The organism is Slackia equolifaciens (genome assembly GCF_003725995.1).
Lineage (GTDB): Bacteria > Actinomycetota > Coriobacteriia > Coriobacteriales > Eggerthellaceae > Slackia > Slackia equolifaciens.
Genome location: NZ_QIBX01000003.1, coordinates 57,672 through 115,342, shown reverse-complemented (window position 1 = coordinate 115,342; position 57,671 = coordinate 57,672). Strand labels below are relative to the sequence as shown.

Sequence of the window (57,671 nt, the reverse complement as noted above, 5' to 3'; positions counted from 1 at the left end):
TAGCGGTAGATTCCTCACCTAGGAGCACCTTTCCGAGGCCGAGCAAGGGCGTTTCCCCATCAAGACGAGACAGGACGGCTTCATCAACTGAGTGGGAGGACAAGAATGCCCTGATATCTTCAGAAGAAAGGCCATCCGCATCGTCCAGAAGAAGATTACGCAATTCGTCCCAGCACTTAAGGGGCAGCATTCCCCATGAGCAATCATCAAGAGCCAACTCGGGCAAATCCCTCTCACTTGTAATGACGTCAACGTCATCGCCGTTTGCATCAAATACTTCGCCAAACAAGTCTGAAGCGAATTGGGCAATTGCAGATTTATCCTCGTCTGAATCTGTTCCGATTGTTGCGGAGGTGGCATAGCAATGCAATGCTGGACGTTCCCCCGTTTCCGACTCGATTCTTGCTTTTAGACGACGGATTAAATAAGCAATTTCAGTGCCTAAGGATCCCGAGTATACATGTGCTTCGTCAATCGCAAGATGACGCCAATTCGAACCTAATACGCCTCCAAACAGCGGTGCATCGCTTGGACGCAAAAGTAGATATTCAAGCATTGCATAATTCGTCAAGAGTATATTGGGGGGATTCTTTCGAATTTCCTCACGCGATATTATTTCATTGGGAAGCTTTTCGGAATTGGGGTTTTCGCGCTTCCACTTTTCGATTGCATCTTGCTCGAACTCTTCCGTATCTCCTGTGTAACGGCCAAAGGTGATTTTAGTTCCATCGAGCAGTTCTCGAAGCCTTTTGAGCTGATCGTTCGCAAGGGCGTTCATTGGATATAGAATCATCGCCCGAACTCCAGAGCTAGAACCATCGACTTCAAATTCTGACAAAATATCATTCAAGATTGGAAGCAGGAAGCATTCGGTCTTACCCGACCCGGTACCAGTTACTACCGCGTAGTTCTTACCTGCAAACGCCTTTCGAATCGCCTTGACCTGGTGGACATACAGAGGTCGGTCGCAATCAAACTTTAAGGGGTCCCCACCGCCAAGAGAAAGCATGCTCTGGCACAGAACGCCTTCCGTAACCAAATCGCGCACACTCTTGCCCCTGCAATACGGAGGCGCTGCCTCCAGGAACGGGCCTTTTGCCAAATACCCCTCTTTGTTAAGTATTGACTCAAGCTGCCGCTGGAGACCAGGGTCATCAAAATGAATTGTTGTAGCTATATACTCTCGATACGAATCTTCAATCATCCTTGCCGCTTCAATAGGATTGAATTCTCTCACTTGGGTCATTTCATTCCACACCTTTCACCAATATACCTACATATCGGCAATGACAGCAAAATCCTCCAGAGGACTGGCACTTCCAAGTCTGCTACGCTTCAAAAAGGGCATCACCTTCACTCTAATGAGGCGCCTACGCTCGTAAAGACGGATGACTAGGGCGGGGATCAAAACCTCATTGGCGCCCTTCTCGCAGAAAGAAGAATACGAGAGCGAAGCTTTACCTACCCGAATGAACTCAAACACAAGCGGAAAGAGAGCCTTTCCGTTAAAGCGGAGAACATGAGTACCGTCTTGCTTCAGGACAACCCTCCATGAAGAGAATCCAAATCCCCTTTGGAGACGAAATAAGTCCATATCTCCATACGAAAGCTCGTTGGAAGATGCGTAATCCTCGCCGAAATACAATGTAAACGTCAGTCGATCATCGCCCGCTTTATCAATACCGTTCATTCGAAAGAAATCGGCGTGAGAATGCAGGTTGAATGAGGACGGTCCCTTGCTATTGAGCTCTTTGAAGAAAACCGGCCTCTGGCCGAGAAGCACGAGCATAGCCCTGCTGCCTCTGCGCGCACTTAGGGCCTCAATGGAAAAACTACAGCCACCATACCCTGCACTCAACACATCAGAAAGGTTAATTGGATGCTGCGTAGCAATAGAGTCAATCTTCTGGGGCACTTCTATCCGAAGCGCTGCGCCTTGTAGTTCGACCTCGGTTGTTTTATTGTCTTGGGGCGAAATGAACGTCAAGCGAACATGCTCATCCTCAAGCAGCGCCTTTGTAATATACAGCGCATCCCCAAGGACTTCCGCTGCAGAGCTCAAATCATCATTTACTACCTCAAGATTCTCAGCTGCTTGAAATTCGTAGTCTGCCAAAAAGGTCATGTTTTCGCGATAAACACGAGACAGCTTAAATCCTCGAATCGGCAGCACCGCAAACTGGTATTTCGCAATTGTGGAGTTATAAGATACCGACTTTTGGAAAATGCTTAGTTCGCAGTTACGAATATGCAAAAATGGAAGCACCGTTTTAGCAAAGGAAACAACGATTGACGCCTCTTCTGAATAACAATCACTCCATTGAGAAAATCTACCTATAGACACCTTCACGCCATCACAGTTGCAAAACACGTCAAGATCTCTCAACGCTAAATCCCCATCGAGTGCCGTAACAGTAATTGAGGGGAGAGAGCAATCGCCATCGTAGTCCAAAGGGTTGTAGCCATATGCATCCAAGCCTTCCTTAGTGCGTCCAATAACCCCTTTCTTGTTTATCTTGACAAGATATCGCTCTTGCCACGACTCAATCGTTTTGTATGATGATTCTTCAATGAGCTCACCCGAAGCCGAAGGCTCTACCTGAAATGCTTGAATATGAAAACCACCAATCGATGTGAAAGAATTTGGGGGATCGATTTCCGTCATCCCTAAAACAGGCTTGATATACAATCCATCTCGAACGAGATACGCAATATTTTTGCGCTTGGATATCCTTTCCCTATCCCCTCTAAGCCTGCACTGCCCATCCGCCCCAATCACAAACTCAAAACACCCTGGCTTTTGTTGACTAAATACTTGGCTGGTTGAGCTCATTTCCTCCCAATCATCACCATCGCCCAACCGCTCCATCAGACGGATTTCAACTTCGAAAATGTCCTGCGGCTCGAGAGGAATCTCTACTCTATCCAGAAGCACATAATTTGGCCTGTATTCAAAATGCAATGTTTCCAGACATTTTCCATTCACGTAATAGTCCACTCTCCTATTTGCAAAAGAGAGCGGAAACCGCTGCTTATTCCACACCAAAAGAAGTTTACCACCCATGAGGTCCAACTGAATTTGGGCCATCGGAAGATAGGCGAGCTCACGCTCTTTCTTTAAAGAAGAACCTACTGATTGGTTATTAGCCTTCCGCCCTTTGTCCGCTTGCTGACGACCAGCCTGGCCAGTTAAGTACAATCGAAGCGCTCTCATGGCCGCATCAGGCAGATCATATGCGCTTAGAAACATGCTTTTTTTAGCACTCTTGCAAGAAGAGCGCACTTGGTTAGCCACTCGAAAAGCATCCTCCAGCACTGCACCGATGTAACCCGCATCTGCTTTTTCAATTGTCTTGCGTGTTCTCTCTTTCGCAGAATATCTGCCATTTGGCTGATTAATTTTGGCAAGTATTTCTCTTCCGCTAAGACCCGAAGGGAGCAAACCCGATAAAGAGTACCCACCTCGATCGCGCACCAGCGGCATGATAGAGTTCTCCCATAGATCCGTCCATGACCATTCAGACAGGCCCCCATGCAAAAGGGCTGTACAGAGGTACCTTTGAGTTTCCTCTTCTTCGCCATATACCGGCAGGCCGCGATTCTCGAGCTTTCGCAAAAAGAGATGCTTGAAATAACTTTGAGAATTTCCCTCCGAAATGCCGATAGCGTCAAAGAAATTACCCCAAAGGTTTTCTCCATCAAAATATTTCGATGCGGAATATGCTACATAAATTAGAAAAATTGTTCCGAAATAGCAGTCTATCGCATCGAGGGCTCTGCGGGGGCTCCGACAGTAAGTCTGAAATAATGAACCGAAAGAAACGGTTATCGTATCAAAATCCGAATTGAACGCATCGAAAGCCTGATAAACCATCACGTTATCAAAACTGGACGAAAGATAATCGAGCTCTCGTGCTGCACGTTGTTCGAGGCACCTTAGATCGGTATTGCCCTTAAAGTTGGGGAACACAACATGATGACCATCGGCGGCGATTTTAAGCATGTCCGACTGGTGGGAACGCGCGTTAAGGTTCACCTGCGCCTTATCACCACTCGCCTCGTTATCGGAATGAAGCCTAAAACAAGTTGAATTTGACGCACTAGAATGAGAGTCAACGGCCATCAACGATGCTGCCGTATCTTCCGGGTTAGCTTCAAAGCGTTCCTTTAAGTCGAGTATGCAACACGCATCCTCAAATTCAAGAAGACCCTCCAGCTGATGGTCGGTAAGGGCAAAAAGATCGAGCAGATTGCTTATGTCTGTCGATTTTGTCTTGTTGAAAATTCTTCTACGGAATGCGGCGTTTTCAAACGAGAGCTTAAGCAATGGCGTCGATGCTAGTTTCGCCATATATTCAGAGTTCGCGTCAAACGAGGTCATCCGAGCTCATCCCCTTTTAATTGAAGCGAAAATCGCCTGCATTTCCTTTGCCTTTGAAAGCCCTCATCCCATAGAAGGCGACCAACAAATGTTGAAAATAATTGTAAACAAGCAAAACGCTAATTTGTTGCACAACAAATTAGCCGCGTTGAATGCAAGGCCCAACGGAAATCCTGTTCGGAGCCGAGGAACGGCATCAAGTTTAAGAGTGCCCGCTGAAACCCTCTTGTCCAGCACTACTGCTTATGATGAATACATCTTGGTCTGCTGATTGCGAATGGACGCCAAGGGTCAGCGCGTTCCCAGCATTCTTTCTTCATGCGCTTAATTTCCCGTACTACGCCCGACACCTCACACCTTCTTCGCATGGGCGTGATAGACTTTCGCGGATAATCGAAAGCGCGGGCTTTGCGGCTTTCATTCGCCGGCTTGTATTCGTCCGCATCCTAGAGAAAGACTTCATATGCCTTCTGAACAAACCGTTGCTCCCGCAACGCATAACGCAGAGTACACCGATGAGTATCTGTCCATCGTTGACTCGCTCGGCGGATGTGCTGCCGAGCGCATTGCGGCCCGTGCTCACATGGAGCAATCCACGGCCATCTACCACGGCGTAGTGGTGGATTCCTCCTTCGTGCCGCGCTTCTACGACCGCGCCACCTACGACCGCTTCAAATACATCGCGGAAACCTCGCACCGCATCCTGGTGAAGGTTATGCGCGAGTACCTCGAAAACCCCGCCTATCGCGCGTGCTTCGACTTCGACGAGCGCCTGGTGGACCTCATCCTTCTTCCGCGCGATTACGATGCGATGCTTCCCTTCGCGCGCGTCGACCTGTTCCTTGACGAAAACACGCTCGACGCCACATTCTGTGAGTTCAACGGCGACGGGTCTTCCGGCATGAACGAGAACCGCGAAATCGGCACCTCGCTCGCAAACGCCGCACCCCTGCGCGAGTTCGCCAAGCGCCACGCCCTTCAAACCTGCGACGAGGCGCTGTTCCCCGGCTGGGTGGACGAGTTCCTCTCCATCTACGACACGTACGCGTTCAAAGTGGAGCAGCCACACGTGGCCATCGTCGACTTCCTTGAGAATGCCATTACCGAGGAGTTCAAAATCTTTGCGAAGCTGTTCGCCAGCCGAGGCGTGGAGTGCTCGGTATACGACGTGCGCGACCTGGCGTACGAGAACGGCCAGCTGGTTGGCAAGAAGGCGTTCTTCGGTCGCGACAACGCCCCCATCAACGCGGTATGGCGCCGCAGCGTTACCAACGACATCATCGAGCATTGGGACGAAAGCCAGGCGCTCATCCAGGCCGTACGCGAGCGCAAGGTTGCCCTCATCGGCAGCTTCGCCGGACACATCGTGCACGACAAGCAGATTTTCCAGGTGCTGTTCATGCCGCAGACGCGTGCCATCCTGACACCTGAGGAAAACGCCTTCGTGGATGCAACCGTGCCGTTCACCTCGTTCTTGGATGACGCGCACGTGAACGTCGCACAGGTGAAATCCACGCGCGAGCAGTGGATCATCAAGCCCACCGACGCCTACGGAAGCAAGGACGTGTATGCAGGCGTCGATTTCTCCGATGAAGAATGGGCGGCAATCGTCGACCGCTACGCCAACGGGGCTGCAAGCGCTCCGTTTATCGTGCAGCGCTATTGCACGCCGTTTCGCACCAAGACGCTGCCCTTATATGGGGAGCCCGAAGATTCCTCGCGCGAAGCGGTGCTCTACAACAATCTTTCCGGCTTGTACCTGTACAACGGGCGTTTTACGGGCGTGTTCAGCCGCTTGGGGCCGGAGCCCGTGATTTGCAAGAAGACGCGCGGCATCACATCGCAGACGCTTTGGGTGGATTGCGGGGATCTGAATGAGTAGCAGCTCGCGCGCGCTGCGCCCCCAGGCCAACGGCGGCCTCCAGGCTCAGCGCTCCCTTATTGACGCCCTCATCGCCATCGTCGCAGGCGTGGCGTTGGCAATCACCCTCGTTGCGGCCGGGTTCGTGGCGTGCGCGGCGTTCGACACGCCCACCCGCATGCTCTCGCAGGCGTTTTCCAACGATGCCGATTCTCCCTACACCAAAGAGGAGCTTGTGGTGGCGGCTGTGGCGGCAAAGCAGTACACGATCGACGACAACGATCGATATGCTTTGTATACCGCCATGGACGCAATTGCCCAATCGGCCCAAGCCGACGGGCGCGATATCCCCGAGGGGCTCAACCTGTACGATGTCTATATCGGAGCCTCGGGCGACTCCCAGGCGGCTGGCTCCGCCGAGGAAGACCTGATTATGGCGCAGTACGAGCTTTCGTATGCAGACGAGGAGCCGTATGCGCTCACGCCGGACGCGATTTCGCACCTCGACGACGTGTACGACGTGATTCAGCAGGTCAAACCCTGGTTATGCGCGGCGGCCGTCATCGCCTACATCGGGTGCATCGCGGTGGCGTTTCGGGGCGGCAGGCGCTCGCTCGGCCGGGTGCTTACCGGCGCCGGCGCCGGCGTATTTGCGGTATTCGCGCTTCTCGCCGCCTGGGTGGCTATCGACTTCAACGGGTTCTTTGCCGCGTTTCATTCGCTCTTCTTCGCGGCGGGAACGTGGACCTTCTCGTGGGACTCGCTGCTCATTTGCATGTATCCGCCTGAATTTTGGGTGGGGATGGGCGCCATTTGGCTCGCTGTAACGGTTGCGAGCTGCGTGGTTTGCCTTATCATAGGCAAGCTGCTGAAAAACAGGGCTGCACGCGCGGCATAGAGCCGTCGCGCCCTGTTCGCTTGCGGGCTCGAGCTCGCACCTGACCGTATATCCGACCGTAATCGAGAGGATTACCATGACTGATTCGAACGTTCGCGTACGCTTCGCGCCTTCGCCCACGGGCAAGCTGCATATCGGCGGCGCGCGCACGGCCATCTACAACTGGGCGTTCGCCCGCGCCATGGGCGGCAAATTCATCCTGCGCATCGAAGACACCGACCCCGAGCGCTCCACCGAGGAGAATACCCAGATCATCCTGCGCGCCATGCGCTGGCTTGGCCTTGATTGGGATGAGGGCCCCGAGGTGGGCGGCGAGCTTGGGCCCTATCACCAGATGCAGCGCATGGACACCTATAAGGCGGCGCTGAACACGTTGATCGAGCGCGGCGCGGCCTACCCCTGCTTCTGCACCAAGGAACAGCTCGACGCCAAGCGTGCCGCCGCCGAAGCCGCAGGCGAAGCATATGCCGGATACGACCGTACCTGCCGCGACATCGACCCCGCTGAGGCAAAAGCCCGCATCGAGGCCGGCGAGCCGCACGTGTGGCGCCTCAAGGTGCCCAACGACCACGGTCCCATCGAGTTCGACGACGCGGTGTACGGCCATATGAGCTTCCCCGCCGACGTCATGGACGATATGATCCTCGTGCGCACCGACGGCTCTCCCACTTACAACTTCGCCGTTGTGTGCGACGACGCCAACATGCAGATCACGCATGTCATCCGCGGCGATGACCACCTGTCCAACACTCCGCGACAGATTCTGATCTACGAGGCGCTGGGGCTGCCCGCTCCCACGTTTGCGCATCTGTCCATGATTCTCGGCGGCGACGGCAAGAAGCTCTCCAAGCGCCATGGCGCCACCAGCGTAGAGGAGTACAAGGCTCAGGGCTTTTTGCCCGATACCATGGTGAATTTCCTCGCGCTTCTGGGCTGGAGCCTAGACGGCGAGACCACCATCATTCCGCGCGACGTGCTGTGCCGCGAGTTCAGCCTCGACCGCGTGACCAAGAAAGACGCCGTGTTCGACGAGACCAAGCTCGAATGGATGAACGGCCAGTACATCAAGGAGATGGACGCCGCTGAATGGGCGGAGCTTTCGCGTCCGTGGCTGGCGGAGGCATTCGCCGCCGGTACGCGTGCGGCCGCAAACGCCGATGAGGCTGCCGAGCTTGAAACGCTGCGCGCGTTCCTCGCAGATGGCGCCAGTGCCGAATCGAGCGCCGACGCCGCTGCATTTACCGATGAGGAGCTCGCTGCCGGCGGGGCGGATTTCGATGCGCGCCCCGAATGGTACGCCAAGCTGTATCCGCTGGTTGCCGAGCGCGAGACGCGCCTGACCGATGCCGCCGAGAAATTCCCCTACATGTTCTGGGGTGCCCACGTGGAGCTTGACCCCAAGAGCGTGAAGAAGGTTTTGCTCAAGGACGGCGCTCGAGCCGACGAGGCTCTTAAGGCGTGCCGCGAGGTGCTGGCTTCGGCGGAGTCCTGGGAGTGCGACCCCATGCAAGAGGCGTGCCGTGCTCTGTGCGAGCCGCTCGACATGAAGGCGAAGGCCCTGTTCCAACCGCTGCGCGTGGCGGTCTGCGGCAATATGGTGAGCCCTCCGCTCTTCGAGAGCATCGAGCTCATGCCGCGTGAAGACGTGCTCGCGCGTATCGACCATACCCTTGAGGTCATGGCGGCGCTGCAGGCATAAGACCCCTTCGAGCTTAATCAGGAAAGGATACGCCATGAAGATGATTGTCGCACCTGAGTTTTGCGTTCGCCCTTCGGGTGCCGAATGCGAGCGCTGCCGCATTGCATGCCCGGTGTCGGCCATCTCTTTCCAGAGCGAAAGCGGAACCCCCGTTATCGATGGCGAAGCATGCACCAAATGCTGCGTGTGCATGGGCGTATGCGACGCATTCACATCTTCCTCCAACTCGCTCCATGCGCTGTACGAGCATCTGCGCCGTGTGGCCATGCGCGGCGACGTGGTGTATTTGACCTGCAAAGAGAACGTATTCCCAGGGTTCACGCCCGCCAAGAACGTAACCGTGCTCCCCTGCCTTGCCTGCATTCCGCCCGAGCTTTGGGCGCTCCTGCTTGCGCAGAACGTCCCGCTGTGCCTCGCGTGCGATCTTAAATATTGCGACGATTGCGAAAAGGCGCCCGGCCGCGGCGAGATGCTCTTCTCGAGAGCGATTGAGCTGGCTGAGGAATGGACGGGCGGTGAGGTTCACTGGGATCGTGAAATTCCCGAGCTCGAGGATGTCTCGCCCGCGGCGGAAGCATCGCAGTTCGGCCGTCGAGAAGCCTTCGACAGCATCAAGGACGACGCGATCGACATAGTAACCGGCAAGCGCCGTCTTAAGAATTCCGATACGTTGAAGGACCTCTATCGCAAGAAAGAGCGTAAACGTATGCAGGAAAAGCTCAACCTGCTCGATGGGGAGATTATCAACGAATTCGCAGAGAACGGGCGTTCCCGCCGCACATTGCAGCCGCGTAGGCGCATGCTGCTCGAGGCTGTGGCTGCGCACGCTGCCGTGGGCGGAAACGCAGAAATCGTGGTAAGCGAGACCGATGCGGCTCGATGTGTCGAATGTCTCGACTGCACCAAGTGCTGCCCCACGGGCGCGCGTATGGCTTCGCCCGAAAACGGCTCGCTTGATTATGAACCGCGGTTTTGCATCGGATGCGGCGCATGTGTGGACGCATGCCCGCGCGAGGCGATCGATTTGGTTGAGGCAAGCATTGCGCAAATCGCTCCCGACCTCGTAGCGGAACCATAAACTGTTCCGCTGGCATGCCATGGGGCACTGCGCGCTACATAGCTTTATACGCTGTTGTATCGTTGGCGTGCCCCGTGCCTTCATCGTCAAACGTCGCTAGCCTTTTAAATCTTTGCAGATCCCTAGAAACGTCTTAGGTTTAATTTTTTGGACAAAATTGCAACTTAGCCGGCAAACCGATTGGGTTTTTCAGATCTCTGCGAATCAAAATCCCGCCATAAGCATAATAAATGGACCCCAGCCACCTTTAAATCGGCTGGGGTCCATAGAAAAATGCCTAAATTAGAGGGCATGAACTGTTTACGGTCGGCTAACCTGTCATCTTGTCCAAAAAATCAATTCCATTTCGTAATCCAAGAATAGAAACGTACATTCGCGCCAAGGCAAGCACTCAAATCGTTGAACTGAACCGTCAAGCCCCGATCACCTAGTGATGGCATGCCTGTTCGGCTCCCATAGTGGGAAGCTTCCCCTCGGCGGCAAGAAGCGCTACGTCGCCCGCTTTTGGCGTCTGGTTATCAAAATAGACCGTGATTCCGGCGCTTGCAAAGCCCTGCATAGGACGCATGCCCATACCTGCCGCCACAATAGCATCGGCGCCTGCTTGCTGAAGCAAGCCCACGGGACGCAGGCAGCCGCCCTCTTCGTGGGGCGGGTTGTCCACAATGGAAGTGCCCTTGATTTCACCGTTCTCGATATCGAACAACGTAAAGTTGTCGCAGTGGCCGAAATGACCGGAGCGCTGCGCTTCAGCACCGCCCTGCCCCATCGTAGGAACCGCAAGCTTCATGTATGCCTCCTTACATTGCATGAGATGCACAATGACCCTCCCATGCCAAAACAGATTCATCTTGATTCTTGTTTCATATATTACCTCTAATTGATACATGAAGAGAAGCAATTTTCATATTCGGCAATGGCATGACTAACACGAGAGTCTTGATAACGTATTTCTGAAGAACCATACTAAAAGCAGGCACATCTTTCGCGCCAATTTAGATGGGGAGGGGAATATGGAGATAAGACAGCTGAAATATGCGTCGGCTGTGGCACGGCTCAAGAACACAGCTCTCGCTGCGGAAGAGTACTATACATCCAGGCAGGCCGTATCAAAATCCATTCAACATCTGGAACAGGAGCTGGGAGTAACATTATTTTCTAGATCAAAGCATATGGAACTCACAGACGCAGGACGTGCCATCATTCCAAAAGTCGATGAAGTATTAAAAAACATCAACGAGTTGGAATTTTATGCGCGCTCGCTCTCATCTTCATATGAGGGGCTCCATGTCACGATAGCCCTAACCGCATTCCCTCTCGATTACCTGTACTTTAACTCGCGTCATAGAACAATGCATGCGCTATCTGAGTTTAAAGATAAATCATCTAGGACGGACGTGAATATTTTGCACCTACCAGATGCTGCGATTCTTGATGCAATCAAGAATGGAACGATAGATATCGGCATTATTCAGGGGTCCATCACAGAAGATGGATTCAAGTGCATAGACCTTTCGCAGATTGAGATGCGAGTCATCGCTACCGTTGAAAGCGGACTATGTGATCTGGAATACGTAGGAATAGAGGATCTAAAGGGCGTCCCCATCAGGACTCCGCTTGATTTTAACTCTTTTTACATCGATCTAATCAGGCGTTGCCGTGAACATGGATTCAACCCGCTATTTCAAGACGTTCCGCTTAACGATGAAGCAATCTATACATTCGCAAAAGCAGGTGGAGTCCATATTCAACCCTACGACCCCTGCATGAAAGACGCATATCCAGAAAACGCCTATCTCCCATTTCACCCTAACGACAGGATGAATCTACCCTTATCGTTGGTCTATCAAGAAGGAACTGTAAGCCCAACGGCGCTGAAGCTTGCTCGATATCTGGCGCGTTCAGCAAAATAATAAGAGATGGGCCCGTAGGACCCATCTCTGGAGGGGATGCAGCTAATGCAGAAGTTGATAAATTATTTATCGGCGTCAATGACGGATTGGGCGGCAATCCATCCGGTAATCCAGCTTGTTCCTACTCCCCCGAATACAGTCGAGTTCCAGAAACACCCATAATTGCCCTCACCTGAAAGACCGCCAGCGGTTGTAGCATTCGCGTATAGTCCGTCAATAAGAGTGCCGTCTTCTCTCATAACCTGCAAATTTCCATCGGTGCGCAAGCCACACATGGTTTTTGCCATTTGACCACCAATGATGGCGCCATAGAACGGAGGTTCAATGACAGGATGCAGCCAGGAGGGGTCGTAGGGAGTTGACATTTCTTCGTCTACGCCCTTTTCGCAGAGCGTATTGTACTCATCTACCGCATCAAGAAGAACCTGCCTATCAAGCTGCAGCATGTCTGCCAATTCTTCAAGGGTGTCGGCCTTTTTGACGGCGCCCCTATTAACCGCTTCCTCAACTTCACTCAGCCAGTCAGCTGACACTAGCCCACCCGTATCAAGAAGCACGTCGGGATCAGTCAACGGAATTCTGTTTCGATCGGACTGAGTAGGCAGAAGAACATCCTTCTCAAAAACAGTTGTGGGGAAGTTTGAATCGCAAATAGAATACACATGATGGCCGACGGCCGACATCCAAGCAGCACAGTTGCTCAGATCTCCCATTTGTCCACCAGGATTGGCAAACAGTTCCTGCGTTTGAGCGAAATAAGGCTGACGTTGGCCGCGCTTATCGATAATGAGCCAAGGATTATGGAATAGCTGGCGCTCACCATGCCAGAAATAATGCCAGAATTCACCGTCGCCACCAGCAATGGACTCGTCAATGGCGCCCTCCCAGCATGACCAAGAGTCAAATCCGGCAAAATCGGCCCCAACGCCCAGCCCCATGCGGAATGCCTCGCCTGTATGGAAGGGCATTGGGCCGCCTTGCACGGTTCCCTCATAAGCGCTAGGAAGATAAGCCTTGATTAGGTCTTTGTTCATCCCAAATCCACCGGCGCAAAGAATAACGCCTTTATTACCCTTAATATATTTCTCGTCTCCGTTAACATCAGTAACTACAACACCCTGAACGCGCTGTCCGTCGTAGACAAGCCGTTCGCACTTGGTGTTGAGGCGAATGTCGGCGCCAGAATTTACAGCAACCGCTTCCATGGCATTGGTGGGGTTTTCCATTCCCAAAACAACATTCTGCTTACCTTCGTGAACATCTTTATCATGCCATATTGCACCCAGGCAAACCATGTTCATGCCCTCTTGGCTCATGATCCAATCGCAAGCCGGACCCGACATATTGAGAATATGGCGCAAATAGCCTTCATCGATAGAGTAATCATTGTCCTGCTCATACATGCGGATAAATGCATTCACATCAGGTGGGTATGAAGGCAAAGCGAATTCAAGTTCATTCTGATCTTTTGATCCGCCAAAGCAGTTGGCAAATGTGCAAGCGTGCCTGCTTGCGCCTCCCACCTGCCCCTCTTTCTCAACGCCGATAACGCTATAGCCTTGCTGAGCCAAATACGCCACAGCAACAATGCCGCCTCCGCCTACGCCAGCGACCACAACATCGGCCTCGTCATCCCATGCCTCTGGAGGCTCAGACGGCATGATGGGCGCTGCCTCCGGCAGGTCAGCACCCGGGACACGTTCCACTAGACGAGCGACTATCTCGTTTTCCGGCGCAGTCTCTTCAGAATCTGCCGTTTGTGCGCTTGGAGCGCAACCAGCAACCGCCGCTCCACCTAGAGCAATAGCGCCAGCTGCAATTCCGCCTCTCAAAAAATTACGACGGCTGATTCCCGATACATCCTGCAGCTCCTGAATACCTTCTTTGCGCATTCCCCTCTCCTTTCACTGTGCCAGGTTGAAAGCCCCGGAAAAGCCTTTGAACCTAAAGCGAGAATAAAGGAGAGGTGCGCGACACGCAGTCACCGAGAAAATGACGGAGAGCAATTAATAATTGACTCACGAATCAAAGTACGATGGCATCATTAAAGGATAGGTTCACTAGCGAATCGCCACCCTATTATTCTATGCATCAATGGGTATAAACATCTCATCATAATTCTGACTATTTGAATGTGGGCGGCATATCGCTTCCCCGATTAGATTCAAAAAAAACGGATGCTTCCATTGATATGCGTGACATTATGCGAGCAATCTCTTCCGCTTACTTATCGAACCTATATAGATCGTATTCGTCCATGAGGGCGATAAGCGAGTCGACATATGAGCTGTCGGTAGCCCACCCGGCGTCGTAGAGGCCTTGCGCCATGGTAGCAGAAGACCCCGTTTCGATCGCCTCCTGAATAAGCGGGTTCGATCGATAACGTTCCGACCGAAGGAACACGCTAGAGCGGAATTCGATGCATGCCACGTCATCGGTGAAGGCTATAAACGTGCCGGTTATTCCAACAATCTGCCCATCGTATTCCTCGTTGGTGTTCCATTCGACAGGACCCACAACGCCCGGCTTATCAGCGAAATAATCGTCCCACTTCATGCCGAACAGATTATGATCGCGCGCCGCCAAAGCAGATGGAGTATCGTCCGCGCCGCTCTCCTGAATGATCTGAGCAATAGTGCATCCAGCGGGGTGGCCATACTCTTCCTGCATATCCATAGCAGTCTGCACCATGTCCTCGGTGATATACGCTGGAAGCGCGGGACCCTCAGGGATTTCGCGCTTGGAGCACATGGCGAAAACGACCGCTACGACGAGACACGCAACACACAAAATCACGAGAAGGGGGACCAAACGACGCACCGTGTCATAGGGGCCGCCTGATGATGCCTGATTCTTGCGCTTGGCGCCACGGACACGACGCCGAGTGCGCAATCCATCCGAGGACGACATCGGTCTGCCGGTTGTCCTCCTGGCTTTGCCGTTTTTGTGGCTCTCGGACACTCAGCTACTCCTTTGCCTCGTCCAGTTGTTTCAAGAATCCCCAGATGGCATCGCTCACGCTGTCATCTTCTTTGAGATTGAAATACTTCAAAGGAAGACTCAGCTTGCGGCTCTGCTGGATATAGCGCCCGCCATAGCGGCGCAGCGGAGTCATCATATCGCGCGGCACCGCAATAGGATCAACGTTGAGCTTGCCCGCCACAACGGTCACGATCTTCACGCCGCGCTCGCTTGCCCAAGCGCGAATGCGAGATTTGATGAACATGTTCTTGCATGCCTGCGGCATATCGCCATGGATGCTCGCCGTCGCTTTCTCTAGGTCGTCCACTACGCCCACCGTCTCCGCGCAGGCGAGCTTGCGATACAAAAGCACACGCTCGTCGGCATCGGGAACATATTCCTCAGGCACATAGGTGTGCGCGGGCAGGTTTACCACAATGTCGGAAAGCGCGGGCGGCAGCACGTCTTCCTGGGCGCCCCTTCCCTCTCGTGCGGCAGCAACAGCCGTCGAGAGCATTTGCGCGAACAGGTCGAAGCCCACTGCACTCATGTTGCCGCTTTGCTCGGCGCCCAAAAGACTGCCCGCGCCGCGAATTTCCAGGTCGCGCATGGCGATACGCATGCCGCTCCCCAAATCCCGATGCTCATTGATGGCCTCAAGGCGCGCAGTGGCTTCTTCGGTCAGACTCACGTGCTCGGGGAACATGAAGTAGGCATACGCCTGTTGGGAGCTGCGGCCCACGCGACCTTTGAGCTGATACATCTGAGCAAGACCCAAACGCTGGGAATCCTCGATAATCAACGTGTTCGTATGGGGGTTATCGATGCCGCTCTCGATGATGGTGGTAGCTACCAGCACATCGATTTTGCCCGCAGCGAAATTCTCCATTACGCGCTCGAGCTGCTCTTTGCTCATCTGGCCATGCGCAACACCCACGCGCGCCTCATTTGCCGCCTCGCCTACGCGAGCCACGGCCTCTTCGATGGTGCGAACGCGGTTGCTTACGTAATACACCTGACCGCCCCGCTGAAGCTCGCGGCGGATTGCCATAGACACCACGTCGACGTCCCACTCGCCCACGTGCACCTCCACCGGACGGCGGTTGTCGGGCGGCGTGAGGATGAGGCTCATGTCGCGCACGCCCGACAAGCTCATCTGCATGGTGCGCGGGATGGGCGTGGCCGAAAGCGTGAGCACGTCGATCTGCTCGCGCAGGTTCTTCAGCTGTTCTTTGTGCTGCACGCCGAAGCGCTGCTCCTCGTCGATTATGACCAGGCCAAGATCGTGCGGGTTCACATCGCGCGAGAGCAGGCGATGCGTGCCCACGAGCACGTTCACCTTGCCCGACGCAAACCCCTCAAGCGCCACCTTAGTCTCTGCTTCGCTGCGGAAGCGTGAAAGCACTTCCACCACCACCCCGAATGGGTCGAAGCGGTCTTTGAACGTGGTGTAATGCTGCTGCGCGAGGATGGTCGTGGGGCAAAGCACCATGACCTGCTTTGCATCCTGCACGGCTTTGAACGCCGCGCGCAATGCAACCTCGGTCTTCCCAAAACCCACATCGCCGCAGATCAGGCGATCCATCGGCTTAGACGACTGCATATCGGCTTTGACCTCGGCGATCGCGGTCAGCTGGTCGGGCGTCTCCTCATAGGGGAACGACTCTTCCATCTCATGCTGCCACGGCGTATCGGCCGAATAACGAAAACCCTGCACCGCGGCGCGGCGTGTGTACACGTCCACCAGGTCAAACGCAAGCTGTTTAGTAGCTTTACGGGCCTTAGCAAGCGAGCGCGACCAATCGCTCGTGTTCAGGCGCGTGAGACGCGGACTGGAACCCTCGGGCCCCACATAGCGCGTCACTCGGTCGAGCTGCTCTACGGGAACATAGAGCTTATCGCCCTCCGCGTATTCAAGCAGCAGATAATCGCGCATGACGCCCGCGACCTCTTGGCGCACGAGGTCTTTGAAGAATGCCACGCCATGGGCGGCATGGACCACGTAATCGCCCGGCTTGAACGGAAACGTGACCTCGGTTATGTCGATGCGGCGGCGGTTACGGATGCTTGAGTTGCGCCCCTGGGTATCATGGATGGATATAAGGGCGAGTTTTGCCTTGGGGATAATCATGCCGAGCGGAATATCCACGTCTACCACGTTCACCACGCCGGGGCGCAAAAGCGCCTGCTTGCCCGCCATGGAATCAAGCACTTCGGCAATGGGCAGCTGGTTGTCCACGAACAGAAGCTTCATATCCTCGCGAGCACGCACATTGGGAACGCTGAACACTACGGTATAGCGCTGGTCGACCAAGCTGCGAATGCGCGCGATCATCTTGTCAGCATCGCCGGCGATGTCGGTGCGCTTGACGGGCAGCTCGGCATCAAGTACGCCCCCCACGCGCATGATCGATGCGAGCGTGAGGCGCATCCCCTGGCCAAACCCAAGTTTGGAGGATTCGACGTAAAGGCCTTCGGTGGTGATATGGCTTCCCTGCGACCTTTCTACGGCATCGTCGTAAGCATGCGAAGCGTCGTCGATGAGACTGCGCGGCTCGTCGAGAACCGTAAGCACATCGGATCCTGCATAGTCGCCGAGCGTTTCCACTTTGGCATAGAGGTGTGGCAAAAGCGCGTCTGCGCCGGCGAAATCGCCGCCTCCCTGCAGCTTGCCGAAGAGCTCGCGCCATACGGGATCGTTTTCTGCCCTTTTGACGATGGCGCCTTGAGCTCGTTTAACGTTTTTCGAGGTCAAACGGTACTCGCGCACCGGATACACATCGAAGGAATCGAGCGAAGATATGGTTTGACCCGTAGTGGGCACAATGCGGCGAATCTCGTCGACCTCATCTCCAAAGAAGTCGATTCGTATGGGGTAAACCGAGTTGCCTGGAAACACATCTATCGTGCCGCCGCGCGTGCAGAACGTTCCCGGGCCTCCTAGCTCGCCCGCGTTGTCGTAGCCGCGCGCAACGAGAGCGGCCACCGCGCCGTCGAAATCGAGCACCTCGCCCGAGCTGAGGTCGACGCACTCGGACCCCGCCGTCAGACGAAGGGGGGCGAAAACGCGCGCTTCGTGAGGGGGCAGACACCTGATCATGGCCGCGGCGCTCGCAACAACAACCATCGGAGCGCCCGTTTGAAGCGCCCAAGCGGCACGAGCGCGGTTCGACACCTCGCGAGAACGCGGATCCTTGGGGGCAAAAGGATAATCGGTGCGCGCAGGAAAATGAGCCACAGACTCCTCTCCTACGTATGCCGCGACGCTTCGCGCGAAACCCTCCGCAGCCTCCTCGCCCGGAACGGCAACGAGGTAGCAGCCAGGCCGAAGCGTGAAAAGAGCCGCCGTAACAAACGCGCGAGCGGATGACGCCACTCCCAATGCGGCATCGGCTCCAGAATCAAGGCGTGCGGTTATATCGTCGAGCGCGTGCGACGCACGTATGACGGTTGCAAGTGAATCTATAAGCATAAGCGGCCTCCAAGGCACAACGCGCACAAACACCAAAAGCCGCATAAGCGGCGCACCCGATTGTATCAAAGCGCAGCCGGGAGCCGTTGCGCCAGAAACTGCATCATGAAGTCTCCCAAGCTGAACATAGTATAGAACAAATGTTTGTAGATATTGAAAATATCTTGTAATAGAACATGCGTTCGTATATGATGGCGTAAAACAATGCAAGACGGGAGGATCCGATGAATGCGCATGAGAACAAATTTGACACGATGATGGTCCTGTCCGATCTATTCAGCGATGAAGTTGTCAACGGTTGGGCCATTCCTCGCGACAAGGTAGACGAATTCATTTCCGATGTTGGGAACGCTGCACGCAGGTGCGGGGCTGTGCCTTTCGTGCAAATGGATTTCCTCGAATTCGATGACGCCGTAACGTCCCTTATTGGCATGCAGTTTCATGAAAATAGCCACGCAGCCGTGCAAGAGGCCGAAGACATTATCCGTGCCGCAGAACAGGCCCAGACGGCGGCATAGGGCCTTGAAGCCTATGCCGCCGCATGATTGTCGAGGCAATACACCGTTCAATTTCTGCCCTGGATTTCTTTAAGGAAAACAGCGATGCCTGCATCTTATCGAGCGGCAAATTGGCGCTTATTGTACAATTCGCCTCTAGACCACAGTTCGGCGATGGGAGTGCGCAATGCCCCGAGAGAATATGACTCAGAAACGTGAGCGTGCGGCAGAAATCGAGCGTCGTATGTATGAATATTACGGCGAAGGCGAATGCTCGCTCGACCATATGGATCCGTTCACACTCACCGTGGCGGTTGTGCTTTCCGCGCAGTGCACCGATGCCGCCGTTAATAAGATCAGCCCCACCCTGTTCGCTCGATTCGGCACGCCGGAGAAGATGGCGCATGCGAGCATCGAGGAGATTGAGGCCATCATTCATCCGTTGGGTTTCTACCACGCTAAAGCCAGAAACATAAAGGCGCTCGCGCAAACGGTTCTTTCTGAATTCGGCGGCGAGATTCCCAACGATATAGACCTGCTGCAAAAACTGCCAGGCGTCGGTCGCAAGACGGCAAACGTCGTCATGTGCCAGGCGTTTAGGAATCCGCAGGGCATCGCCGTCGACACGCACGTGTTCCGCATCGCCCATCAATTGGGCTTTGCCACCCGCAACGATGATTCGCCCGCCAAAGTAGAAGCCAAGCTTCTCAAAATCTATCCTCAAAGAGATTGGCTCTTCATCAATCACCAGTGGGTCCATTTTGGACGCGAGTTCTGCGTCGCTCGAAGGCCCAAGTGCGCTGAATGCTTTGTCAACGACCTTTGTCCTGCCGGCAAGAAAGCGCTGATGAGAACAGCGGACTAGCGAATATTCAGGTTATTCGAGAACCTTAAGCACGGCGCTCACGATCTCGTCCACGGGCGAAAGCGTGCCGCGTGCCACTTCACCGCTTGCAAGCCTTCCCTCGCCCGGTCCCACAATGGTCATGCCACGGTCTTCGAGCGTTTTGAGGTTCGCTTGCGTCGAAGCGTTCGCGTACATGTTTGCATGCATGGCGGGGCACACCACGACAGGGCATGTGGCAGCCAAAAACGTCGAGGTAACCATGTCGTCGGCTATACCGTGCGCCATCTTGGCAATCACGTTGGCCGTTGCCGGCACCACAACGAACACGTTCGCTTCTTGCGCCAGCACAATATGCTTAATGGTGGCATCAGAGCTGTAATCAAATGTGTCGGTGTACACCTTTTTGCCTGTAAGCGCTTCGAAGGTAAGAGGTGTCACAAACTCGCAAGCGTTCTTCGTCATGATGACGTTTACCTCTACGCCGGTCTTTTGGAGCTGCGAAACCACATCGGCAGCTTTGTAAGCCGCGATTCCACCCGTCACCGCTATCAGAGCTCGCTTTGTCATAACCATCCTCCTCATAATGGAATCAAAACGCATGCGAAAAGTACCCATGCAGCATATCGCAGAACCGTGCATCCTGCAGCGACAACGCATGCGGAAAGAATGCGCAATACCTTTGTCGCAAATCATGCGCGTTGCGGAACTGTAACGTGCTTACGATACAATTGATCATACGCATAGTGCAGAGGGTATCGCCATCCTCATCAAGCGAACGCAAGAGAGGCAGCTATGGCTTCATCGAACAGCATCGGCGACCAATTGAACGACGCCATTCAAAACGCCATTTCATCCAACGATTTCAGCACGCTTCCTTCCACCATAGAACGCTACACCGGCATTGCTGCGGAGAACATTGCCAAAGGACTCGCGCAGGCACAAAGCGGCCTGCAGAGGGCTCAGCAAGAATACACCAAAGAGCGTTTACGCATCCAGCAGCGGCAAACTATGAAAACGCTCTATGCCAGCGCAAACAGCATCAAGGCAGGCGGAGCGATGCTTGCCATCATAGGCTCTCTTTTGGGCATCTCGTTCATTGGCGCTGGAGCGATCCTACTCGCAATGCAGGCTCCCCTGCTCTCCATGCCGTTGCTTATTCCAGGCATCGCGGGAGCTGCGCTCGCAGGGTTTGGCATCAAGCGTTTCAAACTAGCACGCGCATTCGAACAGTATCGTGATGCCATTGCGCTGCGCACCTTCTGCACCATTGACGAGCTTGCCGCACGCACGTCGAGCAGGCCATCGTCCGTCGTTCGCAATCTCAAGGCAATGGTGCGCAAAGGCCTGTTCAAACAGGCGGCGCTTGACGACGACGAAACCATGATCATCATGACGCATGAGGCGTATCAGCAATACAGGCAGGCTCAGGCAGAGGCGCAACGCCGTCACGCACGACAGGCGGCATCCCAGAGCGCCAGAAGCGTGAACGCCAACCAGCAAGAGCTTACACCGGAAATCAAAAGCCTTCTGTCCCGCGGGGAGACTTATATCGCCCAGATACGAGCGAGTAACGATGCCATCCCAGGGCCTGAGATATCTCAGAAAATCGACCAAATAGAGCAAACGGTGCGCACCATTTTCCAGCGTGCAGCGGAACAGCCCGAAGTGGCGGATGATCTTGACAGGCTCATGGATTACTACCTACCCACCACGGTGAAACTATTAGACGCGTATCGCGATTTCGACTCGCAGCCCGTACAGAGCCAAAATGTCGTGAAGTCCAAGCAGGAAATTGAGGCCGCACTCGACACCCTCAATATTGCATTCCAGAACCTTCTCGATTCCATTTTCCGCGACATGGCTTGGGATGTCTCTTCGGACATTACCGTTTTGCACGCCGTGCTCGCCCAAGAAGGACTTGTTGACGGCCCCCTCTCCGCGCACTCTCAGCCGGAGCAGCCCGGATCTCAATCTGGTGCGCAGCCAGAGCTGCATCTTTACCCGCAGCAACCGGGACAGCCCCAGCGACCAGGCCAGTCGTGACGGGTTCGGTAGCTGCAAGGCGGCCCGGCTAGCGTGGGCGCTGCGCTAGATAGCCACAAAGCGCAACAGCAAGGTTTTCCAGTCGACATAATTAGCCATAAACGTCGTCCGCTTCAAGCCAAGACAAATAAGGAGGCCTCCATGGACAACGCCATGAACGTCAACCCCCAATCCCCATCGACACCTCTCAACTCTCCTGCCCCGGCAGCACCGAACGCCCCCGCAGCCAACGGCACTCCTGATGCGACGCCTATCTCAACGCACACTCAGGCTTCGACCCCTGTCACTGCTCCTGCGCCCACGCTTACGCTTAACCCCGCAATGTCCAGCCCATCTGTAGCCACGACAGCCGTGCAGGCAGTCCAGGCGTCTATTGCGGAGCAGTCTGCCAACGCCCAGCTTGACGACAGCATGCTCACCGACGATGAGAAGCGCATGGTGGAGAGCTTCTCGCAGCAGATTGATGTGCGCGATTCCGCGCTCATATTGCAGTATGGCGCCGGTGCGCAAAAGAAAATGGCGGATTTTAGCGAATCTGCTCTCGAAAACGTGCGCACGCAGGACCTGGGCGAAGTTGGAAACCTGATCAGCGGCGTGGTCACCGAGCTGCGTTCCTTCGACGCCACAGAAGAAAAGGGCCTTTTCGGCTTTTTCAAGAAAGGCGCCAACAAGCTGGAATCTCTCCGTGCGAAATACGACAAGGCCGAGCAGAATGTGGACAAGATTGTCAAAGCGCTTCAAGGCCATCAGCTCAAGCTCATGAAAGATGCCGCCACCCTGGATCAAATGTATGAGCTTAATCTGGTGTATTTCAAAGAGCTCACCATGTATATCCTTGCAGGAAAAAAGAAGCTTGCAGAGGTGCGTTCTACCGAGCTCAAAGAGCTCGTTGAACGCGCTAACGCAACAGGACGCGCGGAAGACGCGCAGGCTGCGCAGGACCTTGATGCTATGTGCACGCGCTTTGAGAAAAAGCTGAGCGACCTGGATCTTACCCGCACCATCGCGATGCAAACGGCACCGCAGATTCGCCTGGTGCAGAACAACGAGGTGACTATGGTGGAGAAGATTCAAACCACCATAGTCAATACCATCCCTCTCTGGAAAAGCCAGATGGTGCTTGCTTTGGGCATTGCCAATTCGGCTGAGGCAGTACGCGCCCAGAACGCTGTGACGAATATGACGAACGAGCTTCTAAAGAAGAACGCCGAGATGCTCCACTCCTCCACCGTCGAGGTTGCTCGCGAATCGGAGCGCGGCATTGTAGATATCGAGACGCTCAAGAACACCAACGAAACGTTGATCAAGACATTCGATGAGGTGCTGCAGATCCAACGCGAAGGCAGGCAGAAACGTGCCGAGGCCGAAGTGGAGATGCGTCGCATGGAGGCCGAGCTCAAGCAAAAGATGCTTGAGATTCCTCGCATCGACAATTAGAAGACGGTTGAAGTCCGGCGTCTCATCCTGTAATAGCGTATTGAGAAATCGGGTCAAAAAATTTTCGGTTTTATACCGTTATATTGAATTCAAGGCCATGGAAAACGCCTTTATTCTGGCGTAAAAGCCCATCAAGGGCCGAAATGTGAGCAAGGGAAAGCAACAGGAACTATCGAACGGTAGAAAATCGAAATTATTTGATCGATTTTGATGATTGTCATGTATTGACGCACCCCTGCCGACGCCCGTTGCTCCGTCGCTATGATAGTTGCTGCGGCTATGACGTAGATCATCAATGGGGTCAAAAAAAGCGAAAAGGCGAGGCAGTATTGGCCTCGCCTTTAATTTCACATTGCTAACAGAAACATTCCAATAGTACAGCGCACCACATAGGCGGCATCAGCAAGCTAAAAACCACATGAAAGATTCTGTCGAGCAGTTCGGCGTTACAGCACCTGATCGGTTTCGGGGAACTTGACAACATCCACCTTTTTGGCGGCACCGTAGGCCTTCATGGCGATGTAGTACACCACGCCGGCAAATACGAGGGAGTTCAGACCCGGAATGCCGATGGAGTAGATGCTGCTCACCTCGCCCACGACGAAGGCCAGAATCCACACCACGATAGTGATGGGATTCCATTTTTCCACGCGCTTGGGAAGCGTGCCGTCATTGCGCGTTTCCTCCAATTCGGCGCGATTGCGACGCAGCAGGTAGTAATCGATGACCATGATGCCGGCTACAGGAGGAATGGCAACGCCGAGAAGCGTCAGGAAGCTCTGGAAGTAATTGATGACGCCCACCATCGAGAGAACGGTGCCGACGATGCCCAGGCCCCAAATCATCGCAGCGCGATTCACTTTCACGTTGAACAGCGCGTTGATCATGGTGGCGATGCCCAGGCCGGAGGAATACAGGTTGATGTCGTTCAGCTTGACCGTGGAAGCAACGACGATGATGACGCCCAACACGCCGGAAGTCGCCATCATGATGTCGGTGACGTTCTGCGTGCCGGTGGCATGGCACAGGATAACGGCGAGGAGGTTCATACCCAGCTCGCCCACGAAGGTACCGACCAGGGTCATCCAAAAGACCTGCTTACCGTCCTTGAGATAGCGAGAATAGTCGGGCGTGCAGATGGCGCCGGCGATGAAGCCGCCTGCGACGATGGTCACGGCAGCACCGAAGCCCAGCTCAGGACCAGGATGCGGGGAGTTCAGGAACTCGATGAGAGAGTGATCCTGAAGAACGATGACCGCCGACACGATGACCGCAAGAATGAACAACGGCACAAAGATGGATGCGAAGCGAGCGATCCAGCGAATGCCCGCGGCAACCAGCAGCGTGATGCCCAGGCCGGTGATCAACGCCCAGATGGGATAGTTGAGCACGCCGGTGATGTCGAACATGCCTTCAGCGAACACGCAGTTCTGAACGCCGAACCAACCCACCATAGAAATGGCAACAACGCCGCCCAGGATCGCGGAGCCATTTTTGCCTAGACCCGCCCAACGAGACAGGAGACTCGTGGAAAGACCCTCGCGCGCAGCCGCAGTACCCAGCGCCCAGCTAAGCACCTGGAGGATGACAGAACCGAGCATGGTGGCCCAGAACGCCCCCCAGAACGACATGCCGTAGCCAAGCGTGGCGCCCAGAACCAACTGGGACACGCAGCAGATGGCGCCAATACGCACCATGAGAATCTGCCAGAACGGCTCTTTAGCTCCTTCGGGGATGCGCGATAGCGAATAATCGTTATCGTTAGTCATGATAGCCCGCCTTTCTATTGTGCTGTCAGAGCCGCATTTCGTCGAAGCAAACGACGCGCATGTGCCTCGGCGAAATACGGTATGTTTTCAGTATACTCTAACGCACTAAAGTGATATTGCCGGAATGTTAAATCCAAGTCATACGTCGCGTCGTCCTCGGCGCGAACGGTTGCCATCCCAAGGCGAACGGCGGCATCAGATGTAAACGTAATACATGGAACCGCTCGCCAACGAGCGATCAAACAAAGAGCCGCGTCATCCTCGGCCAACGGCTTGCGATGACGCGGCTCTTCAACAGGCTGACAAAACGAGCCAGTAAGGCTATTTCACATCATACTGCGGAAGGTCCTGCAACGCGATTACATCGAGTCCTTCGGGGTTGTCGGCCAAAGCCTCAAGCGCAGCCACGAACGCGCTTGCCGCCGAAAGCGCCGTCACGCTCGTCACGCCATGCTTCACGGCTTCCGTGCGCAGGTAGTAGCCGTCGCTGCGGGTTTCCTGCCCGTAAGGCGTGTTGATCATCAGCACGATCTCGCCGGCGGAAATCATGTCGCCGATATTGGGAGAAGGCTCGCTGATCTTGCGTACCACCTCGCATTTCACGTTGCCGCCGCGCAGGCACTTTGCCGTGCCCTCGGTGGACACGATCTCAAAGCCCAGACGCTGCAGCGCGCGTGCAAACGGCAGAATATGACGTTTGTCGCGGTCGCACACCGAGATGAAAACCTTGCCCTTAGTGGGCAGCTCATAGCTGATAGCCAGCTGCGTCTTGGCGTACGCTTCGGGGTACGTGGGCGCAATGCCCATCACCTCGCCGGTGGATTTCATCTCGGGTCCCAGCACGACGTTGGCGCCCGGGAAACGGCCCCACGGCATAACGGCTTCTTTCATGCAGAAGTAATCCATCTCACGCTCATCGGAGGGCAGCCCAAGGCTCTCGATGGAGCGACCGCTCATCACAAGCGCGGCGCATTTGGCCAGCGGCACACCCGTGGCCTTAGACACGAACGGCACCGTGCGGCTCGCACGCGGGTTGGCTTCGATCACGTAGATAGTCTCGCCCTTAATGGCGTACTGCACATTGATAAGGCCCTGTACGCCGAGACGCAGCGCCAGGCGACGCGTGATGGAGCGCAGCTCATCCACCAATCTGTCCGAGAACGAGAACGGAGGGATGCAGGTGGCCGAGTCGCCCGAATGAATGCCGGCCGCCTCGATATGCTCGAGCACGCCGCCCACATACACTTGCTCGCCATCGCACAGGGCGTCAACGTCGCATTCGATGGCGCCTTCCAGGAAGCTGTCCAGATACACCGGATGGTCGGGCGAGATACGCGCAGCCTCGGCCATGTAATCCTTGAGCGAGGCCTGGTCGTAGGCGATCACCATGCCGCGGCCGCCCAGCACGTAGCTCGGACGCACCAGGAGCGGGAAGCCGATGCGGTCGGCGACCTCGCACGCCTCCTCGAAGCTTTCCGCCGTAGCCGAAGCCGGATAGGTGATTTCCAGCTCGTCCAAGATAGCAGAGAAGCGCTCGCGGTCTTCGGCCAGGTCAATGGCCTCGGGGCTTGTACCCATCACGTTCACGCCGGATTCCTTGAGAGCGCGCGCCAGCTTAAGCGGAGTCTGGCCGCCCAGCGTGACCACCACGCCGTCCGGTCGCTCAACATCCACGATATCCATCACATCTTCGTACGTCAGCGGCTCGAAATACAGGCGGTCGGAGGTGTCGTAGTCGGTGGATACGGTCTCGGGGTTGCAGTTCACCATGATGGTCTCATACCCCGCCTCGGACAGCGCATAGCTCGCGTGCACGCAGCAGTAGTCGAACTCGATGCCCTGGCCGATGCGGTTGGGGCCCGCGCCCAGAATCATGGCTTTGGGCTTGTCGACGGGCGGAATCTCGTTGTCGGCCACGCGCGCAAGCGTCTCGCCGCTTGCGCGATAGGGCTCCTCATAGGTCTTATAGTGATACTCGGTAAGCCCGCGGAACTCAGCTGCGCATGTGTCCACCGTCTTGAACGTGGGCACAACGCCCAGACCCTTGCGGTAGGCGCGCACAACGGCCTCCTGCGTGCCCACAAGATGAGCGATCTGCGCATCGGAAAGACCGTATTGCTTGGCAAGACGCATGGCCGGCGCATCGAGCTCCTCTAGATGCCGGCCGCGCAGCCCACACTCAACCGCCACCATGTCGGCGATGCGGCTCAAAAACCACGGATCGATCTTGGACGACTCGTGCACCTGCTCAACGCTCCAACCGCGGCGGAAAGCCTCGGCCACGAAGAAGATGCGGTCTTCGGTGGGACGCGCCACGCTTTCCGCGAATTCGTCTTCCGTCATGCCGTCGAAATCGTCCTGGCCGTCAGCGCCCAGGCCCGCGCGGCCATTCTCCATGGAGCGCATCGCCTTGCCGAACGCCTCTTCGAAGGTGCGGCCGATGCTCATAATCTCGCCAACGGCCTTCATGCGTGTAGAAAGCGTGGTGTCGGTGCCTTTGAACTTCTCGAAGGCGAAACGCGGCACCTTGACCACGCAATAGTCGATGGAAGGCTCGAAGCAGGCGGGCGTGACGCGCGTGATGTCGTTCACAATCTCGTCGAGCGTGTAGCCAACGGCCAAGCGCGCCGCCGCCTTGGCGATCGGGAAACCCGTCGCTTTAGACGCGAGAGCGGAAGAGCGGCTCACGCGCGGGTTCATCTCGATGACGATCAAGCGGCCGTTTTCCGGATTGAGCGCGAACTGGACGTTGGAGCCGCCCGTTTCCACGCCGATCTTCTCGAGAATGGCAAGCGATGCGATGCGCATGCGCTGGTATTCAACGTCGGAGAGCGTCTGCGCAGGCGCGACGGTGATGGAATCTCCCGTATGCACGCCCATGGGGTCCAGGTTCTCGATGGAGCACACGATGATGCCGTTGCCGGCCCGATCGCGCATGACTTCCATCTCGTACTCTTTCCAGCCGATGATGCTCTCCTCCACCAGCACCTCGCCGGCGGGAGAAAGCTCCAGGCCCTGCGCCACTATCTCGCGAAGACCCGCCTCGTCATAGGCGATGCCGCCGCCCGCACCGCCGAGCGTGAAGCTCGGGCGCAACACGCAGGGATAGCCCACCTTGGCCGCGAGAGCCACGGCGTCTTCCACGGAATAGGCGTAGCCGCTGCGTGCGCATTCCAGGCCGATCTCCTCCATGGCCTCGGCAAAGAGCTTGCGATCCTCGCCGCGTTCGATAGCGGCGAGGTCGCACCCGATCATCTCGACGCCATATTTGGCGAGAACGCCTGATTTCGCGAGGTCGACGGCTGTGTTGAGTCCGGTTTGACCGCCCAGGGTAGGCAAAAGCGCATCGGGACGTTCCTTGGCGATCACGCGTTCCACGAACTCGGGAGTGATAGGCTCCACGTAAGTCCGGTCGGCAAGCTGCGGATCGGTCATGATGGTGGCGGGGTTGGAATTCACCAACACCACCTCGAAGCCATCCTCTTTGAGAACCTTGCAGGCCTGCGCACCCGAGTAGTCGAATTCGCATGCCTGGCCAATGACGATGGGGCCGCTTCCGATAACAAGGATGCGCTTGATGTCGGTACGCTTAGGCATTGTGGGCCTCCTTCTCCTCAGAGCCAAAGACCCAACCCGCCAGGCGGTCCTTCGAGATATCGATGTTCAAATAGTCCTCTTCCCCATCCATCAGGCGCATGAAGGCGGTAAACAAATAATGCGCGTCGGTTGGCCCGGGGCTTGCCTCGGGATGGTACTGAACGCTGAACGCCTTCGCATCGAGGAGCTGGATGCCTTCGCAGGTGCCGTCGTTGAGGTTCACGTGGGTGAGACGAATGCGGCCGAAGCGCTTGTTGCGCACCACCGGCGCGATGCGGCGCTCGCTCCAGAAGCGCAAGTCGCCCGAAACGGGATGCTTGGACACGCCGCCCGATTCCTCGGAAATTAGCTCGCCCAAGCTTGGGAACACCAGGTTGAAGCCGTGGTTTTGCGCCGTGACCTCAACGCGACCGCTGAGAAGGTTCATCACCGGCTGGTTGCCGCCGCGATGGCCGTACTTCAGTTTTTCAATGGAGCCGCCGCAGGCGAGGCTGATCATCTGATGACCGAGGCAAATGCCGAACACGGGAACCTTACCCAGCAGCTTTTTCACCTGGGAATAAGTCGCATCTACCGCATCGGGGTCGCCGGGGCCGTTTGAAAGAAACACGCCGTCGGGCTGAAGCTTGAGCACTTCGGATGCGGGCGTGTTCCACGGCACCAGCGTAGGCGCGCACCCGGCATTGACCAGCCCGTCAAGAATTCCGCGCTTGATGCCGCAATCGTAGACGACCACGTTGCGGCGGGCCGGAGCAGGCTCCTGCACGGCAAACGCACGGCTCTTCATGGAGCGGCCGTAGGAGTAGGAATACGCCTCCTTGCAGCTCACCGTTTGCACCAGGTTCGTACCCACGAGTTCAGGCGCCTCAGCGAGTTTCGCCGCCAGCGACTTCTCATCAAGGTCGATGGTGGAGAGGATGCCTTTCTGAGAGCCGTTGTCGCGTAGATGGCGGACTAGGGCGCGGGTGTCTATGCCCTCGATCGCTACGATGTTGCGTTCTTCGAGGTATTCGGGGAGCGACATTTCGGAACGCCAGTTAGAGGGCGTCTCGCACATATCATGCACGACAAGGCCGCGCAGGGCCGGGCTCAGATTGCCGCAATACATCTGGGGATACTGCGGAGCCATCTGGGTGTCAGCGACGTTTACGCCATAGTTGCCGATCTGGGGATACGTCATGGTGACGATCTGGCCGGCATACGAAGGATCGGTGATGACCTCGAAGTAGCCTTCGAGCGAGGTGTTGAAGCACACCTCCCCCGTTACCTCACCGCTCGCCCCGCAGGCGCGTCCGTAAAACACGGTTCCGTCTGCGAGCATTAAAATAGCCGCACTCCGAGCCTTTTTGCTCGTGGCGGCTATCAATTGCTGTGCTAATGATTTCGGCTGCGCGTGCGACGCAGCCTGGCACGTTGTGCCGATGCTGGATGATGTGCTCATGCGCTTGTCTCCTTTTCGGTCTCTCGGTACCGGATTAAAGGCATTCCGCGCTACCCCGCACTCGCCAAGGCGCACCCGAGCACGCTCGCGCAAGCCCCATTTGGCACGCAAGCGATCGGGTTTGCTCTTCGACTGCTGGATAATGTCGAGGAATGTACAAACAACCCGTTTTTTGCACTTGGGGCAGTATACGACTCAATGCATGAACTCTGCAGAGAAATTCGTATTCGGCGCATAATTTCACGTAAATAGTTTTCAAGATGGAAATATATGCATTTTCTTCGCATGCGTCCGAAAGGCGAGCCAAACTACGCCATTGCAGGTAGATACGTAAGAACCGCCAGCGCGCCGACGCCAACAACGATGCACCAGGCCATTGATTTGGTTTTCGCGCCGACCACCACGACACAGGCAGCCGCAATCAAAGGCGCAAGCCAACTCCATACATCGCCGCTCGTCACCTTGGACGGGTCGAACAAATCGTTGGCAACAAGCGCGGCAAAAGCCGCAGGCGGAATGAAATTAAGGGCACGCACCACCGTCTCGGGCAGCTGCTTGCCCTTGAGGAGGAACACCGGAAGCACGCGGCACGCCAGCATGGTGAGCGCGACCGCAACGAACACGATGAGGAAATCGCCGATCGACACGCTAATCACCCACCTTGATGGACGAGTCATCGCTCTCGCCTGTTTTCAGGCTGAACAGGAGCGCGCATCCTACGCCGGCAAGCGCGCCGATGAGAATGGCCGGCCCCGAAAGACCCACGCACTTGCACACGATGACGCCCAAAATTGCCCCAACCACCGCGATGGCATTGGCCTTTGAAACCTTTTGCATGCATAGAAGGCAGATGAACAGCGATGTCATGGCAAAGGAGGCAAGCGCCGTAGGAAGAGATACGGCGGCCCCTATGAGCGCGCCTGCGATATTGGCGAGCGTCCACGCGCTTTGCGAAAACAGATTCACCCAAAGGGCCGATTTGACGCTCCAGCCACCGTTTATGAAGCGCGCCAGGTTCACTCCGAAGCTTTCGTCGGTCACCGTTGCGCCGAACAGAAACGCCAGACGCTTAGACACGCGGCCGCAGAATTGCGAAAGAGACGCGCCATAGAGCATCTGGCGCGTATTGATGAGCGTGACGCTTAGAATGATGGCCGAAAGCGGATTGTTGGCGAGATACATGTTGGGGATCATGTATTGACCTGCGCCCGAATAGAAGAGAATGCACATGAGGGCGCACATCCACCACTCCATGCCGGCAGCGGAGCACAGGATGCCGCACGGCAGGCCGAGCACGACGTAGCCCGCCATGATAGGAAGCGCGGCTTTGAACGAATCGCGGACGGGTAGCGTGGCAATCGCCGAATCGCCGTCGCATCCGCAGGCGCCAGACGCCGCATGCTCCTCCGAGGTCAGAATATGTTCATTCTTGTTTTGATGCATAGCAGGCGAGATTATACGGCATCCGAAGCCCATCGGCGCAAGAAAGTGAAGGTTTCGAACCCACCAGGCATCGCTTGAATGCCGAGCACAATAAGGCCGGGTTTGCGCTTGAGGCAAACCCGGCCAACCCTGATGCGGCGTTAAGCCGCGCGTGATGGAATATGCCCTCTACTCGGTTCTCGGAAGCTTTTTGGAGTTGCGCGCCGCGATGATGACGCACAGGCCGATGATCACGTCGCAGCCGATGCAGAACAGCCATACTGGCCCGTATCCGCCGGTTGCCTGATAAATGCCCGTCAGGATGGGGACGCCCATGCAACCCAGCGCATAGCCGATTGCCGGTACCAGCGAATAGATCTTCGCGTAGTCTTTGTTGCCGAACAGAAACGCCGTGAGCATGGCGACGCCCGTTCCGTAGCAGGCATACATCGTGTCGTTGAGGCCGGCTCCGAGGAAGGCGAAGGCCGGAATGGTGGCGCCCACCGTGAGGCACACGAATGAGAGTATGGTCACGCCGCACCACAGCAGCACGCCCTTATCGGCCCCGAACTTGTCGCACGTGATTCCGATGAGCGGATTCCAAAGGATATCGCAGATCATGGCGACGGAAACCATGAGCCCGCCCATGCCTGCGCCATAGCCCACCGACTCGGCGAAGCTGGTGAACAGCTGGTTGGTCACGGTGGTCATGGTGATGAGCGTCATGGCCACCAACAGCAGAATGAAGGCGGGAGATTTCACGGCATCGCGGAACGACACGCCGTCGGTGGGGTCTTCCACGTGAATGCTTTCGGTCTTCTGCTCGTATCCATACGGAAGCAGGCCGATGACTTCAGGCTTCAGGCGAACGATGAACAGCGATGCACCGCACATGAGAATGGCGCTCGTCACGCCCAGCACCACATACCCCGTGCGCCAGCCGGACGTGGCGATGACGTTGGTGATGATGGGGCTCATGATGGCGTTCGCAAGGCTGCCGAAGCCCCATGCCATGCCGATGGCGAAGCCGTCTTTCTTGGCGAACCAGTTCTCCAGCACGATGGCCACGCCGATAGACGTGTTGAATCCCATGCACAGGCCGATGATCGCGCCGGAAACGTACCACATGAACAGGTCGCCGTACAAAGACATGGCGACGGCGGCAGCCGCTTCGATGGCGCAGATGATGGTCATGTGCACAGGGATGTTCATCTTGGGAACCAGGCGTCCCGCAATGGGGAAGCTGATGGCCTGCCCGATGCACACAAGCGTCATGTAGAATCCGAGGGAGGATTCGGAGACGCCCAGGTCGGTGCTCACAGGAACATAGAAATTACCCGCGACGATGGTCAGAAATCCGATGGAGCCAGACACCCACATGCCGCAACCAAGCACCACGAGCCAGGGATAGATCTTTTGCTTGAACGATTGGTTTTGATTCATGGTCAATCACCCATCTTGAATACGGGGCGTCCAACGCAACGTCGGGCGCCCGCCCCGCTTTCGCGTCCGCCTAGCAGTGATAGGTGAACACAGTGCCCGTTTTGCCGGCCAAGGCCTCTTTCGCCTTGGACAGGCTGGTGATGATGGCCCTCTTGCTGGGATATGCGCGCACGAACTTCATGCAGGCTTCCACCTTCGGCAACATGCTGCCGCTTCCGAACTGGCCCTCTTCGCAGTATTTCGCGGCTTCCTCGAGCGAAAGATGGTCGAGGTCTTTCTGCTCGGGCGTACCGAAATTAATGGCGACTTTCTCGACTTCGGTAAGGATGAGGAGGACGTCGGCGTCAACGTTCTCGGCAAGAAGCTCGGCACCGAAATCCTTGTCGATGACCGCGGCAGCCCCTTCAAGGGTGCCGTCGGGTCGCTCGATCACGGGAATGCCGCCGCCACCAGCGCATACGACGACAACCTTGTCCCACAGAAGCTTCACGGCCTCGATCTCGACGATCTTGGTGGGCTTGGGAGAAGCCACCACACGCCTCCAGCCGCCGCGTGCCTTGTCCTCGCGCATCTCGTACCCGCGAGTCTCCTCGAGCTCTTTCGCCTCGGCTTCGTCGTAGAAGGGGCCGATCGGCTTAGTGGGATTGCTGAAAGACGGATCCTTGTCGTCAACGATGGTTTGGGTGACGATCGTGCATACGGGATAATCCAGACCGCGCTTTGCAAGCTCGTGCTTGAGCGCCTGCTGCACGTGATACCCGATATAGCCTTCGCTCATGGCGCCGCACACTTCAAGCGGCATAGGGGGCACGACGTCTTTGGCGGTTTCGCTCGAGAGAAGAATCCTTCCCACCTGCGGGCCATTGCCATGGACGATGGCCATCTCATAGCCCTCGGCGGAAAGATCCGCCAAAATGGAACAGGTTTCCTTCACGACGGCGAGCTGAGACTCGGCGGTTCCGTCGCTTTCTTTGGACTGCAGGGCGTTGCCGCCCAGAGCGACCACGATTTTCTCGCTCATGGGATGTCCTTTCATATTCAGTTAAGAATTGGGGGTCTTTGATGCCCTATTCGGCTTTCACGGTCTCGCCCTTGGCGCCGCGCGGGTGGTCGATGACGTACTTCGGCGCCCAGCCGAGCCTCTTGCCCAGCAGCAGCGACAGGACGATGACGGCTATCGGGTACAGGTAGCAGAAGATCGCGTAGGGCAGGTAGTCCAGGCACGCCACGCCCAGGATGGTCACCATGTAGATGGAGCAGGTGTTCCAGGGCACGAGCACCGAGGTGATGCCGGCGCTGGAGTTGACGATGTTGCTCCACACCTCGCCGGGCGAGTCGTGCTCCTCGAACGCGCCGCCGTACATCTTGCACGACATGGCGATGGCCGGGTACTGGTCGGGCATGAGCACGTTGAACACGACGCCCGTGCCCACGCAGGTGGCCGCCAGCGCCCCGAAGCTCTTGAGCTTGGAGGTGATGGGGTCGATTAGCGAGTGCATGAGGCCGGTGCTCTGCATGACGCCGACGTACGCCATGACCAGGATGACGATCGAGATGGTGGGCAGCATCTCCTCGATGCCGCCGGTGGAGAACAGGGTGTCGAGGACCTCGTACCCGGTGGTGCTCACGACGCCCGTGTTGGCGGCCTCGATGGCCACGCCCAGGTCCGCCCCCTGGAGGAACACTGCCTCGATGACGGCGAGCAGGACGCCGAGGAGGAACGACGGGATCGCGGGGACCTGCATGACGATGCAGGCGATCATGACCACGAGCGGGATGAGGGTCAGAGGCCCGATGGCGTAGGACTCGTCGAGGGCGGCCAGCAGATCGCTTACCTGCGCGGCGCCGGCCTCGGTCATGCCGCCGCTCACCATGTTGCCCAGGAAAAGGTAGATGCCCACGCTCGCCAGGCACACGGCGGCAACCACGGGGAGGAATCTCTTGCACATGTTGAACACGCCCACCTTGGCGACGGCGGCGCACAGCACCGGCCCGTCGGTGAGGGGCGAGGCGATCTCGCTCACGTAGGCGCCCGCGATGATGGCGCCCGCCGCCATCCCCAGGGGGATGTTGAGCGCGGCGGCGATGCCTATGAAGGCGATGCCGATGGTGCCGGCGGCGCCCCAGGAGCCGAGCACGATGCCCACCAGCAGCGTGCCGAGGAACGCCACCGCGAGGAAGAGCTCGGGGCTGATGACGCTGAGGCCGTAGTAGATGAGCGTCGGCACGGTGCCGGACAGGATCCACGTGCCCACGAGCATGCCGATGCACATGAGGATGAGGACGGCCTCCATGGCGTCGAGGATCCCCTTCATCATCCCGTCGAGGACCTCTTCCCAGGAGTTGCCCAGGTAGAGCGCGATGCCCGCCGCGGCGGCGCAGCCGATGACCATGGGGATCTGCGGCTCGGTGCCGAGCCCCACCACGCATCCGAACATGGCTACGGCGAGCAGCCCGAACGCCAGGATGCCGTGGCGGAATTTCACTTCCTTCTTCGTATTCTCAGTCACGGTTGAACCTTTCAAGCATGAGGGGCCGCCGCGTCAAGGGCGGCCCCGGTGCGTAACGGCGGGATCGTTACTTGCCGATTTTAGCAAGAACGGCGTTCATGCGCGCCTCGGCGGCGTCGGCGGCAGCGGCATCCTCCTCGGTCTTCGGGCAGAGGTACGCGAGAATCGCGCGGATGGAGTGCTCGCGGTTCTCGGCCTCGTCCCAGCACAGGGAGCGCGTGGGATGGTCCATGACCACGTCGACGACCTCCTCGCCGCGGGTGGCGGGCAGGCAGTGCATGAACTTGGAGTCGGGGGACGCGTAGTTCATCATGTCCATGGTGACCTGGTACTTGGGGTAGAACACGTCCATGTAGCTGGAGGCGCCCTCCTCGTCGTCGTAGAGGCCGTACCACACGTCGGTGTAGATGAAGTCGGCGCCCTTGATGCACTCGATGTCGTCGGAGATGGTGATGGTGCCGCCGGACTCCTCGCAGTTCTTCAGGCCGATGGCGAGCAGGTCGACGTCGGTGTCCACCTGCAGGCCGCCGTCGGTGATCTGGTGGCCCTTGGGGCCGAACTGCACGAAGTCCATGCCCATCTTGGAGGCGATGAACATGAGCGACACGCACACCTGGGTGGCGTCGCCGATGAAGGCCACCTTGCAGTCCTCGATCTTCTTGCCCTCGGGCAGGTTTTCGATCATGGTCAGCAGGTCGCCAAGCTCCTGGGTGGGGTGGTTGAACTCGGACATGCCGTTGATGACCGGGCAGGGGCTGTACTTGGCCAGGTTGGCGACGTCGGCGTGGCGGTTGACGCGGGCCATCAGGATGTCGACGAGGCGCCCCATGACGCGCGCGGAGTCCTCGATGGACTCGTGGCCGCCAAGCTGGATGGTGCCGGGGCCGTAGAACTGGGCGTGGCCGCCCAGGTCGGTCATGGCCGTCTCGAAGGAGATGCGCGTGCGCGTGGACACCTGCTGGAAGATCATGCCCAGGGTCTTGTTCTTGAGGACCTGCGGGTAGCGGCCGGCCTTCTTCATGGCCTTCATCGCCTGCGCGAGCTCGATCATGTCGAGGAGCTCTTCCTTGGTGAAGTCGTTGGTATCGATGTAATCCTTCACAGCCATGTCTTCCTCCTTGAAAGACTTGAAAAACCCTGCGGCACCTGTTCGCGCCGCCCTATGATTCGCACTATGGTTTCAGCCCCCCGGGTTCACAAGATAGATTGGAGTTCAGTTCTGCACGTTTAGAAGTTTATGGGAGGTCATTCAGCATCGTACGAGGCCAGGAAAGCGTTTCGGCGTTCTGCCGGCAATCCGTTTACGGCCATCTAAACTAAAATAAACCGCTCTGAACCCCAGCAGGAATGGTTTGCGCCTTATCCCATCGTGGTAAATTCGATGCAGAAGAGTATTATTGACATTCACAAACCACGAACTGACGGAACAGCGTCGCAACGCAATCCTGCGCATCTTGGAAAGTTGGAAAGGATCGGTTCCTTGGACGTCGCGTTTTATGCCTACACCATCGTCGTGATGCTCGTATGCATCGCTGCGTCAACGGCCGCCGTGTCGTCGTATGTGATCACGCGTAACCGGCTGTTTCTTTTCGCCGCAGGGGCGCTTTTTCTCTATTTCATCGATCTTGCGTTCATCTTTCAAACCGAATATGTAGATCACACGTCGCTGATGACCATCGAAGCTTACTATGGCGTGAAAAGCCCGGCGATAAAAGCCGTCCTTGCCATGGGCGTGCTTGAATTCATATGGCTTATCATCCTCGAATACACCGACAAGCGAAACGTCGCCCTTGCAGTGGTGCCGCCTCTCATCTTTCTTGCGGCAGATGCGCTCATCGTGTACGCGATGCCTGAAGGCAGGTTCATGCAGTGGTGCTTTTACAGCGTTCGCGAGGCGTTTCTCGTCTGGTGCTTGGCCTATTTCGTCTATCAGGAAAGAAAGAAAACGGTATCCCCCGTCATGGCGGCGCGCATCGGCAAGCACAAGCGGCTCGTCATCGCCTCGGCCGTCCTCATCGCGTTTATCGTTTGCGAGAACACGTTCATGATTTTGATATGGCAGCCCTCCTTCGGCGCCATGCAATCGATGCTGCCGCTGTTCTTCTCCGAGCGAAACGTGTCCGAGAACGTGCTGGTGCTGGTATTCGCCATCCTCGTGATACGACGCTGCATGGAAATACTTCGGCTGCGCCACATCGAGCCGCCGACGTCCATCGATTCCGAACAAGCGCGCTATGTTGAGACGGCTCTTAATTTGTACGGTCAGCGCCATTCCCTCACACGACGCGAGCGCGAGGTGCTCGAAGGCATCATCGAAGGAAAAGACTATCAGAACATCGCGAGCGATTTGCAGCTTGCGATAGGCACGGTAAAGTCGCACACCCATAACATCTTCCAGAAAACAGGGGTGAAAAGCCGACAAGAGCTGCTGCGCGACTTCTGGGGAAATTAGACATCGACGAACCTCTGCATTGAGAGGTTTCGCGCTTAGGGTTTGCTTTATGCGCGAAGTGGGCGATGAAGAGCGCATCGCGCGGTGCGCCTGCTACAATCGAGGTAAATCCGACCTATAACGTTCCCTTTACGTTCGCATGCAAGACGAGGAGACCCGCCTATGCATCATATTCCCCTGCTCATCACCGACCTCGCGCTGATTCTCACCGTGGCCGCCGCGGCCACCATCATCTGCCGTAAGCTCAAACAGCCGCTCGTTCTGGGCTACGTGGTGGCGGGCTTTCTAATCGGCCCTGCCGTAGACTGGTTTCCTAACGTGGCGGACTCCGAAGGCATCTCTACGTGGTCAGAAATCGGCGTTATCTTCCTGATGTTCGGCCTGGGCCTCGAGTTCAGCATCGTGCGACTGCTCAACGTGGGCAAAGCGGCCGTCATCACCGCCGTGACCGAGATGGCGCTCATGATAGCCGCCGGCATGCTGTGCGGAACAGCACTCGGATGGTCATTCTTCTCAAGCCTCTTCTTGGGCGGCATGTTGGCCATCTCATCCACCACGATTATCATCAAGGCCTTCGATGACCTTGGCCTCAAAGGCAAGAAGTTCACCGAGCTCGTGTTCGGCTCTCTGGTGGTGGAAGACATCATGGGCATCTTCATGATGGTCGTCCTGTCCACGATGGCGGTGAGCGCCAGCCTCGATGGCGGTGCCGTGGTGGTCGAACTGGGGCAGATGGCGCTCTATCTGGTTGCCTGGTTCGCCTTGAGCGTCATCTTCGTGCCCTCGCTACTCTCGCGCGTAGCCCACATCGTGTCCGACGAAATCCTGCTGGTGGCCTCGCTCGCGCTGTGCCTGTGCATGGTGGCGCTCGCAAACGCCATCGGCTTCTCGTCGGCCCTCGGCGCGTTCCTCGCGGGGTCAATCCTCGCAGGCACCGTGCAGGCCCATCGCATCGAGAGCCTATTCAAATCGGTGAAAGACCTCTTCGGAGCCGTGTTCTTCGTATCGGTGGGCATGCTGCTCTCGCCCGATGCCGTGATACAGAACGCTCCGGCCATCGTCGCTATCACGCTGGTCACGCTCCTCGGCAAGCCTGTGTTCACGTTCTTGGGCGCCATGCTTTCGGGACAGTCGCTCAAGACGTCGGTCAAATGCGGCATGAGCCTCTCACAGATCGGTGAGTTCTCGTTCATCATCGCCGCGCTCGGAGCATCGCTCGGCGTCACAGACGATTTTCTCTACCCCATCATCGTGGCCGTTTCCGTGATCACCACGCTCACGACCCCCGTTTACGTGAAGAACTCCGACAGGCTCTACCGCGCCCTTGCCAAGATTCTTCCCGGTAGAATTCTCGAACGCATCGATTCGTCATCTGACGAATCGAGCGGCGGCGAAGGATCATCGAGCTTATGGGCGAACCACACGAAACGCTGGACGCTGAAAGTGGTTCTCGTGGTGCTATCCGCCACGGCGTCGGTCGAGGTGTTGAAGAAAGTCATCGAGCCGCTTCTGGCCACGGCCATCCCTAACGAGGCGCTCAACTGGACCGTCATGGTGATCTGCGTGATTATCACGGGCCTGTTTATGTCGAACGTATTCCACGCCGACCGCACCACCGAGTTCAACGTGCTATGGATGAAAGACAAGAAAAACCATGTGCCCCTCACCGCTCTCACCATCGTCGGAGCTGTGATCTGCGTCGGGATGGTGTTCTTCATCGTGAATGCCTCCGGCGTCGGGCAGTCGCCTATCCCCTATTTGATCGCCCTTGTCGTGACCGGTGCGATGGCGGTGTCCAAACGCATCCATTCGCTGTTCATCAGGCTCGAAACAAGCTTCATCGGCAACCTCAACGAGAACATCATCGCAGAGAGGCGCGGCGCGCTCAGCGACGAAGAGCGCGAGACCTGGGTCAAACGCAACTTGTATGTGGTGGAGATAGAGGCAACCCGCATGCTTCATCGCCGCGAGGCCATTCCGCCGCTGGGCCTCTCGCCCCTGAAGAGCCTCGCCGGCACCCCGGTAGCAAAACAGCTGCCGCATGGCGAGCAGTCTGCCGACTTCATGTACGGGCTCGCTTATGGCCTCGACCTGATCGCGATCCAGCGAGGCGACCGCCGCATAGAATGCTCCACCCTCGCCAGGCTGACGAAGTCCGAACTCGCACGTCGCATCATCGACCCATCGGATCCCCTTTGCATCCAGGAAGGCGATGTGTTGACGTTCCTGGGCACTGAGGACGAGGCTGATGCCTATCTGCAGAGCCTTGTAGCTGACGGAGCGCTGGACGAGGAACAGGCGTACGGCATTTCGCTCGACGAGTATCTCGGCGGCAGGCCCGCCATTCCCGATGCGACGTGCTTCGCCATCGACGTTGACGCTTCATCGCCCCTTGCCGGCACGACCATCGCCGCATCGCAGCTCAAAGAGCGCTACGGCAGCCTCGTGGTGGCACTGCGCCATAACTGGCTGCTCAAGCTGCGGCCTCAACACAACATGCGCATCTCTGCAGGCGACCGCATCTGGCTCATGGGTAAGGCCGATCTGGCTGATCCGCTTATCAAACGTGAAGATGCCACCGTGCTCGAGTAATGCAGGGTCATAAACTGCCTAGGGGCACAGCGACCGTGCCCGCCTTCTACCGCACTTGTGTCGTTTTGCGCTCGATTCGCCGAGATTCTTTCAAACAGTGTGCAATTGGAGGAAGATGGGCGGGCTGCTCTTCAGGGCGGCTTGCGTGCAAAACCTATGACAATGGCGGAAGGAATCATGGAAGACGCGCTTATCAAAGTGGCGGCGTTCGTCGTCACCATCGTTGTCGGATATATCGCAGGACGAAGCGGCAAGCTGGGCAGTCGCCCCGGTGTGACGGTTTCGACCATCGTGTTCAACTTCACGCTGCCCTGTGCGGTCATCCATGCCTTCGGTGCCGCCGAGTTCGATACGTCTCTTCTGATTTTGGTGCCCATCGGGTTCGCTTGTGCGGCCGTCCCCTATCTGGTAACCACGCTCATCACGCTCAAGAAGCCTCGCGAAGAACGCGTGTTCCTGATGATGGGCGGCAATTCGTTCAATATCGGATGCTTCGCGCTGCCGTTCATCCAGACCGTATTCCCGGCACCTATGGCAGTGACCGCCTGCCTGTTTGACGCAGGAAATTCCGTCGTGGGCACGGGCGGCTCGTACGCCGTGACGGGCCTCATCGCCTCGGAGAAGCCCGTCGAGCATCCCGTCAAGTTCCTCGCCAAGCGTCTATTCAGCTCTGCCGCGTTCGATTGCTACGTGGTGCTCTTGGTGCTGGCCATTGCGGGCATCCGCATTCCTGAGCCCATCGTGACCTTCACCGAACCTATTGCAGGCGCCAACGCATGTCTCGCCATGCTCATGCTGGGCCTCATGCTCAGTCTGAGGGTGGATTCGCAGAAGCTGAAGCTCGTGGCGCAGGATATCGCCATCCGCGTGGTATTCAGCGCCATACTCACGGCGCTCGTTTGGGCTTTCTTGCCGTTCGATGCCACTACGAAAGCCGTGGTGTCCATCATGCTCTGGGCGCCTGCCACGGCAATCTCTACCACGTTCACGCTCTGGCTTGGCGGCGACGCAGGCCTGGCGGGCTTCGCCAACGCCATCACCATCGTGATCGGCGTAGTAGCCGCCGTGGTTATCCTGCTTACCACGGGCGTGATTGCATAAACGCAAATCCTCGTAGAAAGCAAGGCGTCGATTACGCATTCGTGCATCCTTATGCGTGGATGCACACGTATTGCTGCATGGAATACGTCATGATACCGTTGCCCCTCAGGTGAGCCACCAGCTTGTTACTCCTAACGGATTCTGCGCCAAGTCGGCAACGATGATGGGCTGAACGAATTCAATCCAATAGGCGAAAACCACAGCCATGGCCACAAGCCACAGTGCTGCAACAACCACGCGAACCGCAACGGGAATGGTAAATCCTTGTTTAATACGCTCCTCTAGCTTCAAATTAGGCATCATGAGCGCTGCTAGCACACCGCCGATCAATCCTCCTGCATGCGACGGAATGCCTTTATTTGTGCTTTCACCGAAGAAGAAGTAAACGGCAATTGGCCCGCCGATGCCGAGAAGGAAAGCCAAGAAGGCATAGCCGCAAAGAAAGCCATAGAGGGCTTCAGCATCTGTATTCGAAAGAGCGCGCGGGTTAACCACTCCGATTAGCAACGCCGCACCGGTCATGCCAAACGCCAAATCCGAAGCGCCGCCGCTGGCAAAGCTGAAATCGTTTGTGATAATAACCCCAAGAAGCTGAACGACGGTAGACGTCACGATGGAAACCGCCGTCGTTAAGACGAATCCCACCTTGCCGTACGCATATTCCACGAAGCAGCAAGTCGGAAAGAGCAGCAACAGGTTGACCGCAAGATGCTCAATGTCGGCATGCAGAAGCGATGATAAAAACATCCGGGGCCATTCTTCAGGAAGCAAAAAGGAGAACGGAGCAAACGCGCCCATTTCGTACATAACAGCAATAGAACTGGGGTCGGATGCGCCTGCACCTCCGCCAAGATGCACCTCGAGCGCGAACATGCCAATAAGAATGACGGCTGTAGCAATTGAGAACGAAAAGCGCCATAAAAACTTGAGCAAGCTAGTAAGCTCTGGTTCATGTTTCGGCCCCAACGGTTCACACGCGAAATCCCTAAGAGCCTTGAAGAATCCCTTCAAGACATCGCCGGCCGCATCGAAAACCGTCCAGCACGACGGCTTAGGCTTATTCTTTTGAAGCCATGCTTCGGCCTTCTCCGCAGCACGCACGGGGCGGTGGTTCAGCTTGATGCTTTTATCCATGAGGTCAAGACCGAGATTCGATGGACTCTTCGTCCCAGGAATGACCTTTTCCGATTCTGGAATCGTATCTTCATAATCCCGAAACGATTGAGCCGCTCTGTCCATGAGACCAATCGTGTAGAACAGCATAAGACGCGATTCTTCATATGCCCATTGCGCACCACGGCCTTTACGCATGGTTGAATCAGCGGCTTGAAGCGCAAGCTCAAAGAATGATTCCGATGATTCGTAGTCCAAGAAAATATCGTAATTCATCGACGGGTCCTCTTTCGATAACGCTGAAAAGCGGCAATGTGGAACGTGGGGGCCGCATCTGCACCAATATGCCGATGCAGGAGCGTTCCGCTTGCTCGCGCTCCATCATGCCCCCGCGAAAACATTGGGGCCTACAAGCAAATCGAACAGCGTGATAATGGGCGGATGCATCTCGTCACGTACCGGTTGAACACCCATATACCATGCGAAGAACGCGCCGATTGCCGCCATCCACGCGACGGCCGCCGCGATGCGCAACCAAATCGGCGTCTTCAAATCGCGCTTGGGAACCATGAGCGCCGCAATTGCACCTCCCAGCGCACCGCCAACGTGTGCGGTAATAGACACGTTGCTTTCGACGTCAGCAATCCAGCTCAAAAGAGAACCGTCACCCACAAATAGGAAGTACATCACCGTCCAGAACGCCGCAAGGTAGAACGCTTCAGGCACATAGCCCAGCGACTGCGCTTTCTTAGGATGGATGACAATCGCCACCAAACCGGCCGCAATCATGCCAAACGCCAGGTCGGATGCGCCGACAGAGATGATGTTCACGTTGCCGGTAACGTTCGCCACGCCGAGCGAGACCGCGGTGGACGTGACCATGGACGCAAACGCCACGAGAAGAAATCCGATTTTGCCGTATGCCATCTCGACAGCCATGAGCGCCGGGATAAGACAGATGAGGTTGTTCGCGATATGCGCCCCATCTGCATGCAAAAGCGACGGAAGGAAGATGCGCGGCCATTCGTCAGGGAGCACGAACAGCGCCGGATCGAATCCGCCCATGACGTAGAGCACATCCGATGGAACGCTACCAAGCATATTGGTTTCGGGGAAGGCGCCGCCCCCCTCTAGATATTTCTCCAGGAGGAACGTCGCCATGATGAGCACCACGGTGATGATTGAGAACAAGCAGGGCCAGATGGTGGTCGCGGCATCTCTGATACAGTCGCCAACGAATAGCATGAAGTCTTTGAACGTGGTTCTCTCCTGCGGATAAGAGGGCTCCGAATCAGCGAGCTCCTGCATATTCACAGAAGCCTCGTCGCCCTCGATTGCGGCGTTCACGCCCGCCCCACCAGTTAAGCGCCCCGATTCCTCAGAACGAGAGGGCGCATCGACAGAGCGTAATCCCTCATCTTGCGATCCCAACCGAGCATTCCGCCGTTCCAACGCCGCACGAAGCACTTCTCGCGCACAGGCATCCGCTTCAGGCGAACCGTTGCCCTCGCGGATAATCCTCTCGGCCTCCTCTTTGGCGCGCTGCATAATCTCATCAGAAGTTTCGTTATGCGACGCCATCGAAACCTCCTCCACCTTGCACATATATCAAGAAAGGCGACCCCTTCAGGTCGCCTTTCAAGAATATCACGTTACGTTGCGCGATTCGCCTTGGCAAGCGTTTTGCACAAGAGCGCGTTACTGCTTGTCGGCCAACGCCGCCTGAGCCGCAGCCAGACGCGCCAGCGGCACGCGGTACGGGCTGCAGGACACATAGTCCAGGCCGATCTTATGGAACGTCTTCACCGAATCAGGATCGCCGCCGTGCTCGCCGCATACGCCGCACACGATGTTCGGATTGCCCTCATGACCCAGCTCAACGCCCATCTTGACCAGCTTGGCAACGCCGGGGTCAACCGTAGCGAACGGGTTGTACGGCAGGATCTTCTGCGACAGGTACTGCGGGATGAACTCAGCCTCCACGTCGTCGCGGCTGAAGCCGAACGTGGTCTGGGTGAGGTCGTTGGTGCCGAAGCTGAAGAAGTCGGCCTTGGTGGCGATCTCGTCGGCGGTGACGGCCGCACGCGGCAGCTCGATCATGGTACCGATGGGAATCTCGAGCTCCACGCCCTCCTCCTCAGCGATCTCGGCGATGGCCTTCTCGGCATAGCCGCGCATGACCTCGAGCTCCTTCACGGTGGAAACAAGCGGGATCATGATCTCGGGCTTGGGATCGAAGCCCTCCTTCTTGAGCTTGGCCATGGCGGTAGCGATGGCACGCACCTGCATCTGGGGAAGGATGGGATACACGATACCCAGACGGCAGCCGCGCAGACCGAGCATCGGATTGGCCTCGCTCATTGCGTCGATCTGCTCCATGAGCTTGCGCTTCGCGGCAATCTCGGCCGCGTCTGCGCCGGTGGCTTCCATCTTTGCGATCTCGACATCGAGCGCACGGGGGCTCTCCAGGAACTCATGCAGCGGCGGATCGAGCAGGCGCACGATGACCGGCAGGCCGTCCATGGCCTTGAACATGCCGTAGAAATCGCCCGTCTGAGCCTCGAACAGGTCGTTCACGGCCTTCTCGCGAATCGCCTCATCCTCGTTGAGGATGAAGGTCTGGATGATTTGCTTGCGCTCGCCCAGGAACATGTGCTCGGTGCGGTCGAGGCCGATGCCCTGCGCGCCGAAGTCGCGGGAAAGCTGAGCGTCCTCGGGGTTGTCGGCGTTGGCGCGCACGCCCAGCGTGCGGAACTCGTCGGCCCACTCGAGAATGGTATCGAGGTCGCCGGAAAGCTCGGGCATGACCAAGTCGACAGCGCCCAACACCACAATACCGGTGGTACCGTCGAGAGAGATCATGTCGCCCTCATGAATCACGATGTCGGTGCCGGTGACGGCGGCTTCCTTCTTCTCGGCGTCGATCTTGAGCGCCTCAACGCCGCAGACGCAGGGAGCGCCCATGCCGCGAGCGATAACGGCAGCATGGCTGGTCTTGCCGCCATGGGAAGTCAGAATGCCCTCGGCGGCGATCATGCCGGCAAGGTCGTCGGGAGTGGTCTCCCAGCGCACGAGCACGCACTTGCGGCCCTCTTCGGCGGCCTTCACCGCATCGACGGCGGAGAACACGGCCTCACCCACTGCGGCGCCGGGGCTCGCATTGAGGCCCTTGGCCAGAACGTCGTACTCGGCGTCTTTGTCGAACTGCGGATGCAGCAGCTGGTCAAGCTGCTCGGGGTCGACGCGCATGACGGCCTCTTCCTTGGTGATGAGGCCGTCCTCCACCATGGAGATGGCGATGTGCAGAGCGGCGGCAGCGGTGCGCTTGCCTACGCGGGTCTGAAGCATCCACAGCTTGCCCTGCTCGATGGTGAACTCGATGTCGCACATGTCGCGGTAGTGGTTCTCCAGGATGGTGAACACGCCCTCGAGCTCACGACCGGCCTCCTGCAGGCCGTCCACATGCTTGAGCTCGGCGATGGGGCTCGTGTTGCGGATGCCTGCCACGACGTCTTCGCCCTGGGCGTTCACCAGGTAGTCGCCGTAGAACTCCTTCTCGCCATTGGCGGGGTTGCGGGTAAAGGCAACGCCGGTAGCGGAGGTTTCGCCCTTGTTGCCGAACACCATGGCCTGCACGTTGACGGCGGTGCCCAGGTCGTCGGCGATCTTGTTCTGCTTGCGATAGAGCGTGGCGCGCGGATTGTTCCAGCTGCCGAACACGGCCTCGATGGCGAGTTTCAGCTGCACATCGGGATCCTGGGGGAACTGAACCGTGCCGTCCACGACCAGATTCGGGTACCCCTCGGCAGAAACGTTCTCGGAGAAGATCTGCTTGAATTCGGCCACGAGCTCCTGCAGGTCTTCGGCGGTGAGCTCGGTGTCGCTCTTCACGCCGCGAGAAAGCTTCTTGGCGGTGATGGCGTTCTCGAACAGGTCGCCGTCCAGGCCCATAACCACGTTGGAGAACATCTGGATGAAGCGGCGATAGCTGTCCCACGAGAAACGCGGGTTTTCAGTATGCTTGATCAGGCCGTTGATGGACTGGTCATTGAGGCCAAGGTTCAAAACGGTATCCATCATGCCTGGCATGGACATGGGGGCGCCGGAACGAACGGACACGAGCAAGGGGTCTTCGGCATCGCCGATCTTCTTGCCGATGCGGCGCTCGAGGTCCAGACGGTACTCCTGGATGGTGTCCAGGGCGCCCTCGGGCCAGGTGTTGTCCGCATTGGCGTACTCCATGCAGGTTTGGCAGCTGATGGTGAATCCCGGAGGCACAGGCAGGCCGATAACGGCCATCTCGGCAAGGTTTGCGCCCTTGCCGCCCAGGATATACTTCATATCCTTGTTGCCCTCGGTAACGTTGTTGCCTTCTGCATCCTTACCGAATGCATAGACACGCTTGACGTCTGCAGCCACTGTCTTCTCCTTACACGATAGTTCCAACATACTGCACAGTCAGATTTTTCAATCCAAACGGGAATTATCCCTCAATTGCCGATTTCTGTACCGGATGAGCAAGCTCATAGTACCGCAAAATCTCCTGAGCGGTTTCTTCCACCGCCTTGTTTGAAGTGTTTATGACGATGCAGCCGATTTTTCTCATCAAGGCGCGAGCCTCCTCGAGGTCGCGATAGACCATCTCGGGGTCCGCATAACTCGATGCCACGGCCACCGCCTGTCGACCCGACCCGCCCAAGCGACGCTGGCGAATGCCCACGAGCACGTCCGCCGTGGTCATAAGACCGAACACGCGCGACGGGTCGCAGTCGAAGATTTCACGCGGGGGCTCGGTTCCCAGTGCGAGCGGCACATTCGCCACCTTGTAGCCCTCCATGCCCATATAAATGGAGATAGGAGTCTTCGAGGAGCGGGACACGCCCAGAAGGACGATGTCCGCGTCAGGCAGATCTTGCGGATTGCGGCCGTCGTCGTGCTCCACCGTGAACTCCATCGCAGCGATGCGCTTGAAGTAATGCTCGTCGGTGGTGCGCAGCAGGCCGGGATCGTTGAGCGGCTTCAATCCCGTAGCGGATTGAATCGCGTGGATGGGAGAGCTCATGATGTCCACCGGATGCATGCCGCGTTCGTAGCAAAAATCGCGTACGCGGGCGCGAAGGGCCGAATCCACCAGCGTGAAGAACACGAGCAGGTTTCCTGAGAGACCGAGCTCTATATGCTCCTGCTGATGCTTGGTCAGGTACGCGGCGATTTCTTCGAAATCACGCGCTTTGGGCAGAACCTCGATGTAGGGTTCCACCACGCCGAACTGTCCCGCGGCAGCGCGCGCGACCGCCGTGGCGGTGGCCCCCAAAGAGTCGCTGATGATGTGGATGGTTGGCAGAGGAGAATCGTTGTTCACGTGGGCGAATCCCCTCAGATCTGCAGCAGACATGCGTCCTCCAATTCCGAATAAGAAAAGGCCCGCCGGAAAGCGGGCCTTCACGGTGTTGAGCCTATTGTAACGTGGATGCTTGTCCGCCGCACGAATCAGAACGACGTGATGGGCTACTTTCCGAGCACGGCGAAATCAGCGATGTTGGCAAACACGCCCACAAAGCGATTGAGCAAACGCAGGCGGTTGTCGCGCAGCGCCGCATCGTCATCCATGACCTTCACGCGATCGAAGAACAGGTCGATCGGCTTGCGCAGCGAGGCGAGCTCAGCGATCACGCCGCCGAAATCGCCTTCGAACAAGGCGCGCTCCACGCGGCCCTCGGCCTGGACCACGGCGCAGAACAACGAATGCTCGACCTCGTTGATGAGCGATTCGTCCACATGGCTTCCCAGTTCGGCATTGCGCAGGTTGTTGGCGCGTGCATAGGCAGTCGCCAGATTGTCAAAGGTCTCCGCGTCGTTGGCCCGCGCATCTTCAAGCGCGTGGGCGAGGCAGAAGAAATCGGTGGGCACAGTGATGCTTCCCGCAGACACCGATGCCACCGTATCGGCGGAAAGACCCTCGTCGCGCGCCATCTGCTCCATACGGCCGTGGATGAATGAGCACACGGCACAGGCCACGGCATCCTCGTCGAAGGAAAGGCCCTGCTCGGCGTAAAGCTTGAGCGCTGCGCGCACAAGCGCCTCGTATCCGCAACCAAGACGTTCGCGCAGAATGTTAAGCACGCCGATGGCGCTGCGGCGCAATGCGAAGGGATCCTTGGAGCCGGTGGGCGGCTCGTCGATGGCGAACATGCCGACGATGGTATCCAGCTTATCAGCCACAGCCACCACGCAGCCTGCGTCGCCCTGCGGCAGCTCGTCGCCGGCGAAGCGCGGACGATAGTGGTCGCGAATGGCAGCGGCGACCTGGTCGTTCTCGCCCGCCGCCTTTGCGTAGTAACCGCCCATAACGCCCTGCTGGCTGGTGAATTCGATAACGGCGGAAGACACGAGGTCGGCCTTGGCAAGATGCGCCGCGCGACAGGCGTCTTCAGCGGTCTGCGCGTCGAGAGCCGCCTCTTCGGCGATCGCGGCAGCGAGCTTCTCTATGCGCTCGGACTTCTGCAGCACGCTGCCGAGCTTCTCCTGGAATGCTACGTTGGCAAGACGGCCGCGAAACTCTTCCAGAGGAATCTTGAGGTCCTCGTCGTAGAAGAACTTGGCGTCGTAGAGACGGGCGCGCACCACGCGCTCATTGCCGTCTATGATGGCATCGGCGCACTCGGGGCGGCCATTGCCAACCACCACGAACTCGCGCGTCAGATTGCCCTCGCTGTCGTAGATGGGGAAATAGCGCTGATTGGACAGCATGGATTCGCAGATGATCTCGTGCGGGACGTTCAGGAACACCTCGTCGAAGGTGCCCACCAGCACGCTCGGCCATTCGCAAAGATTTACCACCTCGTTGAGGACCTTCGCAGGCGTGTCAACATGCGCGCCGCCCCGCTGGTCCTCGATGGCCTTAATCCCCTCGGCGATCACCTCACGACGGCGCTCCTCGGTGAGCACGCCCGCGCTCTCAAGCACCTGTTCATACACGTCGGGGTTGGCGACAACATGATCGCCCGCCCCAAGAATGCGATGGCCACGCGTGGTGTTGCCGCTCGTCACATCAGCGTACTGCACAGGGATTACCTCTTCGCCCAGAAGGGCGCAGATCCACCTGATGGGACGCACGAATCCATCGTGGGTGGAACCCCAGCGCTGGCTGCGGTAATTGGGCCATTCGAGCTTGGCGATCACATCGTGGCAAATGCTGGAAAGCAGCGGAAGCGCGGGAGCCGCCGGAATATCCTTCTCGGCGAACACGTACTCGCGACCGTCGGTGTCTTCGCGGCGAACGAGCTCGGCGGCGGTCATGCCGCATTTACGCGCAAAGCCCTCAGCTGCTTTGGTGGGATTGCCGTCGCCGTCGAACGCGATGTTCGCAGCCGGTCCACGCTTGACATCGTGCACCGCTTCGGTCTGGATGGCCACGGCGGAGAGAACGGCAAGACGGCGCGGCGACGACACCACGCGCACCTCGCCGTGAGCGAGGCCGGCCGCATCGAGGCCGGCGCACATAAGCTTGGGGAGCTGCTTCACGGCGTTCATGAGGGGTGCCGAAGGCATCTCCTCCGTGCCTATTTCAAAGAGAAAACTGCGAGTTTCTGCCATGTTAGGCGACCTCCCCTTCCGAATCGTCTGCACCGGCGGCCTCCGCCAGGTACGCTTCGCAGCATGCCTTTGCGACAGCGCGCACACGAAGGATGTAGTTCGCGCGCTCGACGGCAGAAAGCGCGCCGCGGGCGTCAAGAAGGTTGAACGCGTGGCTGCACTTCATCACGCAGTCATAGGCGGGAAGCGGCAGCTTGGCCTTAAGGCAGCTATGGCATTCGCGTTCGTAATCGTCGAACTTCTGGCGCATCATGGGCACATCGGCAACTTCGAAGTTGTAGGCGCTGAACTCACGCTCGTTTTCGAGGAACACGTCGCCGTACGTCATAGGCGTGCCATCGGGCAGATAGCTCCATACCAGGTCGTATACGGAGGTGACGTTCTGCACGTACATGGCAAGGCGCTCCAGGCCGTAGGTGATTTCAACGGGAACGGGGTCGACTTCGATTCCACCCACCTGCTGGAAATAAGTGAACTGGGTGACCTCCATGCCATCCACCCAGACCTCCCAGCCAAGGCCCCAAGCACCGAGCGTCGGGCTCTCCCAGTCGTCTTCGACGAAGCGCACGTCATGATCGGCGGGGTCGAGTCCGATGGCCTTGAGCGAATCCAGATAGAGCTCCTGGGAGTTCTCGGGGCTGGGCTTGATCAGCACCTGGAACTGATAGTAATGCTGCATGCGGTTAGGGTTTTCGCCATAGCGACCGTCGGCCGGACGGCGGCAAGGCTGCGCATAGCAGGTACGCCACGGCTTAGGGCCGAGAGAACGCAGCGTGGTGGCGGTGTGGAAGGTTCCCGCACCGACCTCGGAGTCATACGGCTGCAGCACGACGCAGCCCTGTTCAGCCCAATAGCGCTGCAGCGTCAGGATGATGTCCTGAAACGTGGGCGCATCGGGAGCGACAGTGTGGCTCATAATCAAAGCACTCCTATGTGATCGAGGGGCCAATAGATCATAGCCGCCCGCCCGGAAACGGACGAGACGGGAATGGGACCGAAATAGCGGGAGTCAGCCGAGCTGGTGCGGTTGTCCCCCATCACCCAGATGTATCCATCCGGGACGGTATACGGATACGAAATATCAACGTCAGACGCGGTTTTGAGCGGTTCGCTGGGTTTACCCTGAGTATACGGTTCATCGAGCGGCTCGCCATCCACGTACACCACGCCGTCGATCAGATCGACCGTCTGGCCTCCGGTGGCGATGACGCGCTTGATGAGAGTGCGACCCGCGATCTCGGGGTCGTCGAACGTTACGATGTCGCCCTGTTCTATGTCGCGAAAATAATAGGTGATTTTCTCGGACCACACGTTGTCGCCCACCTCGATGGTGTCCTCCATGGAACCCGAGGGGATGGTGTAAGGGCACACGACGAAAGTCTGCACGAGCCACACAAGACCCACGATGACCACAATGTAGAACACCCAGGAGAGAAGCGAGCGCAGCGGACCCCGCGATTGCGTTGAGGCGTGTTGGCCGTAGCCCATGCGTAAAAAACCTTTCCATCTATTCCCCATGCGGCATCTTGCCCCATGGGAAATGCCGGCAGGCCGGCGAGACGATTCAAACAAAGAAGGCGCCCTTAGGCGCCCTCGCTTAAGTCGATGCCCAATGATAGCAAAAAAGCCCGTTCGGCTTGCGTCATATTGGCACACTCCAACAAATCCGGACGCAAATGCGCCGTCCTTTCGATGGATTGACGGCGACGCCATTCATCGATGCGCGCATGGTTGCCGGAAAGCAGAACGTCGGGAACCGCCATACCGCGATACTCGGCGGGCCTGGTGTATTGGGGGTACTCGAGAAGCCCGTCATAGAAGCTCTCGTCCACAGCGCTGCCCTCGTCGCCAAGCACGCCTGGCAAAAGCCTCACCACCGCGTCGATGACCACCATCGACGCGAGCTCGCCGGAAGTAAGCACGTAATCGCCCAGTGAGATGCATCGATCGGCAAGCGTATAGGCACGCTCATCGATACCTTCATAGTGACCGCAAATGAAAAGCAGGCGGCTCTTGTCGGCAAGCTCGGTAGCCACCCCCTGGTCGAAGGGCTGCCCGGTAGGAGTAAGAAAGATGGTGTAGGGAGCATCGCCCTGGGAGGCAATGTCGTCGTAAGCCTCGAAAATAGGTTCGCATTTCATGACCAGGCCCTGACCGCCGCCATAGGGCGCGTCATCAGTGGTGCGGTGGCGGTCATGCGTCCAATCACGCAAGTCGTGAGCGTGGAAATCCAGCGCCCCGCATGCCTGGGCGCGCTTCATGATGGACTCCCCCATCACCGAGTCATACATATGCGGGAAAGTGGAAAGCGTATCGATGCGCACGTGATGCACCTTTCAGCACGAAAAGATCGAGGCCGCACTTGGCGATAAGGCCATCAGGCTCCCTGGGTGGAGTTCAGCTCAAGCAGGCTTCGCGGCACGCTCACATGCACAATGCCCTCATCCTCATCGATACCGACGATGAACTCGTCGACGAAAGGAATCAACGCTTCACCTTGCGCACGCTCCACCACGAGAAGATCCTGCATGGGCATCTCGCGCACCTCCACCACAGGACCTAGCTCGCCGAGCGCTTCGTCTACCACGCGATATCCGCTCACATGGCCCGCATCGGCGCGAAGCAGTTCGTCGAAATCATCCGGCAGAAGCTCCCGTGCCACGAGGCAGTGGCTGCCCACGAGACGCTCAGCGGTATCGCGATCTGATACACCGGTAAAATCCACCAGATATTCGCCATCGCCTGCATGCTGAACGAACGACACGTGCACATGGCGCGGCCCTTCAAGCGTAGGCGGCACGAAGTCAACGGCAAGGCCCTCTTCGAGCAAAAAAGGAAGGCCGCGCACGCTTCGTGCGACGAACCTTCCCTTCAAACCTTGCGTTGCGATAAGTTCGGCCACGTCGGCCCAACGACGCGTCATGAAGCTAGTCCTCCACGAGCTCTACATCGACATCGGTGTAGTCAGCCGCAGCGGCGCGGGCGAGCACGCGAATGGACTTGATGACGCGACCCTGACGGCCGATGACCTTGCCGGCATCCTCGGGGGCTACCTTGATTTCAATCAGCTCGAGAGAGTCGTCGGCCACAGTGGACGTGACCTCAACGGCATCCTTATCCTCAACAAGGGGGACAACGATGCCACGAACGAGCTCTACGAGGTCGGGCGACGTCTGACCCATAGCTACTGGGCCTTCTTAGCGGTCTCGATCAGGCGCTTAACGGTATCGGTAGGCTGAGCGCCATTCTTGATCCACTGGTCGAGCTTCTCCATATCGAAGGAGATCTCAGAGGGATCGGTATTGGGGTTGTAGCGACCGATCTGCTCAATGAAGCGGCCGTCGCGAGGGCTGCGAGCGTCGGCGACGACAACGCGGTACACGGGGTGCTTCTTGGCGCCATGGCGGGCAAGGCGAATCTTAACTGCCATTGTATGGACTCCTTAATGTAAAACTTGCTTCAAAAAACATGCAAGGGAGCATGATATATCGTGTCCCTCGCATTTTCAAGCGTCCGACGAGGTTTACAGAAAATCCCACGTCGGACGCTCGAGTTAACTACTGTTCGTCACGGTGACGGCGGCGCGGGGTACGGCCATCGCCATGAGAGCCCTGAGACTCACGGTTGCTGCGGCCAGGACGGCGATCGCGATGCTCGCGACCAGGACGATCCTCGCGCTCGCGATGCGGAGCGGCCGCGCTGCCTTCGGGGGCCTCAGGCTTATCCAAGCGGTCAAGCGAAATCTTGCCGGATTTGGGATCGATCTCGATGACCTGCACCTTCACGATATCGCCCATGTTGAGGACGTCCTCCACCTGGCCCACGCGGCCGTTGGCCATACGGGAAATGTGCAGCAGGCCGTCCTTGGAGGGCGTGAGCTTGATGAACGCACCGAAGCTCTGGATGCCCACCACGGGACCCTCGTAGACCTCGCCCACCTCGGGCTCCTTCACGATAGCCTCGATCTGGGCGCGAGCGGCGCGACCGGCATCCTGGTCAACCGCGGCGATGTGAACGGTGCCGTCCTCCTGGATGTCGATAGAGGCGCCGGTGGCATCCTGAATGCCGCGAATGGTCTCGCCGCCCTTGCCGATAACCTCACGAATCTTGTCCACCGGAATATGGATGGTGTCGATGCGCGGCGCAGTGTCACGCAGCTCCTCGCGAGGCGCAGGAATCTGCTCAAGCATGGCAGACAGGATGAAGTGGCGACCTTCCTTGGCCTGCATGAGGGCGCGACCCAAGATCTCGGTGGACAAGCCCTTGGCCTTGTTGTCCATCTGCAAAGCGGTGATGCCGTGCTCGGTGCCGGTGACCTTGAAGTCCATATCGCCCAGGAAGTCCTCGAGACCCTGGATGTCGGAGAGAATCACCACGTCGTCGCCCTCTTTGATGAGGCCCATGGCGATGCCGGAAACAGGCGCCTTGATGGGCACGCCCGCATCCATGAGGGCCAGGCAAGAGCCGCAGGTAGACGCCATCGAGGAGGAGCCGTTGGACTCCAGGACCTCGGAAACCACGCGAATGGCATAGGGGAACTCGTCCTCGGAGGGAAGCACGGGCAACAACGCGCGCTCGGCCAGGGCGCCATGGCCCACCTCGCGGCGCTTGGGAGCACCCATGCGGCCTACCTCGCCGGTGCAATACGGCGGGAAGTTGTACTGATGCATGTAGCGGCGGTGATCCTGCGGATCGATGGTATCCAGTCGCTGCGCCTCGTTGAGCAGGCCCAGGGTGCACACGGAGAGCACCTGCGTCTGACCGCGCTGGAACAGGCCAGAGCCATGCACGCGCGGCAGGTAGCCCGGGCGAATGTAAAGCGGGCGAATTTCGTTGGCCACACGTCCGTCGGCGCGCTCGCCAGTCTCGATGACCATTTTGCGCATCGCGTGCTTCTCGAGCGCCTTGCATGCGGCTGCGATGTCGCTCTTCCAGGCCTCACGCTCCTCGTCAGAGAAGTCGTTCTCCTTGATGGCGTCCTTGAGGGCCTCCACCTTTGCCATGCGGGACTGTTTGTCGGCGTCCTTAAGCGCAGCGCTCATCTCGTCGAAATGCGCATTCACACGCTCGGCGATGCAGGGCTCGGGCTCGTGGATGGGATACGCGACGGGCTCGGGAGCAACCTTCGCCAAGAACTCGGCCTGCTTCTCGCAGAACGCGGCGATGGCCTCCTGACCGAACTCCATGGCGGCCAGCATGTCCTCCTCGGTGACCTCCTGGGCGCCGGCCTCCACCATGGAGATGTAGTCCTTGGTGCCGGCAATGGTGAGCTCCATGTCAGAGATCTCCTGCTCGGCGTAGGTGGGGTTCACGATGAACTCGCCGGTTTCCTTGTTGCGGGCAATGCGCACGCAGGCAGCAGGACCGTCGAACGGGGTGCCGCCGCACAGAAGCGCAGCCGACGCGCCTCCCACGCAGATGCAATCGGGCGGGTTCTGGCCGTCGATGGCAAGCGTGGTGGCCACAATGTGAACCTCCTGCTTGAAGCCGTCAGCGAAGCCGGGGCGAATGGGGCGGTCGATCATGCGCGCGGTAAGCGTGCCCTTGTCGGACGCCTTGCCCTCGCGCTTGAGGTAACCGCCAGGAATACGGCCGACGGCATACATCTTCTCCATGAAGTCAACCGTCAGCGGGAAGAAGTCGTAGTCTTTCTGCTCCTTGGACACTACGGCCGTGACAAGGCAGGTGGTCTCCCCCTGCGTGACCAGCACGGCGCCGGTGGCCTGCTTGGCAAGCTCGCCGGTTTCCAGGCGGTACTGCTTGCCGTAAAGCTCAAAGCTCTCGACGATCTTTTCCATGTGTTTGCTCTTCTCTTTCTCTTCTTCTTCGGGGCGCATGCCCTTCACGCGCCCTCGCGAGCAGCGCAGGCCCCTGCCCACGCCGACCGAGTGCGATCGACATCTTTCCGGATCCTTCGACCGCAATGCTGCATTGCTGCAGTGTATGCGGCATCGCATCATTCGCGACATCAAAGCGCACCTGGATTCTCTCCGCCCAAGCTGCGCGTTGAAACCTTGCTGGACGTGAAACGTCCAAGTCGCTCGTTGAAGCATTGCTGGACGTGAAATGCCCAAATGCGCCGGTTGCCGCTCCCTCTCACTGAACCATCGATGGCCTACCCTCACCGAATCGTCGAAACTCACAGTTCTGTGGGATTCTCCATCGCGGGCCCAAGGGGTCACAGCCGGTAAATCACGAACACGCATCCTCCGCATACGCAAAAAGCCCGCTTAGCGCGGGCTTAGTGCTTGAACTAGATGTTGTCGCGAATGCCGAGCTTCTTGATGAGAGCACGATACTCTTCGATATCGCGCTTCTTGATGTAAGCCAGCAGACGACGACGCTTACCGACGAGCATCAGAAGACCGCGGCGGGTGTGATGGTCCTTCTTGTGGACCTTCAGGTGCTCGGTCAGGTTCTTGATGCGGACGGTGAGGATGGCAACCTGGACCTCGGAAGAACCGGAGTCCTGCTCGTTCTTGCCATACTCCTTGATGATCTCTTCGATCTGCTCCTTGGAGATGGAGCGGGTTTCCTGAGACATGTGTCCCACCTTTCTTGGGGCTTGCGCCCTTCGGCGGCCGTTGCAAGCCGCATGTACAGATTCGCCCTTGGCCGCGAAGCCATGCAGGTGGTGCGTGGAATCAAGGCTGAGGGTATTCCGGCGCGCCGCGCAGACCCTCCCAACCGTGCAATGCAGACGGATTGTGCAATTGCGCCAGATGCATGCTAATCCGCGCAATAGGTGGGCGACCCAAAAGACGTGCCGAAAAGTGCAACTTGTGCAGTATAGCGCGAAAACGCCCTGCGTCAACAGACTTTTCGCACGTCAACGCGACCTTCATAAGAGGCAAGCCTGCATCGATGTCCAGAATCACCAGCCTTCGGAAGGCGCAAGGTGCCCTTCAGCGCATCCCTCCGCACCAAACAGTGCCCAGGCACCAATGCCGCGCCCGCCATTTGGCGCAGCTCATCTCTCCGCGCCAAACGGCGCCCCTAACACCAACGCCACGCCCGCCGTCTGGCGCAGCTCATCCATCCCGCCCAATACGCCTTCCTCGCGCCTTCTGCTCTATTCCCCACATCTTACACGTAGCTTGCTCTATCGCCCCATTACAGTTTGAGTCGCAGTTAATTCGATGTTCGGGACGACGGTCCAAGATGTCGGATTACGATTGGGGCAAGTCCATAGGGACCCCCTTTGAACGCTCCTAACTCTATTCTGCCCCTTTAGAACGCTCTTTGCTCTATTCTGCCCCTTTAGAACGCTCTTTGCTCTATTTTGCCACTTTAGAACGCTCCTGCTCTATTCCTTGCTCTATTCCTTGCTCTATTCCCTGCTCTATTCTTCTCTTTTTGAGCGTCCGTTGCCCAGCAGTCGGAGAATAGAGCAGCAAATACCTTCCACCAGACACGTCGCCGACCCATGCGCAGAATCAAGCGCGCCTGAACAGGCGATTTGCAATCCGTTGAAATCGCATTATGGACGCAGTCCGCAAGGTCTGCTCTATTCTCGGCATCTCGAACAGGAAATGCCGAACTTTTCGA

The 57,671-nt window shown here is 57.5% G+C and carries 41 protein-coding genes (1 of these 41 only partly in view); 12 read left to right on the top strand and 29 right to left on the bottom strand.

Features of this window, described 5'->3' with window-relative positions; all coding sequences use genetic code 11:
* On the bottom strand, positions 1-1,246 hold the beginning of the coding sequence (locus DMP06_RS03285; protein WP_123208316.1) for a DEAD/DEAH box helicase. The gene continues 4,085 nt to the left of window position 1, outside the view; the window shows 1,246 of its 5,331 coding nt (coding positions 1-1,246); it begins with the start codon at positions 1,244-1,246; its stop codon lies off the left edge, out of view.
* Between the two features lie 27 nt (positions 1,247-1,273).
* Positions 1,274-4,381: a hypothetical protein gene (locus DMP06_RS03280; protein ID WP_123208315.1), complete on the bottom strand. Its 3,108-nt coding sequence runs from the start codon at positions 4,379-4,381 to the stop codon at positions 1,274-1,276.
* A 463-nt stretch (positions 4,382-4,844) separates the two neighbouring features.
* Here DMP06_RS03280 and DMP06_RS03275 point away from each other — a divergent pair, with 463 nt between their 5' ends.
* The 4 genes from DMP06_RS03275 to DMP06_RS03260 all read left to right on the top strand — a co-directional run bounded on the left by DMP06_RS03275 (position 4,845) and on the right by DMP06_RS03260 (position 9,917).
* Positions 4,845-6,263 (top strand): carboxylate--amine ligase, encoded by a 1,419-nt coding sequence (locus tag DMP06_RS03275; RefSeq protein ID WP_123208314.1) that lies wholly within the window; start codon positions 4,845-4,847, stop codon positions 6,261-6,263.
* Complete coding sequence (locus tag DMP06_RS03270) at positions 6,256-7,140, top strand: lipoprotein intramolecular transacylase Lit (protein WP_123208313.1); 885 nt, start codon at positions 6,256-6,258, stop codon at positions 7,138-7,140. The genes DMP06_RS03275 and DMP06_RS03270 overlap by 8 nt, the downstream gene beginning before the upstream one ends.
* A 76-nt stretch (positions 7,141-7,216) precedes the next feature.
* On the top strand, positions 7,217-8,839 hold the full coding sequence (gltX, locus tag DMP06_RS03265) for a glutamate--tRNA ligase (protein WP_123208312.1): 1,623 nt from the start codon (positions 7,217-7,219) through the stop codon (positions 8,837-8,839).
* A 34-nt stretch (positions 8,840-8,873) separates the two neighbouring features.
* A complete protein-coding gene (locus DMP06_RS03260) occupies positions 8,874-9,917 on the top strand; it encodes a DUF362 domain-containing protein (RefSeq protein WP_123208311.1) in 1,044 nt (347 codons plus the stop codon).
* Positions 9,918-10,344: 427 nt separating this feature from the next.
* Here the strand turns inward: DMP06_RS03260 and DMP06_RS03255 are convergent, their stop codons facing one another.
* Positions 10,345-10,707, bottom strand: coding sequence for a NifB/NifX family molybdenum-iron cluster-binding protein (locus DMP06_RS03255; RefSeq protein WP_123208391.1), 363 nt, complete (start codon positions 10,705-10,707; stop codon positions 10,345-10,347).
* Between the two features lie 223 nt (positions 10,708-10,930).
* On the opposite strand from DMP06_RS03255, the gene DMP06_RS03250 reads away from it, so the two are divergent.
* Complete coding sequence (locus DMP06_RS03250; protein WP_123208310.1) at positions 10,931-11,830, top strand: LysR family transcriptional regulator; 900 nt, start codon at positions 10,931-10,933, stop codon at positions 11,828-11,830.
* 62 nt (positions 11,831-11,892) lie between these two features.
* On the opposite strand, the gene DMP06_RS03245 is transcribed toward DMP06_RS03250, so the two are convergent.
* The 3 genes from DMP06_RS03245 to mfd all read right to left on the bottom strand — a co-directional run bounded on the left by DMP06_RS03245 (position 11,893) and on the right by mfd (position 18,263).
* Entirely contained in the window at positions 11,893-13,722 is a 1,830-nt protein-coding gene (locus tag DMP06_RS03245) for an FAD-binding protein (protein ID WP_123208309.1), read from the bottom strand.
* A gap of 331 nt (positions 13,723-14,053) precedes the next feature.
* Positions 14,054-14,581 (bottom strand): glucosaminidase domain-containing protein, encoded by a 528-nt coding sequence (locus DMP06_RS03240; RefSeq protein WP_220092533.1) that lies wholly within the window; start codon positions 14,579-14,581, stop codon positions 14,054-14,056.
* A gap of 214 nt (positions 14,582-14,795) precedes the next feature.
* Positions 14,796-18,263, bottom strand: a complete 3,468-nt coding sequence (gene mfd / locus DMP06_RS03235; protein WP_123208307.1) for a transcription-repair coupling factor — start codon at positions 18,261-18,263, stop codon at positions 14,796-14,798.
* Between the two features lie 224 nt (positions 18,264-18,487).
* Between mfd and DMP06_RS03230 the strand changes: the two genes are divergently transcribed.
* Both DMP06_RS03230 and nth read left to right on the top strand, forming a co-directional pair.
* Positions 18,488-18,781, top strand: coding sequence for a hypothetical protein (locus tag DMP06_RS03230; RefSeq protein ID WP_123208306.1), 294 nt, complete (start codon positions 18,488-18,490; stop codon positions 18,779-18,781).
* 181 nt (positions 18,782-18,962) lie between these two features.
* On the top strand, positions 18,963-19,625 hold the full coding sequence (gene nth / locus DMP06_RS03225; protein WP_338056792.1) for an endonuclease III: 663 nt from the start codon (positions 18,963-18,965) through the stop codon (positions 19,623-19,625).
* Positions 19,626-19,637: 12 nt separating this feature from the next.
* On the opposite strand, the gene DMP06_RS03220 is transcribed toward nth, so the two are convergent.
* Positions 19,638-20,174 (bottom strand): flavoprotein, encoded by a 537-nt coding sequence (locus DMP06_RS03220; RefSeq protein WP_123208304.1) that lies wholly within the window; start codon positions 20,172-20,174, stop codon positions 19,638-19,640.
* 225 nt (positions 20,175-20,399) lie between these two features.
* On the opposite strand from DMP06_RS03220, the gene DMP06_RS03215 reads away from it, so the two are divergent.
* Both DMP06_RS03215 and DMP06_RS03210 read left to right on the top strand, forming a co-directional pair.
* Positions 20,400-21,650: a 5-bromo-4-chloroindolyl phosphate hydrolysis family protein gene (locus tag DMP06_RS03215; protein ID WP_123208303.1), complete on the top strand. Its 1,251-nt coding sequence runs from the start codon at positions 20,400-20,402 to the stop codon at positions 21,648-21,650.
* Between the two features lie 141 nt (positions 21,651-21,791).
* Complete coding sequence (locus DMP06_RS03210) at positions 21,792-23,087, top strand: toxic anion resistance protein (protein ID WP_245962353.1); 1,296 nt, start codon at positions 21,792-21,794, stop codon at positions 23,085-23,087.
* A gap of 446 nt (positions 23,088-23,533) precedes the next feature.
* On the opposite strand, the gene DMP06_RS03205 is transcribed toward DMP06_RS03210, so the two are convergent.
* The 9 genes from DMP06_RS03205 to ptcA form a co-directional block, all read right to left on the bottom strand.
* A complete protein-coding gene (locus DMP06_RS03205; protein WP_123208301.1) occupies positions 23,534-24,856 on the bottom strand; it encodes a purine-cytosine permease family protein in 1,323 nt (440 codons plus the stop codon).
* 321 nt (positions 24,857-25,177) lie between these two features.
* Positions 25,178-28,453, bottom strand: a complete 3,276-nt coding sequence (carB, locus tag DMP06_RS03200; RefSeq protein ID WP_123208300.1) for a carbamoyl-phosphate synthase large subunit — start codon at positions 28,451-28,453, stop codon at positions 25,178-25,180.
* A complete protein-coding gene (gene carA, locus DMP06_RS03195; protein WP_123208299.1) occupies positions 28,446-29,894 on the bottom strand; it encodes a glutamine-hydrolyzing carbamoyl-phosphate synthase small subunit in 1,449 nt (482 codons plus the stop codon). The genes carB and carA overlap by 8 nt, the downstream gene beginning before the upstream one ends.
* 308 nt (positions 29,895-30,202) lie before the next feature.
* Positions 30,203-30,571 (bottom strand): AzlD domain-containing protein, encoded by a 369-nt coding sequence (locus DMP06_RS03190; protein ID WP_123208298.1) that lies wholly within the window; start codon positions 30,569-30,571, stop codon positions 30,203-30,205.
* Positions 30,543-31,205 (bottom strand): AzlC family ABC transporter permease, encoded by a 663-nt coding sequence (locus DMP06_RS03185; RefSeq protein WP_123208390.1) that lies wholly within the window; start codon positions 31,203-31,205, stop codon positions 30,543-30,545. Before DMP06_RS03185 ends, DMP06_RS03190 begins: the two co-directional genes overlap by 29 nt.
* Before the next feature lie 300 nt (positions 31,206-31,505).
* A complete protein-coding gene (locus DMP06_RS03180; RefSeq protein ID WP_220092532.1) occupies positions 31,506-32,759 on the bottom strand; it encodes an MFS transporter in 1,254 nt (417 codons plus the stop codon).
* Positions 32,760-32,829: 70 nt separating this feature from the next.
* The gene (gene arcC / locus DMP06_RS03175; protein ID WP_181443016.1) at positions 32,830-33,780 is read right to left on the bottom strand and encodes a carbamate kinase; all 951 of its coding nucleotides are present in this window, start codon (positions 33,778-33,780) and stop codon (positions 32,830-32,832) included.
* Positions 33,781-33,826: 46 nt separating this feature from the next.
* On the bottom strand, positions 33,827-35,269 hold the full coding sequence (locus DMP06_RS03170; RefSeq protein WP_123208296.1) for a Na+/H+ antiporter NhaC family protein: 1,443 nt from the start codon (positions 35,267-35,269) through the stop codon (positions 33,827-33,829).
* A gap of 67 nt (positions 35,270-35,336) precedes the next feature.
* Positions 35,337-36,377 (bottom strand): putrescine carbamoyltransferase, encoded by a 1,041-nt coding sequence (gene ptcA / locus DMP06_RS03165; RefSeq protein WP_123208295.1) that lies wholly within the window; start codon positions 36,375-36,377, stop codon positions 35,337-35,339.
* Between the two features lie 372 nt (positions 36,378-36,749).
* On the opposite strand from ptcA, the gene DMP06_RS03160 reads away from it, so the two are divergent.
* From DMP06_RS03160 to DMP06_RS03150, 3 genes are all read left to right on the top strand, one after another.
* Positions 36,750-37,721: a helix-turn-helix transcriptional regulator gene (locus DMP06_RS03160; protein ID WP_245962352.1), complete on the top strand. Its 972-nt coding sequence runs from the start codon at positions 36,750-36,752 to the stop codon at positions 37,719-37,721.
* Between the two features lie 162 nt (positions 37,722-37,883).
* Positions 37,884-40,313 (top strand): cation:proton antiporter, encoded by a 2,430-nt coding sequence (locus DMP06_RS03155; RefSeq protein ID WP_123208294.1) that lies wholly within the window; start codon positions 37,884-37,886, stop codon positions 40,311-40,313.
* 177 nt (positions 40,314-40,490) lie between these two features.
* On the top strand, positions 40,491-41,414 hold the full coding sequence (locus DMP06_RS03150; RefSeq protein WP_123208293.1) for an AEC family transporter: 924 nt from the start codon (positions 40,491-40,493) through the stop codon (positions 41,412-41,414).
* Between the two features lie 105 nt (positions 41,415-41,519).
* On the opposite strand, the gene DMP06_RS03145 is transcribed toward DMP06_RS03150, so the two are convergent.
* The 13 genes from DMP06_RS03145 to rpsO form a co-directional block, all read right to left on the bottom strand.
* Positions 41,520-42,803, bottom strand: coding sequence for a rhomboid family intramembrane serine protease (locus tag DMP06_RS03145; protein ID WP_123208292.1), 1,284 nt, complete (start codon positions 42,801-42,803; stop codon positions 41,520-41,522).
* A gap of 105 nt (positions 42,804-42,908) precedes the next feature.
* A complete protein-coding gene (locus DMP06_RS03140) occupies positions 42,909-44,108 on the bottom strand; it encodes a rhomboid family intramembrane serine protease (RefSeq protein WP_161957801.1) in 1,200 nt (399 codons plus the stop codon).
* Between the two features lie 117 nt (positions 44,109-44,225).
* Complete coding sequence (gene ppdK / locus DMP06_RS03135; RefSeq protein WP_123208290.1) at positions 44,226-46,946, bottom strand: pyruvate, phosphate dikinase; 2,721 nt, start codon at positions 46,944-46,946, stop codon at positions 44,226-44,228.
* A 64-nt stretch (positions 46,947-47,010) separates the two neighbouring features.
* Entirely contained in the window at positions 47,011-47,922 is a 912-nt protein-coding gene (locus tag DMP06_RS03130; RefSeq protein ID WP_123208289.1) for a pyruvate, water dikinase regulatory protein, read from the bottom strand.
* A gap of 113 nt (positions 47,923-48,035) precedes the next feature.
* Positions 48,036-50,123 carry a glycine--tRNA ligase subunit beta gene (gene glyS / locus DMP06_RS03125; RefSeq protein ID WP_123208288.1) on the bottom strand — a complete coding sequence of 696 codons (2,088 nt, stop codon included), beginning with the start codon at positions 50,121-50,123 and terminating at the stop codon, positions 48,036-48,038.
* 1 nt (position 50,124) lies between these two features.
* Positions 50,125-51,039 carry a glycine--tRNA ligase subunit alpha gene (locus DMP06_RS03120; RefSeq protein WP_123208287.1) on the bottom strand — a complete coding sequence of 305 codons (915 nt, stop codon included), beginning with the start codon at positions 51,037-51,039 and terminating at the stop codon, positions 50,125-50,127.
* A 2-nt stretch (positions 51,040-51,041) separates the two neighbouring features.
* On the bottom strand, positions 51,042-51,611 hold the full coding sequence (gene lepB / locus DMP06_RS03115) for a signal peptidase I (protein ID WP_123208286.1): 570 nt from the start codon (positions 51,609-51,611) through the stop codon (positions 51,042-51,044).
* 95 nt (positions 51,612-51,706) lie between these two features.
* A complete protein-coding gene (gene trmD / locus DMP06_RS03110) occupies positions 51,707-52,447 on the bottom strand; it encodes a tRNA (guanosine(37)-N1)-methyltransferase TrmD (protein ID WP_123208285.1) in 741 nt (246 codons plus the stop codon).
* A gap of 53 nt (positions 52,448-52,500) precedes the next feature.
* Entirely contained in the window at positions 52,501-53,046 is a 546-nt protein-coding gene (gene rimM, locus DMP06_RS03105; protein WP_123208284.1) for a ribosome maturation factor RimM, read from the bottom strand.
* Positions 53,047-53,050: 4 nt separating this feature from the next.
* Positions 53,051-53,305, bottom strand: coding sequence for a KH domain-containing protein (locus DMP06_RS03100; RefSeq protein WP_123208283.1), 255 nt, complete (start codon positions 53,303-53,305; stop codon positions 53,051-53,053).
* A gap of 2 nt (positions 53,306-53,307) precedes the next feature.
* Entirely contained in the window at positions 53,308-53,553 is a 246-nt protein-coding gene (gene rpsP, locus DMP06_RS03095; protein WP_123208282.1) for a 30S ribosomal protein S16, read from the bottom strand.
* A 127-nt stretch (positions 53,554-53,680) separates the two neighbouring features.
* Positions 53,681-55,921: a polyribonucleotide nucleotidyltransferase gene (gene pnp, locus DMP06_RS03090; RefSeq protein ID WP_181443014.1), complete on the bottom strand. Its 2,241-nt coding sequence runs from the start codon at positions 55,919-55,921 to the stop codon at positions 53,681-53,683.
* Between the two features lie 455 nt (positions 55,922-56,376).
* Entirely contained in the window at positions 56,377-56,667 is a 291-nt protein-coding gene (gene rpsO / locus DMP06_RS03085; RefSeq protein WP_123208281.1) for a 30S ribosomal protein S15, read from the bottom strand.
* Positions 56,668-57,671: the final 1,004 nt, after the last annotated feature.

Bases quoted from the DNA above. Each gene is read 5' to 3' on its own strand.
- DMP06_RS03280 (WP_123208315.1), bottom strand. From the start codon at position 4,381: ATGACCTCGTTTGACGCGAACTCTGAATATATGGCGAAACTAGCATCG.
- DMP06_RS03275 (WP_123208314.1), top strand. From the start codon at position 4,845: ATGCCTTCTGAACAAACCGTTGCTCCCGCAACGCATAACGCAGAGTAC.
- DMP06_RS03270 (WP_123208313.1), top strand. From the start codon at position 6,256: ATGAGTAGCAGCTCGCGCGCGCTGCGCCCCCAGGCCAACGGCGGCCTC.
- gltX (WP_123208312.1), top strand. From the start codon at position 7,217: ATGACTGATTCGAACGTTCGCGTACGCTTCGCGCCTTCGCCCACGGGC.
- DMP06_RS03260 (WP_123208311.1), top strand. From the start codon at position 8,874: ATGAAGATGATTGTCGCACCTGAGTTTTGCGTTCGCCCTTCGGGTGCC.
- DMP06_RS03255 (WP_123208391.1), bottom strand. From the start codon at position 10,707: ATGAAGCTTGCGGTTCCTACGATGGGGCAGGGCGGTGCTGAAGCGCAG.
- DMP06_RS03250 (WP_123208310.1), top strand. From the start codon at position 10,931: ATGGAGATAAGACAGCTGAAATATGCGTCGGCTGTGGCACGGCTCAAG.
- DMP06_RS03245 (WP_123208309.1), bottom strand. From the start codon at position 13,722: ATGCGCAAAGAAGGTATTCAGGAGCTGCAGGATGTATCGGGAATCAGC.
- DMP06_RS03240 (WP_220092533.1), bottom strand. From the start codon at position 14,581: ATGTGCTCCAAGCGCGAAATCCCTGAGGGTCCCGCGCTTCCAGCGTAT.
- mfd (WP_123208307.1), bottom strand. From the start codon at position 18,263: ATGCTTATAGATTCACTTGCAACCGTCATACGTGCGTCGCACGCGCTC.
- DMP06_RS03230 (WP_123208306.1), top strand. From the start codon at position 18,488: ATGAATGCGCATGAGAACAAATTTGACACGATGATGGTCCTGTCCGAT.
- nth (WP_338056792.1), top strand. From the start codon at position 18,963: ATGACTCAGAAACGTGAGCGTGCGGCAGAAATCGAGCGTCGTATGTAT.
- DMP06_RS03220 (WP_123208304.1), bottom strand. From the start codon at position 20,174: ATGACAAAGCGAGCTCTGATAGCGGTGACGGGTGGAATCGCGGCTTAC.
- DMP06_RS03215 (WP_123208303.1), top strand. From the start codon at position 20,400: ATGGCTTCATCGAACAGCATCGGCGACCAATTGAACGACGCCATTCAA.
- DMP06_RS03210 (WP_245962353.1), top strand. From the start codon at position 21,792: ATGGACAACGCCATGAACGTCAACCCCCAATCCCCATCGACACCTCTC.
- DMP06_RS03205 (WP_123208301.1), bottom strand. From the start codon at position 24,856: ATGACTAACGATAACGATTATTCGCTATCGCGCATCCCCGAAGGAGCT.
- carB (WP_123208300.1), bottom strand. From the start codon at position 28,453: ATGCCTAAGCGTACCGACATCAAGCGCATCCTTGTTATCGGAAGCGGC.
- carA (WP_123208299.1), bottom strand. From the start codon at position 29,894: ATGAGCACATCATCCAGCATCGGCACAACGTGCCAGGCTGCGTCGCAC.
- DMP06_RS03190 (WP_123208298.1), bottom strand. From the start codon at position 30,571: ATGACTCGTCCATCAAGGTGGGTGATTAGCGTGTCGATCGGCGATTTC.
- DMP06_RS03185 (WP_123208390.1), bottom strand. From the start codon at position 31,205: ATGGCGGGCTACGTCGTGCTCGGCCTGCCGTGCGGCATCCTGTGCTCC.
- DMP06_RS03180 (WP_220092532.1), bottom strand. From the start codon at position 32,759: ATGAATCAAAACCAATCGTTCAAGCAAAAGATCTATCCCTGGCTCGTG.
- arcC (WP_181443016.1), bottom strand. From the start codon at position 33,780: ATGAGCGAGAAAATCGTGGTCGCTCTGGGCGGCAACGCCCTGCAGTCC.
- ptcA (WP_123208295.1), bottom strand. From the start codon at position 36,377: ATGGCTGTGAAGGATTACATCGATACCAACGACTTCACCAAGGAAGAG.
- DMP06_RS03155 (WP_123208294.1), top strand. From the start codon at position 37,884: ATGCATCATATTCCCCTGCTCATCACCGACCTCGCGCTGATTCTCACC.
- DMP06_RS03150 (WP_123208293.1), top strand. From the start codon at position 40,491: ATGGAAGACGCGCTTATCAAAGTGGCGGCGTTCGTCGTCACCATCGTT.
- DMP06_RS03145 (WP_123208292.1), bottom strand. From the start codon at position 42,803: ATGAATTACGATATTTTCTTGGACTACGAATCATCGGAATCATTCTTT.
- DMP06_RS03140 (WP_161957801.1), bottom strand. From the start codon at position 44,108: ATGGCGTCGCATAACGAAACTTCTGATGAGATTATGCAGCGCGCCAAA.
- DMP06_RS03130 (WP_123208289.1), bottom strand. From the start codon at position 47,922: ATGTCTGCTGCAGATCTGAGGGGATTCGCCCACGTGAACAACGATTCT.
- glyS (WP_123208288.1), bottom strand. From the start codon at position 50,123: ATGGCAGAAACTCGCAGTTTTCTCTTTGAAATAGGCACGGAGGAGATG.
- DMP06_RS03120 (WP_123208287.1), bottom strand. From the start codon at position 51,039: ATGAGCCACACTGTCGCTCCCGATGCGCCCACGTTTCAGGACATCATC.
- lepB (WP_123208286.1), bottom strand. From the start codon at position 51,611: ATGGGCTACGGCCAACACGCCTCAACGCAATCGCGGGGTCCGCTGCGC.
- rimM (WP_123208284.1), bottom strand. From the start codon at position 53,046: ATGACGCGTCGTTGGGCCGACGTGGCCGAACTTATCGCAACGCAAGGT.
- DMP06_RS03100 (WP_123208283.1), bottom strand. From the start codon at position 53,305: ATGGGTCAGACGTCGCCCGACCTCGTAGAGCTCGTTCGTGGCATCGTT.
- rpsP (WP_123208282.1), bottom strand. From the start codon at position 53,553: ATGGCAGTTAAGATTCGCCTTGCCCGCCATGGCGCCAAGAAGCACCCC.
- pnp (WP_181443014.1), bottom strand. From the start codon at position 55,921: ATGGAAAAGATCGTCGAGAGCTTTGAGCTTTACGGCAAGCAGTACCGC.
- rpsO (WP_123208281.1), bottom strand. From the start codon at position 56,667: ATGTCTCAGGAAACCCGCTCCATCTCCAAGGAGCAGATCGAAGAGATC.